Origin of the sequence: Aliihoeflea sp. 40Bstr573 (assembly GCF_024105655.1) — a bacterium.
GTDB lineage: Bacteria > Pseudomonadota > Alphaproteobacteria > Rhizobiales > Rhizobiaceae > Aliihoeflea.
Map to the genome: position 1 here is coordinate 1 of NZ_JAAAMH010000016.1, position 57671 is coordinate 57671.

Consider the following 57671-nt stretch of genomic DNA (forward strand, 5'->3'; position numbering starts at 1 on the left):
GCCGCCAGCACCGGAGGTCTTCATCCCAGCCTTCGCCGCGCGGACGGCCCTGCAAACCCAACCAGCGATGCCGCCCGCGCTGGCAACAAGACCGTCAATGCACTAACATTCCAGCCGGACCCGTCAGGGGGGGCTGATCAAAGAGGGGGCAGTATTCATACACGCTAGAGCCCTGCGCACTTCGGACGCTATCAGAGTTTTAAGAGGATGAGCGGCGGCATCGTGACAACAAGCGCCACCAGACAATCCTTGCGATACTCACCGCTGCTCTCATTCTCGTAGGTCTCCCGCAAGCTATAAGTAGCGGAGTTCAGGCCTATCGGTACTTTGTGGCATCTGACGCAGAAATAAATGTTTCCTCTCCAACGTCCGATGTGTCCGATAGGTAACAGACTAAAATTGCGATGACGTGCGGGGACGGCGTTCCGCCCCGAGACGCTATCCAAAGCTTGTTGGCACAAATTTGGTACAAATCGCGACATGCGGCCAAGTTTGTTGTCCGTCGCAGCGCGAAGCCTCAGCAATTTTCTGGAATGAGTTCAAGAGCTTGAGAGATGGCTGGGGAACCTGGATTCGAACCAGGACTAACGGAGTCAGAGTCCGTGGGTCTACCGTTAACCTATTCCCCAAGACCGGCGCGCTCGTGCCGCGCTGATGTGGGCGCCTTTTATCCGTGCCGGCAGAATAGTCAACCCCCAATGAGGCAAGTTGATGGGGGGGGCGGCATGATGAGCGAGACGCGACTTGTCGTCGATTGCTGGGATCGCGCGCCTCGCGTCATCTTCGCGCGCGAAATTGGCCGGTACGGAACCGTTCATCTCTCGGTGAAGGCGCGCGCCATCGAATCCGTGATCGGCTTGGCAAGGTAGTTGAAAAACGTGCGCTCCTCGATCTGGATCATGATCTCGGCGGGCATGCCAGGCGTTGGCTGGAAGCCGCGCACGCGGGCCAGTTCGCTCGGCGGGATGTCGATGCGTGCCAGATAGACGTCCTGAGCCTTGGCCGAGGTCTGCTGCTCGGAGAGGGCATCAGCCGAGACATAGATGACATGTCCCTCGAGCACCGGCGTGGTGCGTTGGTTAAGAGCAGTCAGGCGGATCGTCGCGGGCTGGCCAACGCGCACACTGTCGATTTCAGTGCGGGGAACCTGAGCCTCGATCAGGAGCGGCACATCGTGCGGCAGGATTTCCATCACCGCCTTGCCGCTTTCGATCACGCCGCCATTGGTGTGATAGAAGGAGCGTACGATCGTGCCGGCCACCGGGGCGACGATCGAGGCGCGCTGCAGCACGTTCTCGGCCTCGCGAGACTGTTCGCGCACGACGTCTAGTTCGCCCTGTATGTCCTGAAGGCGGTCCAGCGCCTCCTCGCGAAAAGCGCTTTCGGCCTGGACGATCTCCTGACGGGTGCGCTCGACCTGTGTCGTCGCCTGATCTATTTCCGAAGCGAGGCGTCCGATCTGGCCATCGGCGTCGGCCATGGCGCGTTCCAGCGCCTTCAATTCCGTCCCGCGCAGCAGGCCCTTTTCGAACAGGATGGCCTTGCCCTCGTGCTCTTCTCGCAAGAGGGCAAGTTGCTGCTCATAGGACGCCTTTTGCCGATCATAGCCTTCGGCCCGGAACTCGAGCGATAGCATGTTTTGTTCCAGAATGCTGAGTTCGCCTTCGATCTTCATGCGCTGCGCATCGAAATTGAGTTTCTGGCTCTCGATGATCTCGACCACCTCGGGCTCGTGGAGATGATCGGCGAGGAACTCTGGCAAAGCCATCTTGTCCAGTCCCTGGTACTGCGAACGGAGCCGGGACGCGATTGCCTCGAGACGCGCGCGGCGCAAGAAGAGTTCGCGATCCTTGGCAAGGGCCGCAGTTTCATCGAGAAGGACGAGCGGCTGGCCGGCCTCGACCATGTCGCCTTCGAAGACCATCAGTTCCTTGATCACGCCGCCGCCGAAATGCTGGACGATCTTGTTCTGGCCCGTCGCCACAAAGCTGCCTTGCGAAATGACGGCCGAGGCAAGCGGCGCCGTGAGCGCCCAAGCGCCGAAACCGCCGAAAGTGATGCCGAGAAGCGCAACCCCGAAGACCGTTTGCTTCCAGATCGAGCGGGGCACGTCCGCATACCACTGAATGTCATGAACCGAAGCGATATCCGACATGGAAAGATCCTACTGCAACTGGTGGCCGAAAGAGCCGAGCTCTACGGAAATGCCACGTGTCTGAAGCGCATCGAGAACGTCCTTGCTCGGGCCGAAGAGCGCGACCGTCCCGTTGACGAGCAAAAGGATCTTGTCGACGCTCTGCAACAGCGCGGGCCTCTGTGTGATCGTGATGACCGTAATCTTCTCGCGCTTGGCATGTTCGAGCGCACGTTTGAGCGCTGCGTCGCCCGCCTGGTCGAGATTGGAATTTGGCTCGTCGAGCACCACCATGCGCGGGCCGCCGAAGAAGGCACGGGCCAAGGCGATGCGCTGTTTCTGCCCGCCCGACAGCGGCGTGCCGTCGGCGGCGACCATCGTCTCATAGCCATGCGGCAAGGACGAGATCATCTCATGAACGTCGGCCAGAACCGCCGCTTCGTAGATCTGCTCGTCCGTAGCGTCGTCGCGCATTCGAGCGATGTTGGCCTTGATCGTTCCGGGGAAGAGCTGGACGTCCTGCGGCAGATAGCCGATGTTCTCGCCGAACTGGCGCTGGTCCCAATTGCGAAGATCCATGAGATCAAGCCGCACATTGCCCGAGGTCGGCAGGATCGAGCCCACGAGCATCTTGCCGAGCGTCGTCTTGCCTGCACCCGAGTTGCCGATAACGGCAAGCGAATCGCCTGGATTGAGCGAAAAGGTCAGTCCGTTGAGAACGACACGCTTGGTGCCTTGCGGCACGTAGAGAAGACGCTCCACATCGAGCCGCCCTTCGGGTCGCGGCAGGTTCAATCTTTCGAAATTCAGGGGCGAGGCGTTAAGCAGCGCCGTGATCCGGCCATAGGCGGATTTCGACTGCGTGTACTGGTTCCAGCCTTCGATCGCGCCTTCGATCGGGGCCAGCGCGCGGCCGGCGATGATCGAGGCCGCGATGACCATGCCACCGGTAATCTGCCCTTCAATCGCGAGAAATGCACCCCACCCGAGCATGCCGACCTGGGTCAGCAGGCGCGCGCCCTTGGAAAGGGCCGAAAACATTATGTTCCGGTCCTGGGCGAGCACTTGCGCGCGCAGGGATTCGGCAGTGTCCCTGCCCCAGATCCGCACCGCCTCGGGTATCATCGCAAGCGCATTGATGATCTGCGAGTTGCGCGACATGGAATCGAGATGGAGATTGGCCTTCACCTGCGCGGTGTTTGCCTCGCCGAACGGCGTCGACGTCGCCTTCTGGTTGATAACGGTGATCACAAGCAGAAGCAGGGCCGTGCACACGACGATGAAGCCAAGATGCGGATGGATCAGGAAAACCGCGACGAGGAAGAGCGGCGCGATCGGTGCATCCAGGAACGAAATCAACGTACGCGAGACGAGGAAGGAGCGAACCTGGGCAAGGTCGCCCAACGTCTGGTATTCCTTGCCGTTTCCCGTGAGCGAGGCGCGCGCGGCGGCCGACAGGATGGGCGAGCCGAGCTGGGCCGCGACTTCGACGGCCGTCCGCATCAGGATCAAGCGGCGGATGGCGTCGAACACCGCGTGGAGGACGACCGCGCCGACGATGACGATGGTCAGCATCGTCAGCGTGTCGAGCGAGCGGCTGGTGAGAACGCGGTCGGAAATCTGGAAGAGATAGATCGGGATCGCGAGAACCAGGACGTTGCTGGCCACGGTGAACACCATGACGATGGCAAGGTTGCGCCGGACCACGCTGATGCCGTTCTTGAGCTGAGCGGCGAAATCGACCGGGCCGAGGCGCTTGTGGAACCCGGTTTCGGAACCGTTGGTGTTGGCCGCGACCTTGCCGGGCGCCCGAGCTGCGGCGATCGGCCCATTGTCGGCCTCGATCGTCACCATTCCGGAGGGTTTGCGCGGCGCCTCCGAGCTGCGCGGAACGGGGCCGCCGGGTGGGGTTTCTATCGTGACGGTCCCTGCGGCCTGCTGGACGTCGGCTGCGTTTTTCTCGATCCGCTCGATCGCGCGATCGACTTCGTCCAGATGCGGCATCCGGCCGGCAGTCTCTCCTGCGCGTTGGTCCTCCGCGTCCGGTCGGTTCGGACGCGCTGCGTGATCTTCCTGCGTCATGTCTTGGTCCCCCCGCTCATGCGAGCATGGTTTGCAGTCCATCGGTCTGACCGGCATCCTGCGGGTGATAGCCTGGGTCGAGCGAGGAATTTGCGTCGGCATGATCGTTGGACGCGTCATCCACCAGGAAGGCGACTGCCTCGTTGACCAGCGCATTGGGATCGCGCGCGCCGAGCAGATCGGGCGATGCGGAGATGAACTCTGCCTGGATCAGCACGTCCTGCGCGTACTGCTCGCCACCGACATAGGTCTTGCCCAGCGAATCGAGGTCTGAAATGCCAGCCAGGTTGATCAGGGCATTGTCGCCCGTCTGAAGCGTCCAGCTGGCATCTTCGACCGGATCGATCGCGTTCATGGCGAGTGCGATCTGATCGCTGTCGCCCAGGATGTTGGTCTGGCCGACATAGTTGAGCTTGATCAAGTCGCCGCTGATATAGAGCACCTTGAGCGCGCCGAGATCGGCGAAGGCCGTATCGGTCAGAACATCGCCTGCGGCCCCATCGCCGCCAAGCGCGAGACTGTCGGCGAATGCCTTGTAGGCATCGGGAAGCGCATCGAACCGGGTCGCGCCGCCGACATTGTAGATTGAGGCCTCATTCCAGAGCAGATTTCCGGAGGTAGAAGCCGTGCCGTTGCCTGTTGTGGTGAACCCGTCCACCGCGCCGATCAGATCATTGTCGAACAGAACGTTGAGCTGCTGGATGATGTTGGCGTCGTAGACATTGCCGCCGATGATGATCAGGTCGTAGGCGAAGGCCATTTCGAACAGCGAGATTTGATTGACCGACAGATTGTCGCCGGCAATCACACTGGTGGTCACGCCCGACGAGGACAAGATGCCGATGTCGTTGTCGGACATGAAGACGAACTGCTGCAGCCAGTTGACGATCATCACATCGCCGTCGATGCGCTCGACCACCCAATGCTTGGGGAAGTTCGGTTCGTCGCCGGCCTGGCGCATTTCCTCGAACGTGTCGTAGCGTGCGAAGGATGCCAGGTTGAACGCCTTCGTCGCTGCCGCATCGGGGTCAAGCCATGTCGAAACGTCTTCGGAGACTGCATCCTCGTCCATCCAGGCATTGATCTGGATGATCGCATTCAGTTCGAAATGGCTGCCGACCACCGCAGTCACTGTCGCAGCGGTCCAAAAGCTCGTCACCGAAACGGCGTTCACCAGAGCGTTGCCGCCCGCTTCCAACGATACGGACGCCTCGAAATGGGCATTGGCTTCAATCCGCACCGACATCTGGCCGACAGGCTCCAGCTCAGCTTCCGGTTCGTCATCCGCTTCGGGATCATAGTAATCGATCAGCGACGGCAACTCGTCGACGAGTTCGCCATTCAGATAGTCGCCTTCGAGCGTTGCCGATTTCGTCACGAACACGCTCGCGCCTTCCGGCGCCGACGACGCGTCGAAGCTGTCGAATGCTTCGATCGCGGTCGTGATGAAGTCGACCACGGCATCGACGGAGCCCGGCAAGGCCGGATTGGCGATCGGCGAGATCGACAAGGCCTCGGATGCAAAGTCGAGGAGGGGATCGTTGTCGATTGGCTCGGCTGAAAAGACGAGACCGGAACCGCCGACGTTGAAATAGTCGTTATCTGACAGCGAAATCTTCTGGATGAGATAGTTCGCGACGGAGCCGAGCGGCTCGATGTCAGGCAAGATGGTCTTCGTCACATAGCTCAGCGCAATCGAGGCCGGGGCGAGCTCAAGCAGCGCCGGCCACTGCGCGTATAACTTGTCCGTCAGTTCGGGCAGTTCGGGTGGGACGAATCTCACATACGACCACGGCACAACCAGCAGAATATCGGGTGCCGGCGGCTCGTAGGCCAGCTCGGGAACGTAGCTGCCCAACTGGAAACGAGCGTCGAACTGAGCTTCGATGAAAGGCAATTTCGGGTAGTCGAGCTGGTCGGCTTTGTCGGCCAGGAACTGGTCATATGCCTCGCGCATACGCGCTTGTTCGATAAGCGTGTGAAAGTGACCAAAAAAATGCGCGATGATCTCGGTGACGCTGTCCATCGACATGGCAGGCTACTCCCCTGGTCATCTTCTTGTTGACTTTGGGGCTGCGCGGCTGGAGCCGCGCAGCCCTTTCTTGCAAAAGCACTGCGAAATCAGGCGTTGTCGCCGTCTTCGCCGAACGACGTGTTGGTCATCGACCCACCGACGATGGTCATATCAACCGCGTTCTGCTGCAGATTGGCGCCCATGACGATCGACTGGTTGAAGTTTGCAGAGTCGGCGAACGCATCCGCGGATGCGGCGCTCGAACCGGTGACGATGCCGTCATCGCCATTGCCCGAACCCCACTGCCCGCCGGCGCCGCCGTAGCCGCCGTCACCGGTGGTGGCAATGCCGCCGCCGCCGCCGCCGCCACCGTGGCCACCATAGGCCCAGCCGCCGGTCGTCGCGCCGGTCATGGCTTCTGCCCAAGCTCCGCTGAGCGCTGCGCCCCCGTCACCGCCAAGTGCGGATGCCGCGCCGCCGGCTGCCAAACCGCTGGTGGCATCGCCGCTGTCCGCTGCGCCGCCAACACCGTAGCCGCCGGCCCCGGTATCACCGCTGATTGCGCCGCCGAAGCCATTGCCTTCACCCGCACCGAAGCCGAGGGCGGTGGTATCGTCGATGTCGCCGCCATCGCCTGCGTCATCGGCATCACCAGCTGCGCCGGTGCGTCCGCCATTGGCATTGCCACTGTCGCCGGTCTTGTTGTTGCCGCCGTCGCCGGCGTCATCAGCGTCGCCGCCGATGTTCAGGATCGGGATCTTGGCGAACATTGCGTCGACGCCGTCGCCGCCTTCGGAGTCACCGCCATCGCCGGCATCGTCGGCATCGCCGGTCCGGCCGGTTTCGCCGCCATCGCCTGCCTTGGCGTCACCACCTTCGGAGTCGCCGCCATCGCCGGTACCAGCCGCCGCAAGACCTGCGCCGAGGCCGGCACCGATGCCCAGCCCGACGCCGACCGCCGTGCCGCTATCGCCTGAACGAGCGCCTTCACCGCGTCCGCCCTCGGCCTTGCCGCTTTCGGCGTTGCCGCTGTCGGCATTGCCGCCATCGGCCTTGCCGCCGTCGCCGTCGCCGCCCTTGGCCAGGCTCAGCGCACCGACATCATCGATGTCGCCGCCTTCAGCCTTGCCGCCGAACGCCCAGCCGCCATTGCCGCCGTTCCCGCCATTGGCATCCGCGTCGTCGCCGCCATTGCCGCCGCCGCCGCCCGCATTGATGCCATCTCCGGCTTCAGCCTTGCCACCGTCCGCGTCGATGTCGAGCTTGAATTCGCCTTCGTTCTTGACGCTTGCTTCTTCGAGCTTGTCATCATCGGAAATGTAGGCGTTTTGCGAGATCACGTTGCCGACACTTGTGCCGGAGCCGGTGAACGCACCATTCATCACATCTTCGATCTGCGTGGCGAACAGGCCGTCGACCTTTGAATCGTCGATATCTACGAAGTCGTCGTCGGTCGGCTTGTAGTGTTCCAGATCGAGATCGACATCCACGTCCACCTTCACTTCGGTGTCGTTGACGTTGATGTTCTTGTTGAAGGCTTCGTTGACATTCGTGTTGTAGTTCTCGGCAATCGCCTTGGCCTTCGCGTCGGCGTCCGAATAGGAATCGGAATCCGACTTGGAGTCAGACTCCGACTTGGCATCGGACTCCGACTTCGCATCGGAATCTGAATCTGAGTAGGATTCCGCATCCGACTTCGCGTCGGAATCGGACTCAGCATCCGACTTCGAGTCCGCGTCGGATTCGGATTCCGACTTTCCGTACTGGAATTGCTTCTGCCACTGATCCTGTTCTTGATCCTGCTTTTGTTCCTGATCATCGCCGTAATGCGGCTTCTGAGGCTGTGGCTTCGTATAACGTGACTTATCCATCGTCGTATCCTCTAGAAGTGAGGACGCGTCGGCTTGACCGCCATACATCTAACTGGGGCCTTCACCTTGCGTCGGTTGACGTTTCAGACACTTTCGCGCCGAACTTGCGCGAGACGACCGCCGGTTTGGAATCTCGAAAACACGCTACCCATATCGAGACAACACGATACAAAAACCAGCGATCAACTATCGAAGTGTGCTTCCGCAAGCAGATATGGGTAAGATGACAAATCGGTCTAAATCTTCGTGATACAGACTACTGGATCGCGTGTTAATTTTCTTGGGGTTGGCTATCATGTTAAGTTCGCAACCTGTTTCGATACAGATTGTTAATCGTCTAATTCATCGAGAGTTCGGGCGTTGCCAACGAATTTGTAGGCGGCCAAACCATTATAGATCGTTCAGCCTATTCCGAATTCATGGGACGTCAGTTACGATGCGTTAACTAAGGGCTAGTCACGCCAGGCGAATGACTTAGTCCAAAGGAGGCGGGCGAACCGTCAGTGGCGTCATGAGGGGGTATCGGCTATGTTTAGCGGGCGGGATGGAGAAGTGCGTCTGAATGCTTCCGAAAGCCGTTCGGAAGAGTTGTTTCAATCTCAACAGCCCGGTGCGCGCGAACGTGCCCTTCTTGTGGTCGCATCGGCAGGCGTCGTCTCGAACGCTTTGCTTGCCGCGATCGAGTGCGAATTCCGTTTCCTGCGCGTCCACATCGTGCCCGATCTCAACGAAGCTTGCACGTCACTCGTCGCCAACGTCGATCTTCTGCTCATCGAGCAAAGCCTGATCGGGGGCCTTGCCTATCATTATGGTGATCTGTCCGCCTACCATCCGAGAGCCATGTTCGCGGTGCTCGCCGATGTAGGCGAGCAGCAGGACGGGCGCCTTGCCGGTCTCGTCGAGCAACGAATGGTTCAGGGCGTCGTTCCAACGAACAGCAACCTCGATATTCTTCTTTCTGTCTTGCGTATTTTGCTGAGTGGCGGAGAGTATGTGCCATCCGTCGTGTTCAGAGCGCACCTGTCTGAAAGCAGCCAGGCCGTGCGAACAAGGAGAGATGGGGCAATGAGCGAACTGACGGCACGGGAGTGGCAAATCCTCGGCCATGTTGCCAAGGGAAGCCAGAACAAGATCATCGCAAACGATCTCGGATTGTCCGAGCACACGGTCAAGATTCACATTCACAACATCATCAACAAGCTCGGCGTCCACAATCGCACCGAGGCCGCCGCGATCTATTTCGCGCGCCAGAGTGCGGGGCTGAATGGATCGGACGGGCACAGGCGCTCGCAGAACTGAAAATGTCCTCCAATCGGTTGAAGGACATTCTTCTTCTGGTCGGCCAGCTGAACTACACTTGGACAAACACCGAGAGCCTTCTGATCCATATGATCGCCGGCCTTGCCAAGGTCGACAAGGAAACGGCGATCATCATCTTCCTGACCCTCAACACCACGCGCGCAAGGACCGACCTCGTCGAACGGTTGGCGAAGATGGCCGCCACGCCCGCCCCTTGCCGCAAGCACGTCCTGGACGTCACGCGGCGCCTATCGGCGGAGGCGCGGCTACGCAACAAGTACAATCACTGTATCTATTCGTTCGACGAGGAAGGGGCGCCGTCAATGACGCAGCTCATGCGCATCGTCGATGGCAAGGACGACGTGCGCTACGGCAAGGTCGAGATCCTCGACGATGCCGAACTGCAGCGCATTACCGACAGCATCGCTTCGCTCGTCGCGATCAATCACGACATCTGGACGATTACCGATCGATACGGGTTTCCTACCTGAGCAAGAGGGTCATGCGCCAGCGGCGACGATCCGCTCCCACTTGCCATGCGCGTGCTGCGACTGGCGGGCGAAGAAATTATAACGGACCTTCGTCCAGTCGCGCAATGAGTTGGTGCGATTGTCGAGGATGATGTCGCCGCGGTCGGTGCTTGCCGTCAATACGACATGCCCTTCCCCGCCCACCGTGACGACGGTGAGCAGCAATGTGGATGCCGGCCAGCCGCGCTTCATGAGTTCCTTTTTCTTCAGAATCGCGAAATCTTCGCAGTCGCCTGCCGAGCGCGGCACTCCCCACACATCCTCCTCGCCATGCATCTCCAGATCGCTGACTTCGCGGATCTGTCGGTTCACGAGGAGATTGACTTCCTGCAGTTCGCTCTGGCGCGCCTTTGTCATCGTCATCTTGCGCACCGGACCGGTCGAGGCGCAAAGGTCGGCCCGCTGCGCACAGAACGCGTAAAAGGCGGGCGGGGCAAACGCAGGGCCCGACGCAGCCATCAATTGGGGCTCGGCCGCAGAAGCGGCAGGCGCGATGGCCGCAGTGGAGGAGATCGAGGCCGTCGTTTGTGCGCAAGATGCGGCGCAAACCGCCATCAACGTTGCGGCAAACACTTTCAGCATGAGGGGAATTCTCCAATGCCAATCGCACTATCTACGCCAGAATAGTTAATCACTAGTTAATACGTCCGGGTTCACAGTTTTCATGCAGCTGTCATACTTCGTTTGACTTGGGGGCAAAGTAACAGTCAGCCCCCATTCCCCGTCAAAGGGAGGGGGCGGAAATGTTGCGTAAAAAAACACTTGCACTTACTCAAACAATGGCAGTCGGCGCTGCCGTTTGGATCGGCGGTTCTGCTGCGGTCCAAGCCCAAGAGCCTCGCCCGATTCTGTCCGCGGCTACGTGTCAGCCGCTAACGGAGGCAAACTACGTATTGTGCTGTATCGCTGCAAATCGCGATTCGTTACTGACGCGTGCTCAGCGCGAGCAGTGCCCTCCGCTCACGACAGCTCTCATCCGATCGGTGATGAGCAATGAAGGTTCGGGCGTCGCCATCGGCTTCGCACCCGGCGAGGGCAGTGGCGGTTCGGGCTCCGGTGGCGCCGGGGGCGGAAGCGGTTCTGGCGGTGACGGCGGCGGCTCTGGCGGCAGCGGCACGGGCGGCAGCGGCGGCACGGGTGGTGGTGACTCCGGCGGCGGCTCTGGCGGCGGTGGAGCTGGCGGTGGCGGCGGCACGGGTGGTGGCGACTCCGGCGGCGGCTCTGGCGGCAGCGGCGCGGGCGGCAGCGGCGGCACGGGTGGTGGTGACTCCGGCGGCGGCTCTGGCGGCAGCGGCGCGGGCGGCAGCGGCGGCACGGGTGGTGGTGACTCCGGCGGCGGCTCTGGCGGCGGTGGAGCTGGCGGTGGCGGCGGCACGGGTGGCGGCGACAGCGGCGGCGGCGCTGGCGGCAGCGGCGGCACGGGTGGCGGCGACAGCGGCGGCGGCGCTGGCGGCAGCGGCGGCACGGGTGGCAGCGACAGCGGCGGCGGCTCTGGCGGCGCTGGAGCCGGCGGTGGCGGTGGAACTGGTGGCGGCGGAGGAGCTGGCGGCGCTGGTGGCGGCGGCGGCTAACTTCAGCAAGATTTCCCGGCTATTCTTGCAACACTGGACGGTTTGACCCGTTCAGTGTTGCAATCGCGTTTCCGGGAACCTGCATGCCTGTTGCACCGACCTACCGACCTTCAAGCGCCCACGCGTCACTCGGCACAGAATTTTACGATCCAGTCGACGCCGCGCGATTTCCCAAGCACGTCACCCGCTTCCGGAATCAGGACTGGGCCGAAAGGCTTGGGCTCGGCGATCTCTCGCAGGACGAGTGGGTGGCTCATTTCGGCAGCTTCGCGCCGCTGCCTGAGACCTATGCCCAACCGTTGGCCCTGCGCTATCACGGCCACCAGTTCCGATCCTACAATCCCGACCTTGGTGACGGGCGCGGCTTTCTGTTCGCGCAACTTCACGACGATGCCGGACGCCTTCTGGACCTCGCCACCAAGGGCTCAGGCACCACGCCGTGGTCGCGCGGGGGCGATGGACGGCTGACACTCAAGGGCGGCGTGCGCGAGGTTCTGGCGACAGAAATGCTCGAAGCCCTCGGCGTCGACACGTCGAAAAGCTTCAGCCTGATCGAGACCGGCGAAGCGCTGCACCGTAATGACGAGCCCTCCCCCACGCGATCGGCGGTGCTCGTGCGGCTCAGCCACTCGCATATCCGCATTGGAACATTCCAGCGCCTGCGCTTCCTCGACAAGAGCGATGACATCTCGGCGCTGATCGACCATTCGATCACGCACTACCTGCCCGAGGTCGGCGCGCAGATCGACCCGGGCCGCTCGCTTGCCTTTCTGGACGCCGTCGGCCGCAGGCTGGCGAAGACGACCGCCGCCTGGATGGTCGCCGGCTTCGTCCATGGCGTCCTCAACACCGACAACATCAACATCACCGGCGAAAGTTTCGACTACGGGCCCTGGCGCTTCCTGCCGACTCTCGACCCCGCCTTCACCGCCGCCTATTTCGACCAGACGGGGCTCTACGCCTTCGGCCGCCAGCCCGACACGATGTTCTGGAACCTGACGCGGCTCGCCGAATGCCTCCTCGACTTCGCCCCGCAGGCCGATCTCGAGACGATCCTGCGCGCCTTTCCCGCTCTGGTGCAGGAGGAATTCCGCGCAGCGTTTCTCAACAGGCTCGGCGTGACGAGCGCGGGGCTGGAGGCCGACAACGAGCTCGTGGCGGCTGGCTGGCGCTTCCTCGCGGTTTCGCAATTGCCGTTCGAGCGCTTCTTCTTCGACTGGTTCGGCGGCCAGCATGCACCGCGTGCGCCTGCCGGACGGGAAGAACATTCGAGCGAGGCCTTCGTGGCGTTCCGCGCCGCGCTGGACCCCTTCGCCCCGCGCCCGGAGATCGACTTCACGCACGCCTATTTCGCGCGTCCGACCCCTTGCACGATGCTGATCGACGAGGTGGAGGACATCTGGGCGCCGATCGCGGAAGCGGACGACTGGTCACGATTCGAGGCGAAGATCGCTGAAATTCGACAGATGGGCGAAGCGCTGAAGCTGCGGCTGCGGTAAGGCTTGTCCCGATGTGAACGACGCGTTCGGAATCAAAACGGCTCAACGGCGCCAGGAGTGTTTCGCAATGGCACGCGTTGAGCCACTTCATGGACCTCAATTCGCGGCACGGGACTTGCTCCACTTCTCCCAGCGGGAGAAAAACTTATGTGGATTCAACTCAGCGAAGTCAGCGGACAGCCCATTGCCCTCAACACAAACCATGTTGTGAGCGTGCAGGCCTATGGCGAGCGCACCAAGATCACCCATGTCGGAGGCCAGGCCATCGTTGCCGAAAGCGTCGACCTGGTGCTTGCAGCCCTGGGGCTTTTACCGCTCGGCACGGACGAGGCTCGCGACCCCGACCAGCCGCTTCATTCATAGGGGCGCGAGGAGCCAGTCGAGCGAGGCGGCCGTGGTGGCCGTCGGCCGGTATTCGGCGCCGACCCAGCCAGCATAGCCGGACGCGTCGATGGCGGCGAAGATCGTGCGATAGTTGATCTCGCCCGTCCCCGGCTCGTGCCGGCCCGGCGTGTCGGCGAACTGCACATGCGCGATACGCGGCAAGGCTGCGCGAAAACCTTCGATCAGGTCGCCCTCCATGATCTGGCGATGGTAGAGATCGAACTGCACGGCGAGATTGTTGCGACCTGCCTTATCGATCGCATCGATGGCGTCGCCCGTGCGCTGGATGAGATAACGCGGCACATCACGGCCGTTGCAAGGCTCGACCATGACCGTCACACCATAGAGGGCGAAGCGGTCGGCGGCGAGTTGGAGATTGCTGATCAGGGTCGACATTGCCTCTTCGCGTACCGCGCCTTCCGGCACCCGGCCGGACAGGACGTTGACTCGCTTCACGCCGAGTGCGGAAGCGTAATCGGCAGCCTTCTCAACCGCGCGCGCGAATTCCGCTTCGCGGCCCGGCACGCAGGCCAGGCCATCGCCACCGGCGGAGAGATCTCCAGAGGGCACGTTGATCAGCACAATGTCGACACCTGCTCGACGGGCAGCCCGCGCCACAGCGTCGGCGGGAAACGCATAGGGAAACTGGATGTCGACGCCTGCGAAGCCGAGATCTGCCGCCCCCTGGAAGCGGTCGAGGAAGGAAAATTCCTGCAGCATCATCGAGACGTTGATCGAAAAGCGCGGCAATCGTGGAACTCCTTCCTACTGGAACCCGCCGTCGACGCCGATGAACTGGCCGGTTATGGAACGGGCGGCGTCCGAGGCAAGAAAAAGGATTGTCGCGGCGATCTCCTCAGGTTCGATGAAGGCGCGCGTCGCCTGCCGGCCGAGATAGTGCGCTTCTGCGTCCTTGACGTTCATGCCATTCGCCCGCGCATATTCCGAGACGACGTTCTCGATCCGCTCGCCCCGCACGGAGGCCGGCAGGATCGCGTTGACGCGAATGCCCAGTTGCCCGACCTCGTGCGCCAGCGAGCCGGTAAAACCGAGCACCGCCCATTTGGTGGCCGCATAGACCGCTCGGTTCGGATAGGCGATCTTTGCCGCGACCGAGGCCATGTTGACGATGATGCCGCGCCTTTGCGCGATCATCGCGGGCAGGACGGCTCGCGCGGCGACGAAATGGCTGGTGATGTTGATATCGACGGCGCGCTTCCATTCGTCGATCGGCGTCTCCGCGACCGGCAGCGTCGGCCCTGCCACGCCGGCATTGTTGACGAGGAGATCGACGGTTGGAAAGCGCGCGAACAGCGTTTCGATCGCAGCGGAATCGCCCATGTCACACAGATGGAATGTCGCCCCGGTTCCCGCCGCGGTCGCCTCGCCGGCTTCCACGTCCACGTCCGTGATCGCAACATCGTACCCCGCCTTGACCAGTTCGCGCGCAACGACAGAGCCGATGCCCGAGGCGCCGGCGGTAACGACGGCGAATTTGCGTTTGTCGTTCATATCATCTCGCAAGCTGGGGAAGGATCAGGATGATCGCCGGAAACGCGATCATCAGGGCAAGGCGCAATATGTCGGCAGCGATGAAAGGCATGATGCCTCGATAGATCTTGCCGAGACTGATATTGCCGATCGTGCTCTTCAAAATGAAGAGGTTAAGGCCAACCGGCGGGGTGATCAGCGACAATTCCGTCACCATCACGACGATGATGCCGAACCAGATCGGATCGTAGCCAAGGGAGATGACGAGCGGGAAGAAGATCGGCACTGTCAGCAGCACCATCGAAAGCGATTCCAGGAAACAGCCGAGCACGATGTAGATCACCATCAGGAAGATGATCACGCCGAGCGGCGACAGGCCGTAGCCGACGACAAGCTGCTGAAGCGCGGAGGGCAGGCCCGCCAGATTGACGAAATTGGAAAAGAGCAGCGCACCGACGAGCAGTATGAAGAGGATCGCCGTCATCCGCGCAGTTGCAACGACACATTCGAGGAAGATGGCCGGCGTGAGGACGCGCCGCCACAAGCAGAACAGGAACGCGCCGAAAGCGCCGACGCCGGCCGCCTCGGTCGGTGTGAAGACGCCGAGGTAGATGCCGCCGATGATGAGAACGAATAGCAGCAGGATCGGCCCGACCGATGCCAGCCGAGCGAGCCGCTCGCGCATGGCGACGCGTTCCGTGCGCGGGCCTGCGTCAGGCTTGAGGCGCGTCACGACCGCGATCGCGGCGATATAGAACAGCACCGCAACGAAGCCCGGCAGGACGCCGGCTATGAACAGAAGCCCGATGTCGGTGCCCGTCATGATTCCGTACAGCACCAGGATGACGGAGGGCGGGATGAGGATGCCGAGCGTGCCACCGGCCGCAATGGAGCCTGACGCCAATTCGTCGGAATAGCCGTAGCGGCGCATCGACGGCATCGAGACGCGGCCCATCGTGGCGGCCGTCGCGAGCGACGAACCTGAAACGGCGGCAAAACCGGCACAGGCCACGATGGTCGCCATCGCAAGGCCGCCGCGCCTGTGCCCGAGAAAGCCGTGACAGGCATGGTAGAGATCGCGGGACATGCCGGCGCGGTCGACCAGCATTCCCATCAAGACGAACATGGGCACGACCGACAGTTCGTAGCGCATCGTGTCCGAGATCGGCACCTGGCCGAGCATACCGAGCGCCGGCGTCCAGCCGACGACCGCGACGATGCCTGCCGCGCCGACGAGGATCATCGCAAAGGCCAGCGGCATGCCGAGGAGCATCAGGCCGAGCAGGCTGGCAAAGCCGGTCAGCGACGTTTCCCACACACCCATGCCGTGGCCGCCGCTATTCGACAGAATTGCCGGCGGCGGGCAGCAATTGCCTTCCGCGCAGCGCGTTGATCAGGAAAGCGAGACCGGCCAGGATGACCAGCGCCGCCATCACTTGTGCTAGAAGACCGATTGGTACGCGCAGTTCCAGAGTTTGGTCACCCGTGCGCCACAGCCGCGCCCCATAGGCCCACATGCGCCACCCCATGGCGAAGCAGATCGCGGCGCAGACGAGTTCGAAGAACCGCGTGCCGAAATCCTGGACTTTTTGCGACATGCGCTCCACGAGAATCGAAATGGTGATGTTCTCTCGCGCGGCGGTCGCCAGTGGCAGGCCGGCGAAGATGGTGAGGCCCATCAGGATTTCAGTCACCTCGAAGGCGGCATAGAGCGGGCGACCGAAGAAATATCGGCCGACCACGTCGAAGGTGGTGATGAACATCATCGCCGCGACCATGAGGCCGGCCACGACCGAAAAGCCCCGGAAGACCCAGGCGACCGGGCCGCGCGTTGCCTGATCGCCTGCGTTGTCCTCGCTCACGGGATGTTGACCACCTTCTCGGCCTTATAGGCAGCGGCCTGGGCGCGGGCGTATTCGAGGATTTCCTCGGCTGGCAGACCCTTGGCATTGGCGGCCTCGATCCAGCGCTCCTCCAGCACGGCGAGGCGCGACTTCACCTCCTCGACGTCCGCTTCAGGAAGCTCGTTCCAGACCATGTCGTTGGCATCGAGGGCCGCACGTCCAAGCGTGTCGCCATTTGTCCAGGCCCAGCCGGCCATCGTCGCGATCGCCATGCCGGAATGCTTCTCTACGGCGGCCTTTTGCTCCTCGGACAGCCCATCCCAGGTTGCCTGGTTGAAGGCCAGCCAGAAAGTATCGGTATAGAGCCCTCCAGGGATCCGCGTCGAGCTTGCGACAGAGGGCGTGATCTTGAAGAACTCGATGGATTCGGTCGGGAAGGTGATGCCATCGGCAACCCCGCGCGACATGGCCTGCTGCGCCTCGGTCGGCGGAAGCTGCACTGGCGTGGCGCCCAACGTCTGCATGATCTCGCCTGTGACGTTGCCACCGACGCGAATCTTCTTGCCGGCGAGTTCGGCGAGCGACGTCACCTCCTGGCCTTCGCGAATGAAGATGTAGGGTTCCGAATGGACCCAGAGGCCGACGACCTTGGCGCCCTCGTGCTCGCCGTATTGCTCGCCGTAGCGCTCGTATGTTGCCCAGGCGGCGGCAGCGCCGGCCCATGGGTCGGGCGACATGAAGGGAAGGTCCATGACCTGCGTCATGGTGAAACGGCCCGGATTGTGGCCCGAGACGCCGAAACCGACATCGACGGAGCCATCGAGAACGAGGTCGAAATAGGCCGGCGGGCGGCCGAGCGCAGTTTCCATGATGTCGAATTGCAGCGAGCCGTTCGTCTCGACCTCGATCGCCGCCGCCCAAGGCTCCAGGATGCCCTTGACGATCAGATGGTGCATCGGCAGCCAGTTGCCGACACGGATCGTCTTCGTTTCCTCCCGCGCATAGCTCGCGCCGGCCGAACCCAGAACCGCGATCGCCGCGGCGAGTGTCATGCTCTTCCAATGCAGCATTGTCCGTTCCCCCTCAGGATTATGGTTGGATGCTATCATAGAGTTGAACAAGAGCGGTTGCGCAAGCATCCGATTGCCCGCGCGCCGCCATCTGCCGAAGCAATTCGCGTGCCGTTGACGCCATCGGCAAGGGCGCGCCGGCTTGCCGTGCGGCCTCGCCGGCATTGTCGAGGTCCTTGAGCATCGTATGGATCGCCCCGAGCGGCGGCTCGAATGAGCGCGCCGCCATACGTGGCGCGAAAAGCTGGAGTGGGATGGAATCGGCAAATCCACCTTTCAACGCCTCAGGAAGCTTCGCCGCATCGACACCCGCCCCCTCGGCGAGCCGGATCGCTTCTGCAATCGCCGCCAACTGGCACCCGACGATGACCTGATTGCAAAGCTTTGTCGTCTGCCCTGCCCCGCTTGGGCCCATATGGGTGAAGCGATGCGCCATCAGCGCGATGACCGGGCGCACGCGCTCGATCTCATCCGCTTCGCCACCGGCCATGATCGCCAAACTGCCTTCGCGAGCTCCGGGCACGCCGCCCGAAACGGGCGCATCGATCCAGCCCATACCGGTCGTCTCGCGCAGGCGCGCAGCGAACCGGCGGGTGGAATTCGGGTCCATGGACGAGAAATCGAGCAGGATCCCGCCTGATCTGGCCGCCCCCGCGATCCCGTCTTCGCCGAACACGACATGCTCGACCGCTTTCGTGTCGGTGAGGCACATCATGACGATGTCACATCGGCTCGCCAGATCTGCGGCGCTGCTCGCCTCCTGCGCTCCCGCCTGCACCACCGCGCGCAGCTTGTCGCGGCTGCGGTTCCAGACCACTACGTCGCGTCCAGCCTGCAAGAGGCGCAATGTCATCGGCTCGCCCATCAGGCCGATGCCGATATATCCAAGCTTCAAATCCGCCCCCTCCCCGGCCATGATCCTACTCCGGCACCCATTCGACGCCGCCCGAATGGGTTACCGCGCCCTCCTTGGCGGGGCCGACGACGGCAGCGTATTTCTCGAAGAGGCCGCCGAGACGGCGTGCATCCGGCGCGACCCACGCGGCGCGGCGCTTTTCCAGTTCTTCGTCGTCCACAAGCAGATCGATGGTCTTATTCGCACCGTCGATGCGGATCAGGTCACCATCCCTGACGAGCGCAATCGGGCCGCCGACGGCGGCTTCGGGGCCAGCATAGCCAATGCACATGCCGCGTGTCGCGCCGGAGAACCGGCCGTCCGTGATGAGCGCGACTTTCTCGCCCATGCCCTGGCCGTAGATGAGCGCGGTGACGCCCAACATCTCACGCATGCCCGGTCCGCCGCGCGGACCTTCGTTGCGGATGATGATGACCGAGCCTTCCTTGTAGGACCGGTCGCGCACCACCTTCATGCAGTCTTCCTCGTTTTCGAAGACATGGGCGGGGCCTTCGAAGACGAGCGATTTCAGCCCCGCGACCTTCAAGAGCGCGCCGTCCGGGCACAGATTTCCGCGCAGGACGACGACACCGCCCGTCGCCATGATCTCACGACCTTTTTCGCGCACGACCTCGCCGTCCGGCGCGCCGTAATTCTTCAGCGCCTCCTCCAGCGTCGTGCCCTCGATCGTCAGGCAGTCTCCGTGGAGATGCCCGCCATCGAGCAGCGCCTTCATGATGACCGGCACGCCGCCGATCTCGAACACGTCCTTCGCGACGAAGCGCCCGCCGGGCTTCAAATCGGCAATGAGCGGCGTGCGCGCGAAGACGTCCGCGACGTCGTCGAGCGTGAACTTGATGCCGGCTTCGTGCCCGATAGCGGGAATGTGCAGCCCGAGATTCGTCGAGCCGCCCGTTGCGGCGACGAGAGCGGCGGCGTTCTCGAGGCTCTTGCGGGTGACGAGGTCGCGCGGCAGCGGTCCGCCATTCATCAGGACCTGCATCGCGAGCCGTCCGACGCGGCGGGCGAGCGCGTCGCGCTGCGAATAGACCGCCGGCACCATGGACGAGCCGAGCGGGGCGAAACCCAGCACTTCAGAGACCATGCCCATCGTGTTGGCCGTGAACTGGCCGCCGCAGGCGCCCGCCGTCGGCAAGCAAACCTGTTCCATCTCATCCAGATCTTCTTGCGTCCACGTTCCCGCCATCACACCGCCGACTGCCTCGTAGGCGTCGAGCATGGTGACGTCTCGGCCCTTGAACCGGCCGGGCATGGCCGAGCCGCCATAAAGGAAGACGGATGGGATGTTGAGCCGCGTCAGGCCCATGATGACGCCAGGCGAGGTCTTGTCGCAGCCGCCGAAGCCGACGAGCGCATCATAGCAATGGGCGCGAACGACGGCCTCGATGGAGTCGGCGATGATCTCCCGGGAAATCAGCGAGAACTTCATGCCCTGATGGTTCATCGAGAACCCGTCGGACACGGAGATCGTGTTGAAGGCGATCGGTGTGCCTTCCGCCTCGCGCACGCCGGCCTTAGCCTGCTCCATCTGCCGCGCGATAGTGAGGTTGCAGGGCGTTACCTCCGACGACGGCCCGACAATGCCGACGAAGGGCTGCGCGATGTCCTTGTCGTCGTGGCCGAGCCCGCGCATGAACGCTCGGTGCGGCGTGCGGTCCAGCCCTTCCATGGTGATGCGCGAGCGCAGGCGCTTCGCCGGCTTCGGATTGGAAGAACTGTGGTCCATGAAACGCCCGGCCCCGGATATTTGATGCCTAAACTAGTTCGGCATCGAACCATCCCGTTGCGGGAGTGTCAAACACGTCAAACGTGTGGCCGCGCGCGTTTCCACACTTCATCAGGGGGAACGGCTTGCAGGGTCTCGCGTTGGCCGACCATGAGCGAAGACCACAAAGCCCAATCCATCAAGGATCACGAAAAACTGTCGACGGAACCGATGGAGCGATCGGCGCCGCCGAAACCGGTCAGCGTGGTCGAGCCGTCCGGCGCGCCTGCGCCGATGGTCTTCGACGCGCCACATAGCGGCCGGCACTACCCGGAAGATTTCGGCCATGTCGCCGGCATCGAACTCTTGATGGGAGGTGAGGACCGGTTTGTCGACGAGCTCTTCGCTGATGCGCCTGAACATGGCGCGACTTATGTCATCGCCAATTTCGCCCGTACCTACATCGACCCGAACCGGCGCCTTTCCGACATCGATATGGCGCTGCTCGATGGTGACTGGCATGAGACGCCCGAGCCGACGATCATGAGCGAGCGGGGCGTCGGCCTCGTCTTTCGGCTGATCGGAGACGGCACCGCGATCTATGATCGCCGCCTGAGCGCGGCGGACATCACCAACCGCATCGAGCGCTACTGGCGGCCTTATCACGAGTGCCTCGGCGCGATGATCGACCGGACGATCGAGCGCTTCGGCGTCTGCTACCACCTCGACTGTCACTCGATGATGCCGGTTGGCAACGAACTGGCACCGGACCCTGGTCGCGACCGGGCCGACTTCGTCCTCGGCGACCTCGACGGGACGAGTTGCGAACCCGGCTTCACCCGGCTCGTCGCCGCGACACTTGAAGGGCTGGGATACTCCGTCGCCATCAACGACCCGTACAAGGGCGCGCTGATCGTCGAGCGCTATGGCGCGCGCGACAAGGGCGTCCACAGCCTGCAGATCGAGATCAACCGCAAGCTATACATGGACCTCGAAACGCTGGAGCGCGGCGCCGGCTTTGCGCCGCTGCGCGCTGCCCTTGCACGACTCGCCGCGGCGGTCGCGGATTATTCCGCCGCTTCGGCCAGTTCGATCGGCACGTAGTTCAGGATCGGCGACAGCCACCGCTCGACCTCTTCAAGGCTCATGTTCTTGCGCTGGGCATAGTCCGCCGCCTGGTCGCGCTCGACCTTGGCGACGCCGAAATAATAGCTGTCGGGGTGGGCGATAAAGAGACCGGAGACCGACGAGCCGGGCCACATCGCATAGCTTTCCGTCAGCTTCACGCCGGCGGCGTTCTCCGCGTCGAGGAGGCGGAAAAGCGTTGCCTTCTCGGTGTGGTCCGGTTGGGCGGGATAGCCTGGTGCCGGGCGGATGCCGGCATAGGCCTCACCCACCAGCTCGTCACTGGTGAACTTCTCGTCCGGCGCATAGCCCCAGTAGTCCGTTCGAACCTTCTCGTGCATCCGTTCGGCGAAGGCTTCGGCGATCCGGTCCGCCAGCGCCTTGACCATGATGGACGAGTAGTCATCATTGGCGCGCTCGAAGCGTTCGGCGATGGCGACTTCCTCGATGCCGGCCGTCACCACGAAGCCGCCGACGTAGTCCGGCTGGCCGACAGGCGCGACGAAGTCGGACAGCGCGACATTGGGGCGGCCGTCGCGCTTGGAGAGCTGCTGGCGCAACGTGAAGAAGGTCGCCAGCTCTTGTTCGCGCGTCTCGTCGCTAAAGAGGCGAATGTCGTCGCCGACCTGATTGGCCGGCCAGAAACCGATGACGGCGCGCGGGCGAAACCAGTTCTCGTCGATAATCTGCTTCAGCATCGCCTGCGCATCGGCAAAGAGCTGGCGCGCGGCCTCGCCCTGCTTTTCATCGTCGAGGATCGCCGGGTACCGTCCCTTCAGTTCCCAGGTCTGGAAGAAGGGCGTCCAGTCGATGTAACGCGCCAGTTCGGCAACGTCCCAATCATCGAAGGTCTTTGTGCCGAGTAACGACGGCTTGACCGCCTCATAGGCCGGCCAGTCGATCTTCACCGCATTGGCGCGGGCGGCTGTGATCGGCAGGCGCTGTTTTTCCAGTTCGCGGCGTGCATGGGCATCGGCGACCTTGGCATATTCCTCCCGCGTCTCTTTGACGAAGCCTTGCTTCTGGCGCTCCGAAAGGAGCGTCGAGACCACGCCGACGGCACGGCTCGCATCGGTCACATAGACGGCCTGACCCTGATTGTAGCGTGGATGGATCTTCACCGCCGTATGGACCCGGCTCGTCGTCGCGCCGCCGATGAGGAGCGGAAGATCAAAGCCCTCGCGTTCCATCTCCGATGCGACATGCACCATCTCGTCCAGCGAGGGCGTGATGAGCCCGGAAAGGCCGATGATATCGACATTCTTTTCACGCGCGGTTTGCAGGATCTTCGTCGCCGGCACCATCACGCCGAGGTCGATCACTTCGTAATTGTTGCACGCAAGGACGACGCCGACGATATTCTTGCCGATGTCGTGGACGTCGCCCTTGACCGTCGCCATCAGGATCGTCCCCGCCGTCTTGCGGTCTCCGCCCCCATTGGCAAGCTTCTCGGCCTCCATATAGGGCAGCAGGACCGCGACAGCCTGCTTCATGACGCGAGCCGACTTCACGACCTGGGGGAGAAACATCTTGCCCGCGCCGAACAGGTCGCCGACGACGTTCATACCAGCCATCAGCGGGCCTTCGATGACATGTAGCGGTCGCTCTGCCGCCTGCCGCGCTTCCTCGGTATCGGCGTCGATATATTCGGTGATGCCGTTGACGAGCGCGTGTTCCAGGCGCTTTTCGACCGGCCATTCGCGCCATGCGAGGTCTTTCTCGCGCGCCTCGCGACCGCCCGCGCCCTTGTAGCGTTCGGCCAGGTCGAGCAGACGCTCGGTCGCGTCTTCGCGCCGGTTGAGGACGACATCCTCGCAGGCTTCGCGCAGTTCCGGGTCGATGGTCTCGTAGACGGCGAGCTGGCCGGCATTGACGATGCCCATGTCCATGCCGGCCTGGATGGCGTGGTAGAGGAAGACCGCGTGCATCGCCTCGCGCACCGGCTCGTTGCCGCGAAACGAGAAGGAGAGGTTGGAGACGCCGCCGGAAATGTGAATCCCCGGAAGGGTTTGGGTCAGCTCCCTCGCCGCTTGAATGAACGCGTTGCCGTAGTCGTTGTGCTCCTCGATGCCCGTCGCGACGGCAAAGATGTTCGGGTCGAAGATGATGTCCTCACCGACAAAGCCGGCCTTTTCGGTCAGGAGTTTGTAGGCGCGCGTACAGATTTCCACCTTGCGCTCGCGGCTATCGGCCTGGCCCATCTCATCGAAGGCCATGACGACAACGGCAGCGCCATAGGCGCGGCACAGCCGCGCTTGCTCGAGGAAGGCCGCCTCGCCTTCCTTCATCGAAATCGAGTTCACCACGGCTTTGCCCTGGACGCATTTGAGGCCCGCCTCGATGATCTCCCATTTGGAACTGTCGATCATCACCGGCACGCGGGCGATGTCGGGTTCGGCGGCGATGAGGTTCAGGAACTCGACCATCGCGGCCTTGGAGTCGATCAGGCCCTCGTCCATGTTGACGTCGATGATCTGCGCGCCGTTCTCGACCTGGTCGCGAGCGATGTCGAGCGCGGTCGCAAAATCGCCGTTGGTGATCAGCTTGCGGAACTTGGCCGAGCCGGTGACGTTCGTGCGCTCGCCGACATTCACGAACGGAATGTCGTCAGTGAGCGTGAACGGCTCGAGGCCCGACAGGCGCATCAGCGGCGCCTTTTGTGGGATTGCGCGGGGCGGATATTTCCCGACTTCGGCAGCGATGGCGGCGATGTGCTCGGGCGTCGAGCCACAGCAGCCGCCGACGATATTGACCAGCCCCTCCTTCGCAAACCGTCCGATCTGCGCCGCCATCTGTTCCGGCGTCTCGTCGTACTGGCCGAATTCGTTCGGCAGGCCGGCATTGGGATAGGCGCAGACGAGCGTATCGGCCGCTCCGGATATTTCAGCCAGATGCGCGCGCATCTGGTCGGCACCGAGCGCGCAGTTGAGGCCGATGGAGAACGGGTCGGCATGGCGCACCGAATGCCAGAAGGCGGTCGGCGTCTGGCCGGAAAGTGTCCGTCCGGAAAGATCGGTGATCGTGCCGGAAATCATGATCGGCAGGTCGACGCCTTTCTCAGCGAAGATTTCCCGGCACGCGAAGATCGCCGCCTTGGCGTTCAGCGTATCGAAAATCGTCTCGACCAGGATCAGATCGGACCCGCCGTCGATCAGGCCGCGCAGCTGCTCGCCATATGCGATGCGCAGGTCGTCGAAGGTGACCGCGCGATAGCCGGGATTGTTGACATCGGGAGAGATCGACGCCGTGCGGTTGGTCGGGCCCAGCGCGCCGGCGACGAAGCGGCGCTTGCCGTCCTTCTGCTCCGCCCGGATCGCCGCGCGCCTGGCCAGCCGTGCGCCATCGCGGTTCAAATCGTAGACCTCGCCTTCCATGCCGTAGTCGGCCTGCGCGATCGAGGTCGAGGAGAAGGTGTTCGTCTCCAGAATGTCCGCGCCGGCAATGGCGTAGCGATAGTGGATGTCCTCGATCGCTGCGGGCTGGGTCAGCGTCAGGAGATCGTTGTTGCCCTGCTGGTGACATTCGCACGCGCCAAAGCGGCTGCCGCGAAAGTGATCCTCGTCGAAACCGAGCCCCTGGATCTGCGTGCCCATCGCGCCGTCGAGAATGAGGATGCGTTCCGCCGCCGCCTTGCCGACGAGGCTCGCGACATCCTCCCGTTCGCGGATCGGTCCGAAAAGATCGTCCAGATTGGCGGCGGTCATTCTGCTCTCCTTCACACTGATCGAATTGCTCACATAAAGATATGTTTATGTCAACATTTTTAGCTGCGCCTTGAATTAATTGAACGTTTGTTTTATTAAGGTATCAGGAGGACACATGGCCCGAACCATCGGATCGGACGGAGAGCGCACGGAGGCCGCATTGCGCGATGCGGCATTGCGGCTCATCGCGCGCCATGGCTATGACGCCGTGTCGATGCGCCGGCTCGCCGACGAGGTCGGCGTTCAGGCAGCCGCCCTCTATCGCTACTTCCCCACCAAGGAAGACCTGCTCTTCACGCTGATGCGCGAGCACATGGAGGCTTTGGTCGCAAGTTGGGCCGAACTGTCCGCTGTCGAAGGCGATCCCGCCGCTCAACTCGCCTCCTTCGTGCGCAATCACATCGCCTTTCATCTGGCGCGGCGCAGCTCGACCCATGTCAACAATCTGGAGCTGCGGAGCCTTTCGCCGGAGCGCCTGCGCCGGATCGTCGCTCTTCGCGAGACCTATGAGAAGGAGTTGCGCGCGATCCTGCAACGGGGCGTCGACGCACGCGTTTTCGATGTCGAGGATGCCGCGCTCGTCGCCATGGCGATCATTCAGATGATCACCGGCGTCATCGTCTGGTTCCGGCCCGACGAGCGGTTGAGCATCGAGGACGTGACCGAACTTTACCTGACAATGACCCTGCGCCTTGCCGGCGCCAACAAGAGCTGACGAGGGAGACCCAGCATGTACGACCAGACGATGAAGTTCGGCCATGGCGAGGATATCGACGCGCTGCGCGAGACCGTTCGGCGCTTCGCGCAGGACCGCATCGCGCCAATCGCTTCCGAAATCGACTCGTCGAACGAATTCCCCAACCATCTGTGGCAGGAGATGGGCGCGCTTGGCCTGCTCGGCATTACCGCCGATCCCGATTTCGGCGGATCGGGAATGGGTTATCTCGCCCACGTCGTCGCATTGGAGGAGATCAGCCGCGCCTCGGCCTCGGTCGGCCTTTCCTATGGCGCCCATTCAAATCTGTGCGTCAACCAGATCAATCGCTGGGGCAATGCAGAGCAAAAGGCAAAGTACCTGCCCGCGCTTTGTTCCGGCGAGGCGGTCGGCGCGCTGGCCATGTCGGAATCGGGTTCCGGCTCGGACGTCGTCTCGATGCGGCTGCGCGCCGAAAAGCGCAACGACCGCTACGTCCTCAACGGCACCAAGATGTGGATCACCAACGGCCCGGACGCTCATACGATGGTCATCTACGCCAAGACCGATCCGGATCGGCATTCGCGCGGCATCACGGCCTTTATCGTAGAGCGCGATTTCAAGGGCTTTTCGGTGGCGCAAAAGCTCGACAAGCTTGGAATGCGCGGCTCCAACACCGGCGAGCTCGTCTTCGAGAATGTCGAGGTGCCGTTCGAGAACGTGCTTGGCGAGGATGGCCGCGGCGTCGAGGTTCTGATGTCCGGTCTCGACTACGAGCGAGCCGTGCTCGCAGGCGGTCCGCTCGGCCTGATGGCGGCCTGCATGGATGTCGCCGTTCCGTACGTTCACGAGCGCAAGCAGTTTGGCCAGCCGATCGGCGAATTCCAGCTCGTCCAGGCCAAGCTTGCCGACATGTACGCCAACATGAACGCCGCCCGCGCCTATGTCTACGCGGTGGCGCAGGCATGTGACCGGGGTGAAGTCACCCGCAAGGATGCTGCGGGCTGCGTGCTGTTTGCGGCCGAAAAGGCTACGCAGTCCGCGCTCGACGCGCTGCAGCTTCTCGGCGGCAATGGCTACATCAACGAATACCCGACCGGCCGCCTGCTGCGCGACGCCAAGCTCTACGAGATCGGTGCCGGCACCAGCGAAATCCGCCGCTGGCTGATCGGCCGCGAGATCGTCGCCGACAGCAACTGACGCGATCGCATCGACGCGATTGGCCGAAGCTGCGATAGTCCCGCCGCTTCGGCTGATTTGCTCCCGCGCCCCGATCGGCCTCTTCATCGAACGACAGAGACGCTCATGCCCGCCATCCAATCACAGATCTCGACCTCCTCCGACGCCTTCAAGGCCAATGAAGCGACGATGCGCGGGTTGGTCGACCAGATGCATGAAAAGGCCGCGGCGGTGGCGCTCGGAGGACCGAAGGAGGCGCGCGACCGCCATGTGTCCCGCGGCAAGCTCCTTCCGCGCGACCGGTTGGCCCAGCTTCTCGACACAGGCGCCCCCTTCCTCGAAATCGGCCAGTTCGCCGCGAACGACATGTATGGCGGCGAGATCGCCTCGGCCGGGCTGATCGCCGGCATCGGCCGCGTGGAAGGGCGCGAGGTCATGGTGGTCGTCAACGATGCCACCGTAAAGGGCGGCACTTACTATCCGCTGACGGTCAAGAAGCATCTGCGGGCGCAGGAGATCGCGCTCGAGAACCAACTGCCCTGCATCTATCTGGTCGATTCAGGCGGCGCGAACCTGCCCAACCAGGACGAGGTCTTCCCCGACCGCGATCATTTCGGCCGCATCTTCTACAATCAGGCCAACATGTCGGCGGCGGGCATTCCGCAGATCGCCTGCGTCATGGGCTCGTGCACGGCGGGCGGCGCCTACGTGCCCGCGATGTCGGATGAGACGGTCATGGTCAGGAAGCAGGCGACAATCTTTCTCGGCGGCCCGCCGCTGGTGAAGGCGGCGACCGGCGAGGTCGTCTCGGCCGAAGATCTCGGTGGCGCCGATCTCCACACGCGCGAATCCGGGGTTGCCGACCACTATGCCGTCGACGATGCGCATGCGCTGGCGATCGTTCGCAGGATCGTGAGAAACCTCAATCGCAAGAAGCACTTGGCACTCGACGTTCGCGATCCGATTCCACCCCTTCATGCGCCTGAAGAAATCTACGGCATCATCCCCCAGGACACGCGCCAGCCTTACGACGTGCGGGAGGTCATCGCGCGCGTGGTCGACGGTTCGGAGTTCGACGAATTCAAGGCAAACTACGGGACGACGCTGATCACCGGCTTCGCGCATCTCTACGGCATGCCGGTCGGCATCATCGCCAACAACGGCGTTCTCTTCTCCGAAAGCGCGGTCAAAGGCGCGCATTTCATCGAGCTTTGCTGCCAGCGAAAGATTCCGCTCGTCTTCCTGCAGAACATCACGGGGTTCATGGTCGGCCGCAAGTATGAGGCCGGCGGCATCGCCAAGGACGGCGCCAAGCTCGTCACCGCCGTCGCTACCGCCAAGGTGCCGAAGGTCACGATGATCATCGGCGGCTCGTTCGGCGCGGGCAATTACGGCATGTGCGGACGTGCCTACTCGCCTCGTTTCCTTTGGATGTGGCCGAATGCACGCATCTCCGTCATGGGCGGCGAGCAGGCCGCGACCGTCCTTGCCATCGTCAAGCGCGAAGGCATCGAGCGGCGCGGGGGCAAGTGGAGCACGGAGGAGGAAGCGGCGTTCAAGAAGCCGATCCTCAACAAGTTCGAGCATGAGGGGCATCCGCTCTATTCCTCGGCGCGGATGTGGGACGACGGCATCATCGACCCGGCTAAGACGCGCGAGGTTCTGGCGCTGTCGCTGTCGGCCGCGCTCAATGCGCCGATTCCGGAGACGAAGTTCGGCGTTTTCCGGATGTAATCGGTTCATTATGCGGGAACCGGACGCGCTTTCGCACGTTCAACTCACGCGTGCCCTCTTTTTGGAGGGCAGGCCGGCCGTCGCTTGAAGGCCGCAGGGGAGCCGACGCATCACGTGGGCTTGAATTTTCATTGCTCACCGGGGCCGGCAATGTACCGCATCATTCTATCCGCTATCATCCTCCTGATCGGCGTTGCACTCGCCGGCCAGGGCACCTGGCTCGCATCGCTCGGCGGCTCGTGGTTCTACGTCATCATGGGCGTCGGTCTGATCGTTTCCGCCGGGCTTCTCTGGGATCGCCGCCCGTCCGGGCTGGCCGTGTATGCCGTGACGCTTCTCGTCACGCTGGTCTGGGCAATCTGGGAATCGGGCTTCGACTGGTGGGCTCTTTCGGCCCGCGGAAGCCTCCTCGTTGCCCTCGGCATACTGCTCCTGCTGCCGCCGATGATCCGGGCAATGCACCAGCCTGGGCAGCCCAAGGCCGTCTACGGCCCGAACAGCGCGACGCTTGCCGGCGCGATTCTCGTCAGCGGCCTCGTCGCCGCCTTCGCCATCTGGCAGGAGCCGCGCGACGTTGCGACCGGTACGTTCCCTGCAAATCAGATGGCCGGGCTCGTGAGCTACGAGAGTGATGTCGACGAAGGCGAGTGGGTCGCATATGGCCGCACAGCCGCCGGCCAGCGCTATTCGCCACTTGCCGATATTACGACCGACAATGTCGCCAATCTCGAGGTCGCGTGGACTTACCAGACCGGCGAGGAGCGCAGTTCCGACGACCCTGTAGAGACCACCTATCAGGTCACGCCGCTCGTCATTCGCGACATGATGTATCTGTGCACGCCCTTTGGCACCGTGATTGCGCTCGATCCGGTCACCGGCCAGGAGCGCTGGCGTTTCGACCCCGAACTGCAGCAGCCGCCTACTCCCACGACCCAGCACATGACTTGCCGCGGCGTGTCGTATTTCGACGGCACGACGAACCCGCCTGCCGCGGCAGACGAGCCTCAGGAGGCCGCCGAAGCGCAGCCGGCGGCGCCTGCCGAGGGCGATGATGCCGCTGCCGCGGCGCCAGCGGACGAATCCGCCGCGCCTTCGCAGCCCGAGCCGGCCGCTGGCCCGCGCCAGGACCTGACCGACGAAGAACGTCTCGCAATGAGCGTCGAATCCGTCACGCGCCAGGCAGCAGGCGTTTACCAGAACGTCGTCACCGGGCAGGCCGAGCCAGGCGCGGAAAACCCCGTCGTGCCGCAAAGCGACACGGACGGCTACGTCAACCAGGACGAGGCTTGCCTGCGCCGTCTTTTTGCGCCGACATCCGATGGCCGCCTGATCTCGGTCAGCGCGGAGACGGGCCAGATCTGCCCGGGCTTCGGCGGCGAGGACGGCACCATCAACCTCTGGCACAACATGCCCAACATCACGCCGGGCTCGGTCTATACGACCTCCCCGCCGGTGGTCACCGCTTCGGTCGTCATCGTGGGCGGAGCCGTCAACGACAACGATTCCACCACCTCCCCCTCCGGCGTCATTCGCGGCTATGACGTCTGGACCGGCGAACTCTTGTGGAACTTCGACAGCAAGAACCCCGAGGCGACACAGCCGATCGGTGAGGGGGAGACCTACGAGAACAACTCGCCCAACATGTGGAGCGTCGCGAGCTATGATGCCGCGCTCGACCTCGTCTACCTGCCGATGGGCAATGAATCGCCCGATCAGTTCGGCGGCGAGCGTGGCGAGAACACCGAGCGGTTTTCCTCGTCCGTGACCGCGCTCAATGCGTCGACCGGCGAAGTCGCGTGGGTCTTCCAGACCGTTCATCACGACCTCTGGGACTACGATGTGCCGGCCCAACCTGCGCTCATCGACCTGACCATTGATGGGGCGACAATTCCTTCGCTGGTCGTGCCGACCAAGCAGGGAGACGTCTTCGTGCTCAATCGCGAGACGGGAGAGCCAGTCCATCCCGTGGAGGAAAGAGCGGTGCCGCAAGGCGCCGTCGAGGGTGACCGCACAGCGCCGACGCAACCGGCTTCATCGGTGAGCTTCCGACCCGAAGCATTGCGCGAACGCGACATGTGGGGCCTGACGCCGCTCGACCAGGCCGCCTGCCGCGCCGCCTTTCGGCGGATGCGCTACGAAGGTGCGTTCACGCCGCCGTCCGAACAGGGCAGCATTGTCTATCCGGGCAATTTCGGAACGTTCAACTGGGGCTCCGTCGCTGTCGATCCCGAACGCCAGATCATGTTCGGCATGCCGGTCTATCTCGCTTTCACCTCCAAGATGATCCCGCGCGAAGACCAGGAATCGCGTGTCGTCACCAGCGAAGGCGACCCGGTGTTCAACGAGAATTTCGGCGCGCCCTACGCGGTCGAGATGGGGCCGTTCATGTCGCCCATCGGCCTTCCCTGCCAGGAGCCGGCCTGGGGCTATGTCGCCGCTGTCGACCTGACGTCGGGTGAGACCGTCTATCAGCGGGTCAACGGCACCGTTCGAGATCTCTCGCCGATCCCGCTGCCGCTCAAGATGGGTGTGCCGGGCATCGGCGGGCCCATCGTCACCAAGGGCGGCGTCGCATTCCTGTCCGGCACGCTCGACTATTTCGTGCGCGCCTACGATCTGCAGACAGGCGAGGAAATCTGGCAGGACCGCCTGCCGGCAGGCGGACAGGCGACGCCATCGACCTACCGAGGCGCGGACGGCAACCAGTATCTGGTCGTCGTCGCCGGCGGCCATGGCTCGACTGGCACGCGCGCCGGCGACTATATCATCGCATACCGGCTGGGCACGGCCCCAGCCTCGCAATGAGGTGACGCATCCTCCCGAGGCGGGTATAAGGCGGCGGAGCTTCTGCTTCGCCGCCTTATCGTTTTCGGAGGACCCATGTTCAAGAAGATCCTGATCGCCAATCGCGGCGAAATAGCCTGTCGCGTCATCAAGACCGCCCGGCGGATGGGGATCGCGACCGTGGCTGTCTATTCGGACGCCGACCGCAATGCGATGCATGTCGCACTGGCCGATGAGGCCGTGCATATTGGGCCATCGCCGGTCGGGGAGAGCTATCTCGTGGGCGAACGGATCATCGAGGCCGCCCGGACGACCGGTGCTCAGGCGATCCATCCCGGCTACGGCTTTCTTTCCGAGAATCCGGACTTTGTTGATCAGGTGAACGCGGCCGGGCTCGTCTTCATCGGCCCGTCGCCCGCTTCCATCCGCGCGATGGGGCTGAAGGACGCCGCCAAGCGGCTGATGGAAAAGGCCGGCGTTCCGGTCGTGCCGGGCTATCATGGCGAGGCGCAGGAACTCGTGGTTCTCTCCTCAAAGGCCAAGGAGATCGGGTTTCCCGTCCTCATCAAGGCGCGGGCCGGCGGCGGCGGCAAGGGCATGCGCCTCGTCGAAGATCAGGACGCCTTCCCCGAGGCGCTCGCCGCCGCGCGACGCGAGGCCAAGGCCTCGTTCGGCGACGACCGGGTGCTGGTCGAGAAGTATGTCTCCAAGCCGCGCCATATCGAGGTGCAGGTCTTCGGCGACAATCACGGCAACGTCGTCCACCTCTTCGAGCGTGACTGCTCGGCGCAGCGCCGCCACCAGAAAGTCATCGAGGAAGCCCCTGCCCCCGGCATGGACCAGGCGATGCGTGCGGCGATGACGTCAGCCGCCGTCAAGGCCGCTCAGGCGATCCGCTATTCGGGCGCCGGCACGATCGAGTTCATCGTCGACGCGTCCGATGGTCTTCGTCCGGACCGGTTCTGGTTCATGGAGATGAACACGCGCCTTCAGGTGGAGCACCCGGTCACCGAACTGGTTACCGGCGTCGATCTCGTCGAATGGCAGCTTCGTGTCGCCGCGGGCGAGGCAATCCCGCTGCGCCAGGAGGAGATCGGCCTGACCGGTCATGCGGTCGAGGCTCGGCTTTACGCCGAGGATCCGTCGCGCGATTTCCTGCCGGCGATCGGCACCCTGCATCACCTGCAGTTTCCCGAAACGCTGCAATCCGGCGCCGCGTTGCGCATCGATACCGGCGTGCGCTCCGGCGACACGATAAGCCCGTTCTACGATCCAATGATCGCGAAGGTGATCGTCCATGCCGACGATAGGGCGGCCGCGCTCTCCGGGCTGGTCGAGGCACTCGATGGGACGCAGGTCGCTGGCTCGACGGTCAATGCGCGCTTCCTGTCCGCCCTTGCGTCGGATGCCGATTTCGCCGCGGGCAACGTCGATACCGGTCTCATCGCGCGCAAGCAGCCCGAGCTCACCCGGCCCGGCAAGGCGACGCCGCGCGCAGCGGCCATTGCCGCGCTCGCCGCAGCCGGAGCGCCGGGAAAGCGCGACGGCGACCCGTGGTCGGACCTCGTCGGCTACGGCCATTTCGGCGGGCTGGCGAAGTCCGTCGAGCTTGCTGCGGGCGCAGCGGGGCGCTCGGGCCGCGTCCAGCCTCGCGCCGACGGGCGATACGAGGTGGACATCGATGGCGAGACCTTCGTTCTCTCCGATGCCGACCGCGCCAGGGCAGCACTTTGGAAGGGCCACGTTACCGTTTTCGACGCATCCGGCAGCCATGATTTCGCGCTCGACGACCCGTTCGCGCGGGCCGAGGAGGCCTCGGGCGGCGGCGATGCGCTGCGCGCGCCTATGCCTGGCCTCGTCAAGATGGCGCGCGTCCAGCCGGGCGACACGGTCCAGAAGGGACAGGCGCTCCTGGTGTTGGAAGCCATGAAGATGGAGCATACGATCGCCGCGCCGCATGACGGCATCATTGCCGACATCGTCGCCGAAGGCGGACAGGTCACAGACGGTACCGTACTCGTACGCTTCGAGGAAGCCGCCGCTCCCGCCATGGCCGGCTGACGCAAAATCGTGATCGCCGGCTGTCTTTTGCAAAGGAACAGCCGGAATCGCCAGCCGTTGGGAGTGGCAAACCCCAATGGAGGATTTCATGCGTTCACTGCTGCTCACACTTTCCGCGGTCGCGCTTTCGAGTTCGGTCGCCTTCGCGCAGACGCCCCCTGCCCCGCCGCCGCCTGGCACCGACGCCCCCACGGCCGGCGAATCCGCGACGCCTCCGCCGCCGCCCAGCCCTGACGAGGGCGATGCAATGGTGGACGGTCCCGAAGGTGGTCCGGCGATGCATGACCGACGTGGCGGGCCTGATCGAATGGGGCGCCATGGTGGCCCGCGTCACCACATGCGCGGCGAGGGACAGCGCGGCGGTCCGGGCTGGCGTAGCATGCGCCGTGCGCAGGGCTCCGAGTTCAAGATCGAGATCGACGAGGATGGCGGCGTCAAGATCGAGGTGAAATGCGGACCGCGCGAGGAAGCCCGCGCCTGTGCCGACATGACCATGGAACTTCTCGACCGGGTCAATTCGGACTGATCATGTTGCAGCGAAAAAGGGCCGCCGCCATTTCGGCTGCGGCCCTTTTTTCTTGATCTTCGCTTGATGCGTCCCTGTGTGGCCCGGCGGGTCATCCCGCTCTGTTGCCGGTCGTTCGGTATTCGGATCAGTGCGTTGTCATCCACTCGCGCGCTTCGCGCAGGGCCTTTGCGATGTCGGTCTTGGACATGGCCGAGGAGAGTTCCTGACGCAGTTGCACGGCGCGGTCGCTGCCTTTGATGGCGGCGATGTTGAACCATTTGTGGGCGGCGATGACATCGACCTCGCAGTCGCGACCGGTCGCATACATCATGCCCAGTTCGAAGAGAATGTCGGCCTGTGCAGTGGAGCCGATGCCGGCTTCGATCATTTCGTAGCGTGCCATTTCAAGTCCCCTGTTACATCCCGAGAGCCGGATTTTTCCGTGCGTCCCTTGTTGCTGTGTGATGGGGAGAGAATGCCGCGCAGGCTTGAATCTGCGGTAAAATGGCGTGCTTAACGATGTTCAAACAAAGCTCAAACTTTCAGTAAACGGCCCAATTCGTTAAGCATGCAAAGCCCACAACTGCGCGGCTGTTTAGAGAACTTCAAGACAATTGCCACATTTGCCGTTTACCGCCCGCTAACCCTGATTGCCGACTTTCTCACCTCCCTCCCCCGAGAATGTCTTTCCCGACCGCACAACGGGACTTTCGATTTTGCTTCAGGCATCACTTCCCAACTGTCCGAAACTCGATTACGTTTACGTTTGCGTAAGTTTTCGACATGCTTTGCGTCTTGGGAGGAAGTTGGTGAAGGTTCAATTCTGGGCAGCTTTGGCTGCGTGCGCTCTCGTTTCGGCACCGGCCTTCGCGGCAGAGCCGATCGTTGGCATGTGGAAGCGGGGCAACGGCACGCTGATCGAATTCGCGCCTTGCTCTGGCGGGTTCTGCGGCACCGTCCGGTCGGGGCAGTATAACGGCCAGCCGATCGGCACGATGGCCGGCTCGGGCACCAACTACAAGGGCACCGTCAACGTGCTCGACGAGGGCAAGACCTATAATGGAAAGGCCTCCGTCAACGGCAACATGATGAAGATGAGCGGCTGCGTCATGGGCGGCCTCATCTGCCGCGGCGAAGACCTGACCCGCCAGTAAAGGTTCTCAAGTCCAACAAGCCGCTGCAGCCAAACGCTGCAGCGGCTCTTGTTTGGGTCTATCGCGTCTCGTGTTCTGCAAGAAGCGCGTCGATGTCTCACGTCGACCGTCCGTACTGACCGGCGGTGCCCCCCTGCTCTCATTTACTGGCCGCGAAGATCATCGAGGCGGATGTTCGCGCCGTAGTTTCCGAATGGATGGTCGTCGAATACCCATTGTTCGTCGCCGATGCTGCCGGTCGTGAGGGGCGACATTGCGAAGGTGCGCTCGGCCGTCGCCGTCGAGGGTGCTTCCTGCGTCGTGAATGCAGGCGTCATCGACTGGTAGCCGCCCTCGCTGACGAGCGCCCCGGTCTCGTCCCAGACCAGTATCGGAGGTGGTTCCTGCGCCCAACCGGTGGAGGTCATCAGCCCGGCGGCAACCGCAAGCGTGCTCAGCATGACATGTGTCGTTTTCATCGCATGGATCCCATCTGTTTTTTCGGATTTGACCCGCACCGGCAGCCTCACCGGTTTGACGGGCTTTTCTGACAATCCGGAAATCGCGTGCGTCTGATCGTCGAGGAACTTTGTAGAGGGGCCGCGCTTGAACGAGCGTTTGACGCTGCGTTGGAATCGCCGTTGAAACGGCATTGGCTGACCAGACAATCGGCGCAGGCTCGCATTGCCGACTTTCAATCTAGATGAATCCCCGATGAACGGGCCTCTCAGGCATAGTTCAGCGCCCAACCGCCATGATCCGGACAACATTCGAAGAGGCAACGCTCGAACGAGGGATCGAAGATGTTGGCGCGCAGGTTTTCCATCGTCTGCCTGATGATGATGTTCATGGGAATTGGGCTTTCCGTTCTGGTCGCGGAAGCCAGCCGTCCGGCCCGCGTGCTCGATCTCAAATCGCCGACCAGTTGCCTTTTTTTCGACGCGGCGCCCGCCTGCGGCAACGCGTTGGCGAGATAGACAAGGAGAATGCACATGCAACGCGACCCTATTTCGATCCGCAACGGCCTCACGATGGCATCGCGCATTGTCGCCGTCATCGCGGTTCTGGCCATGCCGATCGGCTTCGCCACCCAGGGCTCGGCCTCCGGTCCCGTCTTTCTCGAGGACAGTTCCAGTCAGGGTGGCGGCATCGGCTTCGTGCTCTTGATGAGCCTTCAACGCACGGGCTGAGACGAAAAGTCGTTGCATCGAGGCGACCGACCGTCTCGCAACCGCCATCGCGACCCTCTATAATGGGTCATGGAAAAGAGAATCTATCCCGCCGCCATCGAGCACGTATCGAGCCCGCCGCCCTTCTCGCCGAAAAGCTTCACGGATGCCCGCGAGGCGATCGAGGCGCTGAAGGCGCTCTATGAGCGCAATACGCAGTTCCTGCGCGACAGCTTCGCCAGCCTCGCCGAGGGCGAGATCGAGCACAAGCGGTTCCGGGCATACTATCCCGAGGTCGGCGTCACCACGTCGTCCTTCTCCCTCGTCGACAGCCGCCTCGCCTATGGTCACATGCCCCAGCCCGGCCATTACACGACGACCATCACGCGACCGGACCTCTTCGACAGCTATCTTCTGGACCAGCTCACGCTCCTGATGCGCAATCACGGCGTTCCGATCACGGTTTCCGAATCCGAAACGCCGATCCCGCTGCACTTCGCATTCCTCGAAGGCACCTATGTGGAGGCTTCGGTCGCGGACCGGATCCAGCGGCCGTTGCGCGACCTTTTCGACGTGCCGGACCTCAACGCCACCGACGACCACATCGCCAACGGCACCTACGAGCCGCTGGCCGGTGAACCGATGCCGCTCGCGCCCTTCACCGCCCAGCGCATCGACTATTCGCTGCATCGGATGACGCATTACACTGCGACGAGCCCGCAATTTTTCCAGAACTACGTGCTCTTCACCAACTACCAGTTCTATATCGACGAATTCTGCGTCCATGCCCGCAATCTGATGGCCGATGGCGGCGGCGGCTATACGAGCTTCGTCGAGCCGGGAAACGTCGTCACCAAAGCCGGCGAGACTATGCCGCACAACGGCGCGAGCCCGGCGCGGATGCCGCAGATGCCAGCCTATCACCTGACCCGCGAGGGGCATGGCGGCATCACAATGGTCAATATCGGCGTCGGCCCATCCAACGCCAAGACGATCACCGACCACATCGCTGTGCTGCGCCCGCATGCCTGGCTGATGCTCGGCCATTGCGCCGGCCTTCGCAACACGCAGGCGCTTGGCGACTACGTGCTCGCCCACGCCTATGTGCGCGAGGATCACGTGCTTGATGACGACCTGCCGGTCTGGGTGCCGATCCCGGCGCTGGCTGAAATCCAGGTGGCACTACAGGAAGCCGTCGCCGAGGTGACCGGCCTTTCCGGATACGAACTGAAGCGCATCATGCGCACAGGCACAGTCGCCACCATCGACAACCGCAACTGGGAACTGCGCGAGCAGCGGGGCCCGGTGCAGCGCCTGTCGCAAAGCCGCGCCATCGCGCTCGACATGGAATCGGCGACGATCGCTGCCAACGGCTTCCGCTTCCGGGTGCCCTACGGAACGCTGCTTTGCGTTTCCGACAAGCCGCTGCACGGCGAACTGAAACTGCCCGGCATGGCGACGGACTTCTACAAGCGTCAGGTCGCCCAGCATCTGACGATCGGTATCCGCGCACTCGAAAAGCTCGCCGAAATGGCGCCCGAAAAGCTTCATTCGCGCAAGCTGCGCAGCTTTTCCGAGACGGCATTCCAGTAGAAAGGAAATGCGGATCGACTGGTCGCTTCTTCTCAGGCTCGTCGCGCTTGGCAGCGTCCTCGGCATCGCGGTAGCGCTGATCTTCGGCTTTCTGGGGCACATTCACCCGGCCTTCGATTCCTTCTCGCATTTCCGCATCCACCTTGCGGTGCTGCTGCTCATGGGAATCCTGCCTCTGGCGGCCCTGCGCTACTGGCCCGAAGCGATATTCGCGTTGTTGCTCGGCATCGGCGCGATCTGGACGACGGTCGGCGGCTTCTCGGATGAAGCCGCACGCAAGGCCGGACTGGTCGCGGACCTCGATTCATCCTCCATGCCGGTCTTCCGGCTGATGCATGTGAATTTGCGCTACGACAATGAGACGCCGGAACTCGTGCTCTCCGCCATCGGCGAGCACCGGCCGGACATCGTGACGCTGGCCGAGGTTTCCAATGTTTGGGCCGAGCGGTTGTCGGCACTCGAGGCAACCTATCCCCACCGCATCATCTGTCCGCCGCCGACGCATATCGGCGGCGTCGCGATACTGTCGCGTCGACCGTTCGTCTCCGACCCCAGCGAGGCTTGCGGCGATCGCGGCTCGTTCGCCAATGTCGAGGTCGACTTCGCCGGCCGGCGCGCGAGCGTCGTGGCCATGCATCTGGGCTGGCCATGGCCGTTCGGCCAGGACTGGCATTTGTCCCGCATCGAGGACGACCTGCCCAACCTTGCCGACAGTGCCATCCTCGCCGGCGATTTCAACGCCGTGCCATGGAGCCAGACGGTGCGCCGCGTCGCGGAACTGGGCGGGTTTCGCGTCGTGCGCGGGATCGGTCCGACCTATCTCGACCGCCGCCTTCCTGACGCGTGGCGGCGCTGGATCGGCCTGCCGATCGACCAGGTCCTGACAAAAGGGGGCATGGTCATCGGGACGGCGCGGGCACTGCCGGCGGTCGGATCCGATCACCTGCCGGTTCTGGTGGAATTCTCGCTGCTACCGCAGGAGCCCGAGGCCGAGGTGCTGCAGGCAATGCGCCACTAGCACCTCATCGGCCGCAGCCGTCCAAACGTCACATATTTGGATAGACCGGCCCCTCGCCGCCCTGCGGCGGAACCCAGTTGATGTTCTGGTTCGGGTCCTTGATGTCGCACGTCTTGCAGTGCACGCAGTTCTGCGCGTTGATGACGAAACGCGCGTCCGGCTCTGTGTGCGAGACCTCGCCGCCCTTGGTAGCCGATGCGGGGCCGCCGGTCAGGCCATTGCCATCCGCATCCACCCATTCGTAGACTCCGGCCGGGCAGTAGCGCGTCGAGGGACCGGAGAAGACCATGTATTCCGAACGCTTCTGCAGTTCGGGGTCCTTCACCTGCAGATGGATTGGCTGGCTTTCCTCATGGTTCGTGTTCGACAGGAACACCGATGACAGGCGGTCGAAGGTCAGGACGCCGTCGGGCTTCGGATAGGCTATCGGCTCATGCTTGTCGGCCGGTTCCAGCGTCGCATAGTCCGGCTTGCCGTGCTTTTGCGTGCCGAAGAAGGAGAAGCCGAAGAGCTGGTTCGTCCACATGTCGAGCCCGCCGAGGCCGACGCCGATCCAGGTACCGAACTTCGACCAGAGCGGCTTGACGTTGCGCACGCGCTTCAAGTCCTTGCCGATATCGCTTGCGCGCCACTCGGCCTCGTAGTCGGTCAGTTCGTCGTTGATGCGGCCGGCAGCAAGGGCTTCGGCGACCTTCTCCGCCGCCAGCATTCCCGAAAGGACCGCATTGTGCGACCCCTTGATGCGCGGCACGTTGACGAAGCCGGCCGAGCAGCCGATCAGCGCGCCGCCGGGGAAGCTGAGCTTCGGCACCGACTGATAGCCGCCCTCGGTGATCGCGCGGGCGCCATAGGACACCCGCTTGCCGCCGTCGAACGTGTCACGGATCGCCGGATGCGTCTTGAAGCGCTGGAATTCCTCGAAAGGGGACAGATAGGGATTCTTGTAGTTCAGGTGGACGACGAAGCCGACAGCGACCTGGTTGTCCTCGAGGTGATAGAGGAACGAGCCGCCGCCCGTCTTCGAGTTCAAGGGCCACCCAAACGAGTGCTGGACGAGGCCCGGCTTGTGCTTTTCCGGCGCGACCTGCCAGAGTTCCTTCAAACCAATGCCAAACTTCTGCGGTTCGGAATTCTTTGAAAGTTCGAACTTCTCGATCAGCTTCTTTGCCAGCGATCCGCGAACACCCTCGCCGATCAGCACATATTTGCCGAGCAGTGCCATGCCGGGCGCATAGGCCGGGCCGTGCGTGCCGTCGCGCTCCACGCCCATGTCACCAGTGACGACGCCCATGACCGCGCCTTCGTCATTGTAAACGAGATCGGCAGCCGCAAAGCCCGGATAGATTTCGACGCCCAGCGCCTCGGCGTGGCCCGCGAGCCAACGGCACACATTGCCCAGCGAGACGGCGTAGTTGCCGTGATTGTTCATCAGGGGCGGCATCAGGAAATTCGGGATGCGCACAGAACCAGCGGGGCCGAGCAGGAGGAACTGGTCGTCCGTCACCGGTGTCTTGAACGGGTGATCGGCCTCCGTGCGCCATTCGGGCAAAAGCCGGTCAATGCCGATCGGATCGACCACCGCGCCCGACAGGATGTGAGCCCCGACCTCGGCGCCTTTTTCCAGCACGACGACCGACAGATCTGGATTGAACTGCTTCAAGCGGATCGACGCGGCAAGACCGGCTGGGCCCGCGCCCACGATCACCACATCGAATTCCATGCTCTCGCGTTCAACTTCGCTCATGTCGCTCTCCCCGCTTGTGTGCCGTCGGTTGCGCCGGTCAGTGCGCTGCCTGATGTCATAATGCGTGCTTATCGCATCGGTTTCCTTAGCGAAACCATATCTCTCGCCATGCGACAGGACCTGTCGAACAAATATATTCCGTTAACGTAAACGTCAATTGCAAGCGCGCTTGGCCGCGCCTTGCCTGACCGCTATAGAAGACCGATGGCCGATACGATCAACCTGCGCGAGCTCCTGCACTTCTACGTCGATTGCGGCGTGGATGATGCGCTCACGGATGAGGCGGTCGACCGTTTCGCGGTGGCCGAGCCGGCCAAGCCGCCGCGCATCGAGGCGCAGCCCGTCGCGGCTGCGCCCGCCATCGATCCGCAACGCGCGGCTGCCTATGCCGCCGTGCCCGCTTCCCCAGCCCGCGTTCAGGCAACGGTGCCCGACGAGGGCCAGAGCGAGCGAGCGCGGCTGATGGCACGCGAGGCAGCCTCACTTGCCGAGCTGCGCGCCTGCCTTGAGCAGTTCGACGGCTGCAATTTGAAGTTCACGGCCAAGAACCTCGTCTTCGGCGACGGCAATGACGCGGCCGACATCATGCTCGTTGGCGAGGCGCCGGGGCGGGATGAGGATATCGAGGGCCGGCCTTTCGTCGGCAAGTCGGGCCAGTTGCTCGACCGGATGCTGGCCGCGATCGGGCTCGATCGATCCAGTGCCTACATCACGAACGTCATTCCCTGGCGGCCGCCGGGCAACCGCACGCCGACGCCCATCGAAACCGAAATTTGCCGCCCGTTCATCGAGCGGCAGATCGAACTCGTCAAACCGAAGGTACTCGTCGCGCTTGGCGGGCCGTCGTCGAAAATCTTGCTCGGTACGAGCGAGGGCATCATGCGCCTGCGGGGAAGCTGGCGCGAGCACAAGGCCGCCAGCGGCGATGCAATCGCGACGATGCCCCTCCTCCACCCTGCCTATCTCCTGCGCAATCCGGCCCACAAGAAGCTTGCCTGGCGCGACCTTCTGGAGATCAAGGCGCGGCTGAAGTTGCTCACGTCGGCGGGGTAACCTTGCGGGCCTGGCCGCGCTTCAGGCCGAGGCGCTGCTCGCGCCAGATGATGAAAAGGCCGGCGCCCACGACGATGGTGCCGCCGACGAGCGTATAGATCGTCGGCAGGTCCCCGAAGACGAAAAAGCCGACCGCGATGCCGAGGATCATCGAGCTGTATTCGAACGGCGCGATGGTCGACATCGACGCGTGCCGGTAGCTTTCCGTCATCAGGATCTGGCCGACGCCGCCGCAAATGCCCGCCCCCACCAGGCATGCGATTTGTGCCGCCGAAAGCGCATCCCAGCCGAAGGGTATGGTGCCGAGCGCGGCGACGGTCGACGTCAGCGAGAACCAGAGCACGATCGTCGCGGTCTTTTCGGTGTGGACAAGGCGGCGCACGAGCAGCATGGCGATGGCGGAGACACCTGCCGCGAGCAGCGCGGCGGTGACGCCCAGGGCCTCGTCATTGCCCATGGGCGATCCGCTGGTGAAGAGCGTCAGCTTCGGCCATGAGATGATGACGACGCCGACGAGCCCGACCACGACCGCGCTCCAGCGGAAGAGCCGCACCACCTCGCCCATGAAGAGCGCGGAGAAGACCACGACCAGAAGCGGCTGCGCATAGTTGAGCGTGATCGCCTCGGGCAGGGGCAGGCGCGTCAGCGCGAAGAAGCCGAGCCCCATGGACGTGACGCCGACGAGACCGCGCGCGACGTGACTGAAGGGGCGCGCGGTCTTCAGCGCCGAGCGCAGTTCGTGCCGCCAGGCGAGCAGGATCAGGATCGGCAGGATGGCGAAGGCTGAGCGGAAGAAGACGATTTCGCCCGCGGGCACGCGACCGGCAGCCTTGATCAGCGAAGCCATGGCGACGAAGGCGGCGACGGAGACGACTTTGAGCAGGATGCCGGTCAGCGGATTCTTGTCCGCGTAAAGGGCCTCCACCTCTTGTCTGTTCATCCGTCTCTTCGCCACCAATGCGCAACGGCGCTGCTGCCGCGCCGAATCGAAAATCGCTTATCCAGTTAACCTATCCCGCCGCGTTAATCGCCTGCCATACGCGCTGTGGCGTAGCAGGCATTTCGATGTGGCTGATGCCGTAGGCGCGCCAGAGCGCATCGGTCACGGCATTGAGCGCGGCCGGCGTCGCGCCGATCGTGCCCGCCTCGCCCGCACCCTTGATGCCGAGTGCATTGGTGGTCGACGGCACATCTCGGGTCTCGAAATGGAAGTTCGGAAAATCATCGGCGCGCGGCACCGCGTAGTCCATGAAGCTTGCCGTCACGAGCTGGCCGTCCTCGCCATAGATCGCTTCTTCGCGCAGCGCCTGGCCGATTCCCTGAACGACGCCGCCATGGACCTGTCCAGCCAGCAACAGCGGGTTCACCGTCGCGCCGAAATCGTCGACGATCGTATAGCGGACGACCTCGGTCTCGCCCGTCTGCGGGTCGATCTCGACCTCGCAGATATGAGTGCCGTTCGGATAGGTCGCCTCGTCCTGAACAAACTCTCCGAAGCCCTTGAGATCAGAATCGTTTTTCGCCGCGCGGGCGATGCCGGCGAAGTCGATCACGCGGTCTGTGCCGACGATCTTGGCCGTGCCGTCGATCAGTTCGATGTCGGCGGGCGAGGCTTCGAGCTCGTCGGCCGCGATGCGCTTCAGCTTCTCGGCAAGGTCCTCGCCGGCGCGTGCGGCCGAGACGCCGCCGAGAGGGATCGAGCGCGAGCCACCCGTGCCGCCCCCCTTCTCCAGCCGGTCGGTATCGCCCTGGTGGACGGTGATCCGCGATATGTCGACATTGAGCTTCTCGGCGACGAACTGCGCATAGGCGGTCGCATGACCCTGTCCGTTCGACTGGGTGCCGATGGAAAGCGTGACGTTGCCGTCCGCCCCCAGTTCGACATGAGCGGGCTCGGAACCGGCGAAGGCGCAGGCCTCGACATAGGTCGCCATGCCGATGCCGCGGATACGACCTTTCGACTTCGCTTCCTCGTTGCGGGCGTCGAAACCGTTCCATTCGGCGCGCTCAAGCGCCGTCGTCATATGGCCGTCGAACTCGCCGACATCGTATTTGCGTCCGGTCGGCGTGGTGTACGGAAACTGGTCGGGGCGGATGAAATTGCGGCGGCGGATTTCGGGCGCCGACAGCTCCATGTCGCGCGCGCACTGGTCAACCAACTTTTCCAGCTGGAAAGCCGCTTCCGGCCGACCCGCCCCGCGATAGGCGTCGACGGGCGTCGTGTTGGTGTAGATGCCACGAATCGTAACGTCGAGCGCGGGGATGTCGTAGACGCCGGTCGACATGGTGGCGCCGACCCAGGGAATGAACGGGCCAACCTGCGAGCAATAGGCCCCCATATTGGCGTCGGTCTTCACGCGCAGCGCGAGGAACCGCCCCTCGCCGTCCATCGCCATCTCGGCGACGGCCAGATTGTCGCGGCCGTGGGCGTCCGTCAGGAAGTGCTCGGTGCGGTCGCTGGTCCATTTGACCGGCTGGCCGAGCCGCTTTGCCGCTTCCAGCACGAGAGCATATTCGCGGTAGGTGAACATCTTGGTGCCGAAGCCGCCGCCGACGTCGGGCGTCACGACGCGCAGCTTTTCATGGCCAATCCCGAAGACCTGGTCGCACAAGACGCGGCGCATCGAATGAACGCCCTGCGAACCCGTCGTGAGCGTGAACCGGTCTTCGCTTTCGATCCATTCGCCCAGCGCGGAGCGCGGTTCCATGTAGTTGGACACAAGCCGGTTGTTGCGGAATTCGATGCGCGAGACATGCGCTGCCTTTGCGAAGGCCGTCTCCGCCTCGTCCGCCTTGCCCATCCGGTATTCGAAGGCGACATTTCCGGCGCGTTCGTCCCAGACAGGCGGGGCGCCGTCTTCAAGCGCAGCCGCGATGTCCGCCACTGCATCCGCGGGCTCGAAATCAATCTCGAGGTGGTCCGCCGCGTCCTGCGCCTGCGCACGGGTCTCAGCGACGATAAAGGCGACGGCATCGCCAACATAGGCGACTTCGCCTGCGCACAGGATCGGGATGTCGCGTGTCGGCGCGCGCGTGCCGTCCGGCTGCTTCTGCATTGCGCCGGACTTCAGCGCGCCCAGATGAGCGACATCCGCACCGGTCAGCACGAGCCGGACGCCCTCGCTGGCAAGGGCTGCCTCGGTTGAACCACTTGTGAAAGTGCCCTTTGCGATCGGAGAGCGCAGGACGAAGCCGTGGAGGACGCCCTCGCGCGTCACGTCGTCCGTATAGCGGCCTTGTCCCCGGATGAAGGAATCATCTTCGATGCGACGGACTGGCGCGCCCATTCCGAACTTCGGCGTCATGACATTCATGGATAGCTTTCCGGATCGTTTCGGGAGATTGCCAGTGAACTGGCGCGGGGGAACAGTTTTGTCGAGGGCCAGCATCGTGTAAAGACCGGCCAGCAGATCAATTCTCGCGGAGTGCGGCAGACCGTTTCCGCATATCTAGGGGAATGCCATGACGATCGACACCGGCAAGGTCTACCGTCTCGAGGACTATCGGCCGACCGACTACGCCATCCACGCGACCAACCTCGTCTTCCGGCTCGACCCTGCCCACACGCGCGTGACCGCGAAGCTGGACTTCGAGCGGCGCGAAGACGCCGCGCTCGACGCGCCGCTCGTTCTCGACGGGGACGGGCTGAAGCTCCTATCGGTGACGGTGGATGGCGCGCAACTGTCCCCGGACGCCTTCGAGGCAACGCCGGACCGTCTCACGATCCCCCGTCTGCCGAGGGAACGATTCTCGCTTGTCATCGAGACCGAGCTCGCTCCGGAAGCCAATTCGGCGCTGATGGGGCTTTACCTTTCGAACGGCGTCTACTGCACTCAGTGCGAGGCGGAAGGCTTTCGCCGCATCACCTATTTCCTCGACCGGCCGGACGTCATGTCGGTCTACACGGTACGCATCGAGGCACCTAAGGCATCCGCGCCGATCCTGCTTTCCAACGGCAATCCGGTCGAAAGCGGCGATATGGCGGATGGCTGGCACTATGCCGTTTGGCACGATCCGCATCTCAAGCCATCTTATCTCTTCGCGCTTGTCGCCGGCGATCTTGGCCGGATCACGGACAGCTTCACCACCCGTTCGGGCAGCATTGTCCAGCTCGGCATCTATGTCGAGAAGGGCAAGGAGGCGCGCGCAACCTACGCGATGGACGCGCTCAAGCGCTCGATGGTGTGGGACGAAGAGGTGTTCGGCCTCGAATACGATCTCGACGTCTTCAACATCGTCGCCGTGTCCGATTTCAACATGGGCGCGATGGAGAACAAGGGCCTCAACATCTTCAACGACAAATACGTACTCGCCGACGAGGAGAGCGCGACCGACGCCGACTTCGCCAATATCGAGGCGATCATCGCGCATGAGTACTTCCACAATTGGACTGGCAACAGAATCACTTGCCGCGACTGGTTCCAGCTCTGCCTCAAGGAAGGGCTCACCGTCTTTCGCGACCACGAATTCTCCGCCGACATGCGTTCGCGGGCTGTGAAGCGCATTGCCGAGGTGCGGACGCTGAAATCGCTGCAATTCCCCGAGGACCAGGGGCCGCTCGCCCATCCGGTGCGCCCGCGCCGTTACCGCGAGATCAACAACTTCTACACGGCGACGGTCTACGAGAAAGGCTCGGAAGTCGTGCGGATGATCCGCACCATCCTCGGGGCGGAGACCTTCCGGCGCGGCATGGACCTCTATTTCGAGCGCCATGACGGTGACGCAGCGACCATCGAGGATTTCCTCAAGGTGTTCGAAGACGTCTCGGGTCGCGACCTCTCGCAGTTCGCGCTCTGGTACCATCAGGCCGGCACACCGCATGTCAGCGTCTCCAGCACCTATGACGAGGCGCGCGGCGAGCTGACGCTTGATATCGAGCAGTCGGTCCCGCCGACGCCGTTGGAAAGTCGCAAGCGTGTCATGCACATTCCCCTCGCCATCGGTCTGGTCGGCAAGGATGGCCGTGACCTGGAGGCCGCGTCGAGCGAGACGTCGAGCTTTGCGGACGGCGTCATACAACTGAAGAAGCGAAGGCAGGCGATCCGCTTCACAGGGCTTTCCGAGCGCCCCGCCCTTTCGCTCAACCGCGGTTTCTCGGCGCCGATCACGCTGGCGAGCGAACAGACCATCGACGATCGCCTGTTCCTTTCCCGGCACGACAGCGACCTGGTGGCACGCTGGCAGGCGCTGAACGGGCTCCTGTCCGATCACCTGATCGAAACGAGCAAGGCCCCTGCCCTGCAAAGCAACATGGCCGGGCGGCTGGCCGAAGTGCTGGGCGCCATCGCCGTCGACGACGCGCTCGAGCCAGCCTATCGCGCCCTCGCGCTGACGCCCCCGAGCGAAGCGGACGTTGCGCGCGAGATCGGCTCGAACATCGATCCGGACGGCATTCGGGCGGCGCGCGATACTCTGGTCGACACGATCGCAGCGGCAAATCGTGAATCATTCGAAGTACTTTACCGCGAACTCGAAGATAGCGATTCATTCTTGCCGGACGCTGCCAGTGCCGGCCGGCGCGCCCTGCGCAACGTCCTTCTCGACTACGCCTCGGCTGCGCAAGGCGTTCCCGGTCTCGCGGCCGGCCAGTACCGCAATGCGACCAACATGACGGAACGCGCAGCCGCGCTCGCCGTCCTCGCCCGCCGCTTCCCGATGGCAGAGGAAACCGTGTCGGCGCTTGCTGATTTCGAGAGGCGCTACGGCGACAATCCGCTCGTCCTGGACAAGTGGTTCCAGGTCCAGGCGACCATTCCGGGCGATGCCGCTCTTTCCCGCGTCGAAGCGCTCACACGCCACCGCGCGTTTTCGATCGGCAATCCGAACCGCGTGCGCTCGCTGATCGGCACTTTTGCCAGTTCGAACCAGACCGGGTTTCATCGCGCCGACGGAGCCGGCTACCGCTATTTCGCAGACCGCATCATCGAGGTTGAAAAGCGCAATCCGCAGGTTGCGGCGCGGCTTGCCACCGCGTTCCGCTCCTGGCGTTCTCTGGAGCCGAGCCGGCAGGAACTGGCCCGCAAGGAACTGGTGCGCATTGCCGCCGTTCCCGGTCTGTCCACGGATTTGAAGGACATCGTCGACCGCACACTCGCCTAACGAGCGCCATCAACTCGTCAATAATTTATCAAGATTTGGCCGCACGCTCTGGACAGCGCGAATCGGCTCTGATTCCTTACAGACGATTCGGAAGTGCGGCGTTGCCGGATCGATTCGCAAGGTTGAAAATTCGGGGAGCCATCGATGGCACTAACGGACGCGTGGGGCGCGGCCGCAGGGCAACTTTTTACCTGGCGCAGGCCGCGCCAGAAGAAGGTTCACCTTGCGGGTCATGCGCGCTTCATTGCCGCGCCGGCCTATAAGCGGCTTCTGGCCGCCGAGCCCTATCTGCGCCGTTCGATCCCGACGCTCGTCATCTGCTTCCTGCTTCTCATCGCGGCTATGCGCTCGCTGTCGCTCTTTGCCTGGAAGGAAGACCTCGAGGCGACGTCCAAGGGCCTTCTCGGTCTCACCGCAAGCCAGGTCTACCACGCCATGCGAACCAGCCATGGCGACGCCGCGCCCGACCGACTGATCTCGGAAGCCGTGTTGCGCGATACGACGCGCCATTCCGTTATTGCAGACGCGCAGGTGCTGGTCGTCACCGACGCCGATTTCCGGGTCGTGGCGACGACGGGCCAGCAGCAACTCGTCGGTCAGTCGCTGGAAAACCTCATCGTCGGCGGCCAGCCGCTCTTCATGTTCGGTCAGCGCGCCGGCGTGCAGGAGATCACGGTGTCCGGTGAAAGCTGGTTCGCGGCGGCCGAGCTCCTCGAAGGGCGCACGGGCGCCGCCTTCACGCTGATCTCGCGTGACAGGGTGCTGGAGGAGTGGCGCAAGGCGTTGGCGCTCAATGTCACGCTCTTCGTGCTGACCGCAGGCGTACTGCTCGTCGTTCTCTACGCCTATTTCACGCAAGCCGCGCGCGCCGAGGCTGCCGATCGCATTTATGACGAGGCCAAGATGCGCAACGACATGGCGCTGACGCGCGGGCGCTGCGGCATCTGGGACTGGGATCTTGATCGCGGGCGCATGCACTGGTCGCGCTCGATGTACGAGATGCTGGGCTACGAGCCCTGTGAGGGCATGCTCTCCTTCGGCTCGATCTCCGAAATCATCCATCCCGAAGACGGTGACCTGATGGCGATCGCGCAACGCGTTGCCGAAGGCGAGACCGACCAGTTCGACGAGATCTTCCGCATGCGCCACGCCAGTGGCGGCTGGGTCTGGATCCGGGCGAAGGCGCAGGTCAACGATCCCGACGCCGCCGACATCCACCTCGTGGGCATCGCCGTCGACATCACCGAGCAGCGCCATCTGGCCCAGCGCTCCGAGACGGCCGACCTTCGGCTGCGCACCGCCATCGAGAACATCAACGAATCCTTCGTTCTGTGGGATGCCAACCAGCATCTCATCATGTGCAACTCGAAGTTCCAGAAAGATCACGGACTGTCGGACGCCGACGTCTTCCCCGGCACCAGCCGCGAGACGATCGCCAAGCGGATGACCGCCTTCGCCCATGAGCGCAAGCTTGCCAACTCCAGCGGCCTGGCTGGCGGCGCGACCTATGAGCGCCAGCTTGCCGACGGGCGCTGGCTGCAGGTCAACGAGCTGCGCACGCGCGACGGCGGCACAGTCTCGGTTGGCACCGACATCACCCCGATCAAGCAGAACCAGGAGAAGCTGGTCGATTCCGAGCGCCGCCTGATGGCGACGATCCACGACCTGTCGCTGGCCCGCAAGGCCGAGGGCGAGCGCACGCGCGAGCTCGTCGAGCTCAACCGAGAATACATGAAGGAAACGGAACGCGCCGAGGCGGCCAACCGCGCCAAGTCCGAGTTCCTCGCGAACATGTCGCACGAACTGCGCACGCCGCTCAACGCCATCATCGGCTTCTCCGAGCTCATGTCGTCGCGTCTCTTCGGCCCGCTTGGCTCTGACAAATACGAGGAATACATCCGCGACATCCACGGATCGGGCACCTATCTCCTCGGCGTCATCAATGACATTCTCGACATGTCGAAAATCGAGGCCGGCCAGTTCTCGATCGACCGCGAGGGCATCGAGCTCAACCCGCTCATCGACGAGGCGATCCGCGTCGTCGCGCTGCAGGCGGCCAAGAAGCAGATCAATGTCGAGACGAAGATCTCCAACACGATGGAGCTCTTCGCCGATCGCCGTGCCGTCAAGCAGATCATGCTGAACCTGTTGTCCAACGCCGTGAAGTTCACCGGCGAAGGGGGCAAGATTTCCATGCGTGCCCGCAAGATCGGCAATTCGGTCGTCATCAGCATCGAGGATACCGGCTGCGGCATTCCGAAGGATGCGCTGAAAAAGCTCGGCCGCCCGTTTGAGCAGGTGCAGAACCAGTTCTCCAAGAACCACACCGGCTCGGGCCTCGGTCTTGCAATTTCCCGTTCTTTGGCCGAACTCCACGGAGGCGCGCTGAAGATCCGTTCGAACGAGGGCGTCGGCACGATCGTCTCGGTCCGCATCCCCGCCCGCGAGCAGGTGACGGTGAAGCAGGCGGCCTGACCTACTTCCCGACCAGTTTCCTGAAAGATCCGGCCACCGTATTCGCCGTGTCCTTCAGGTGCGCTTCCAGCACCTTAAGGTCCGGCAGGTCGGTGGTGCGCAGCAAAAGGTCAGCGAGGCCCGGCGGCACGTCGTCCGGCTCGAACGGGCCAGTCAGGCAAAGCCGCAGCATCTGTGTCAGGGCCGAATAAAGCTCGTGCGCGGCGACCAGTTCGTCGCGCGCTGTCGGCTCGCAGAAATCTGGCGAAAGGCGCTGCAAGGTTTCGATCGTCGAGGCCGTATGCTCCTCGCCTTCGACGCGGCCTGTCAGCGTCGCGACCTGCGCGATGAATTCGAGGTCGATCAGGCCGCCATCGACAAGCTTCACGTCCCACAGGTCGCGCGGCGGCTTCTCGCTGGCGATCAACTTGCGCATCTCGCTCGCATCCGCCCGCACCTTGGCGGCATCTCTTCTCGTCGCCAGCACGTCAGCGACAATGGCACTCGCGGCTGCGATCAACGCCTCGTCGCCTGCGACGGCGCGGGCGCGCGTCAGCGCCATGTGCTCCCATGTCCACGCCTCCTCGCGCTGATATCTGGCAAAGGCGTCGATATGGGTCGCGACCGGCCCCTTGTTGCCGGAGGGGCGCAGGCGCAAATCGAGTTCGTAGAGTACGCCTTCGGCGGTTGGGGCGGAGACCGCGGCGATCAGGCGCTGGGTGAGTCGGGTGAAGTAATGCGCCGGCGCGAGCGGCTTTTCGCCATCGGATTCTTCGGCGTCGGCGTCGTGATCGTAAAGCAGGATGAGGTCAACGTCAGAGCCTGCCGTCAGTTCGCGGCTGCCGAGCTTGCCCATGCCGACGATGCAGACCTTACCGCCTGGAACTGTGCCGTGACGGATAGCGAACTCCGCCTGAACCGCGTCCAACGCGCACGCGATCGTCAGGTCCGCCAGGTCGGAAAACGCCTTGCCGGCGCGACGATGGTCGATGGCGCCGGACAGAAGCCGGATGCCGATCAGGAACTTCTGCTCTGCGGCGAAGATGCGGAGCCGGTCGAGCAGTTCCTCATGCAGTTCGACGCCCGTCAGAAAGCCATCGAGCCGCTCGGCGAGATAGGCCTTGTTGGGCAATTCGGAAAGGAGGCCGGGGTCGAGCAGCCCGTCGAAGACGTGCGGGCGGCGCGTGATGATCTGCGCCAGTCGCGGCGCGGCGCCCATGATCGTCGCCAGAAGTTTCAGAAGCGACGGATTAGACTGGAAGAGCGAGAAGAGCTGGATGCCGGCCGGCAGCCCCTTCAGGAACTCGTCGAAGCGCAGAATTGCCTCGCCCGCTCGCTTGGTCTGGCCGAAGGCTTCCAGAAGGGCCGGTGTCAGCTCCGTCAGGCGTTCGCGCGCCTCGGCCGACTGCGTCGCGCGGTAGCGGCCGAAATGCCACGTGCGGATCAGCCGCGCGATGTCGCTTGGCCGTTCGAATCCGAGCTCGGAGAGCGTTTGCAGCGTGTCCGGGTCGTCGACATCGCCGGTGAAGACGAGGTTGCCGACCCCGCGCGACAATTGCGGCGCGGTCTCGAACAGCGCCGCATAGTGCTTCTCGACCAGTTGCAGCGAAGCCCGGAACGCCTCGGAAAACGTATTCTCGTCGGCAAAGCCGAGCATCAGCGCGATGCGCCGCAGTCCCTCGTCGTCTTCGGGCAGCACATGGTTCTGCTCATCGGCGACCATCTGGATGGCGTGCTCGACATCGCGCAGGAACCAATATTGTTTGGCGAGCGCGTCGCGCGCCTCTTCGCTTATCCAGCCGCGTTCCGCAAGGACAGCCAGCATCGCCACCGTCTGGCGTCCGCGCAGTTCCTGAAACCGTCCTCCCGCGATCAATTGCTGGGTCTGAACGAAGAACTCGATCTCGCGAATACCTCCGCGTCCCAGCTTGACGTTGTGGCCCTTGACGGCGATCTCGCCGTGCCCCTTGTGCGCATGGATCTGGCGCTTGATCGAATGGACGTCGGCGATGGCAGCGAAGTCCATGTATTTGCGCCAGATGTAAGGGGTCAGTTCGGCGAGGAATGCCTTGCCCGCGACCAAATCGCCGGCAAGCGGCCGCGCCTTGATCATCGCTGCGCGCTCCCAGTTCTGGCCACGGCTCTCATAGTAGTTCAGCGCCGCCTCAGTGGGGATTGCCAGTGGCGTCGATCCCGGATCGGGCCGCAGCCGCAGATCGGTGCGGAAAACATAGCCGTGCTCGGTACGGTCCTGCAGGATGCGCACCAGGCGGCGCGCGAGGCGCGAGAATAGGTCCGTCGCATCGAGCGGATCGAGGATCGCCTCGGCCTCCACGTCGACGAAAAGGATCAGGTCGATGTCGGACGAGAAGTTGAGTTCGTGCGCGCCGAGCTTGCCCATGCCGAGCACCACGAGGCCGGACCCCTCGCCCGGTTTCGTACGATCCGGCAGCCTGATCGCGCCACGGTCATGCGTCTCGACCAGCAGGAAGTCGATTGCGGCGCCGATGCAGGCATCGGCAAGTTCGCTGAGGCAGCGCACCGTTTTTTCCGCGCCGTGGATGCCGGCGAGCTCGGCCAGCGCCAGCAAGGCATGCGCCTCGCTCTTCAGAAGGCGCAGCGACTTCATCAGCCCGGTCTCGCTTTCGGCTGCGGAAGCGGCCGCGCCCAACTCAGCCAGGATCGCCGCCCACCGCTCGTCAAGAGGCGTCGAGATCAGGGCTTCGAGGATGCCGGGCCGCCGCCGGGCCGCGTCGCGCAGGAAGGGCGAAAGGTCGAACGCCGCGCCGAGAAATGCCGAGAGGCCTTTGTCGGCCTGGATCGCATCGGCAAGCGCCGCGTATTCGTCGCGCCGCGCCGTTTCGATGAAGTCGTTGACGAGTTCGGAAGCGTTGTCGGGTCGGAGCGGTGTCAGCGACGCGCGCCCGAATGTTTGCAGTGTTGTCGGGCCGTTTGCGTCACTTTTTGTCATGGAACTGGGGAATCGCCTGCCGGGAAGATCATGGAGACGCATAATCCAGGGTTTTCGTCCGATAATTCAAGCCGTCCGCCGTGAAAGGTCATGACGGCCTTGGCAAGGCTCAGCCCGAGCCCCGAGCCCGGCTGCGAGCGGCTCTGCTCGAGGCGCACGAAGCGCTCCGTCGCCCGGGCGTGTTCTTCCTTCGGAATGCCCGGACCATTGTCGCAAACGGAAACGACGATCTCGCCGCCCCTGCGTTCCGCCGTCACGCGCACTGTGGGCACCGGGCCGGACCCGGCGGAGTACTTGATCGCGTTGTCGACGATATTCGACAGCGACTGACCAATGAGTTCGCGATTGCCGGTGATCGACAGTTCACGGGGCGCATCCGCCGAAAGAGCGACGCCGACTTCCTCCGCCGCCGGTTCGTAAAGCTCGACGACGTCCGAAACGATCGCCGCAAGGTCGATCGGCGCCGTATGCTCGGCGGAGTAGCCAGATTCCAGACGGCTTATCATCAAGATCGCGTTGAACGTGCGGATGAGTTGGTCGGATTCGGCGATCGTTGCCTCGAGCGCTGCGCGGTGCTGCGGGTCGTTGCCGCCGCCCAGCGCCGCTTCGGCGCGGTTGCGCAGCCGGGTGAGCGGTGTTTTCAAGTCATGCGCGATGTTGTCGGAAACCTGCTTCAGGCCCTCGTTCAGCGCACCTATCCGCGCCAGCATCTCGTTCAGGTTTTGCGACAGGCGGTCGAACTCGTCCCCCGCGCCGGTCACCGGCAGGCGCCCGGCAAGGTCGCCGCCCATGATGCGCCGGCTGGCGTCCGAGATGTTGTCGATGCGCTTCAGCGCCCGCCGGCCGACGAGGAACCAGATGACGAGCGCACCGAGACCCATCATGCCGAAGGCGACGATGAGGGCCCGGCGGATCACGTTCCCGAAACGCTCCGGCTCGCCGAGATCGCGGCCGACGAGCAGGATCATCTGATTGGGAAGGCGCATCACGACCGCCATCGCAGTATGCGGCCCTTCGCGGGCGGCCGGGACGTCTCCCGTGCGTGTATCGGCCTCGCCGTACCGTTCATAGGAAAACGGCCGCTCGGTCCAGCCTTCCGTACTGAGCACCCGCGGCTCCAGGCTTTGGACGTTGCCACTGAGGATGCGGCCTGTCGGATCGGCGATGATGTAGAGATATGCGCCCGGCTGGCGCGACCTGCTTTCCACCACGCGCACGAGCGTGGTCAACCCGCCGCGCTGGTAGGCGCGTCCAAGGCTCAGCACCTCTTCCGAGACCGTATCCTGGATCTGGCCGGTCAGCATGCGCATCGTCAGCGAGCCCATGTAGAAGACGAGCCCCACCGCGCAGATTGCAAACAGCAGCAGGTACAGCGCTGATAGCCGCGCTGCCGTCGTCTTCATCAGCGTGGAAACAGAGCTCAGCATCACGCCTTCAGCATGTAGCCGGCACCCCGCACCGTATGCAGGACCGGTGCGTCGAACTCCTTCTCGATTTTCGAGCGGAGCCGCGAGATATGAACGTCGATGACGTTGGTCTGGGGGTCGAAATGATAGTCCCAGACATTTTCGAGCAGCATGGTGCGCGTCACGACCTGCCCCGCGTGGCGCATCAGATATTCGAGCAGGCGAAATTCGCGTGGCTGAAGCGTGATCTCCTTGCCGGCCCGCTTGACCGAATGGGACAGGCGGTCAAGCTCCAGATCGCCGACGCGGTAAACAGTCTCGACATCCTTCGAGCCGCCTCGCTTCTTCAGTACCTCGACGCGCGCGAGGAGTTCGGAGAAGGCATAAGGCTTGGTCAAGTAATCGTCGCCGCCGGCACGCAGGCCAGTGACGCGGTCATCGACCTCTCCGAGCGCGGAGAGGATCAGAACGGGCGTGTCATTGCCGCGCGCGCGCAGGCCCGCGACGACGGAGAGCCCGTCGCGACGGGGCAGCATGCGGTCGACGACGAGCACATCATAGTCGCCAGAGCTCGCCAGCGTGTAGCCGGTCTCGCCATCGGCCGCGATATGCGCGAGATGGCCAGCCTCGTTGAACGCCTTTTCGAGATATTCGGCGGCTTCGCGATCGTCTTCGATAACCAGCAGCTTCATCGGCACGCACCCAATGTCAGATATGAAAACGACGGCGGGTGATGGGGACCCGCCGTCGCCGGAACCGGCTGCTAGTTGTGGACGTCAACCGGCCCAACGTCCAGCCATCGCGGTCTCGGAGCATCTGAAGCCGCGCGACGGCCTGGACCTTCGAAATCAGCCCTGCGAGATCGGCAGCGCGACGAAGCGATTGGCGTTGTCGCGGCTGAGCTGCAGCAGCACGGCGCTGCGGCCTGCCTCCTCGGCGGACGACACAGCCTTGGAGATGTCGTCCGACGACTTGACCGGCTGCGAGTTGACCGAGGCGATGACGTCGCCAGCCTGGATGCCGCGCTCGGCGGCAGCGCTGTCGGGGTCGACATCGGTCACCAGCAGGCCGTTCCCGTCTTCGGCCGGCACAACCGTCAGGCCGAAATCGGCAAGCGCGACGTCCGCCGAAGGCGAGCTCTGAGAAGGCGAGGCCGAGGCGATCTGGTCATCGCCGGGCAGCGTGCCGAGTTCGACGTCGATCTGCTGGGTCTCGCCATTGCGCCAGACGTCAACCTGGACGTTCTGGCCCGGCGTCAGGTTGGCGATCAGCCGCGCCAGTTCACGGGGCGATTCAACCTCCTGACCGTTGACGCCCGTCACGACGTCGCCGGCTGCGATGCCTGCCTCAAGTGCCGGACCATCGGCCTGCGCCTCACTGACCAGGGCACCACGGGCTTTTTCAAGGCCCAGCGATTCGGCAATGTCCTCGGTGACCGGCTGGATCTGCACGCCGAGCCAACCGCGAACGACGCCGCCATTCTCGATCAGGCTTGTGACCACGCCCTCGGCCGTGGAGGACGGGATGGCGAAGGCGATGCCCACATTGCCGCCCGAGGGCGAGAAGATCGCCGTATTGATGCCGACCACTTCGCCGTTCAGGTTGAAGGCGGGACCGCCGGAATTGCCACGATTGACGGCCGCGTCGATCTGCAGGAAGTCGTCATAGGGGCCGGCACCGATGTCGCGGCCGCGCGCCGAGACGATGCCGGCGGTAACCGAGCCGCCGAGGCCGAACGGATTGCCGACCGCCACGACCCACTCGCCGACGCGAATGTTGCTGTCGTCGGCAAAGGCGACATAGGTGAATTTGCGTTCGTCATCGACCTTCAGAACCGCGAGATCGGTTCGCGGATCGGTGCCGACAAGCTCTGCCTTGAGCTCGGAGCCGTCGTCGAGAACGACCGTGAACGCCGAACCGTCACGCACCACGTGGTTGTTCGTGACGACATAGCCGTCCTCGGAGATGAAGAAGCCCGAACCCTGCGAGGTCGGACGTGCCTGCTGGCGCTCGCGCGGTCCGCCGCGACGCCCCTCGGACTGGCCGTCCGGACCGCGGAACTCACGGAAGAAGCGGTTGAGCGGGTGATCCTGCGGAAGATCGTCGAAGCCGGGCGCGCTGAACGGCAGGCGGCCGCCCTGACCGCGGTCCGAAACGGGTGCGACTTCGGAATCGACACGTACGGATACGACCGCAGGCGAAACGCGCTCAACGACATCGGCAAAGCCGGGATTCTGCTGCGTCGTCTCGACGCGCACGGCCTCGGCATTGACCGGCAGCGTGCCGGTAGTCACTGCGCCGAATCCGATGGCGCCCGCAATCGCGAGCGATGCCGCCGTGGCGAACAGGCGGCGCTTGCGGGTCTTGATTGGAGAAGAATGATTGGCGTCCATCATGAAAATCCTCGCGGAACAAACACGGGTGCGCGACTGCACCTGATGGACGAAGAGATAGGCCCGGCGACATTACGGCGCCATTTCCCCGGCATGAAACTTTCGTAATGTCGAACGAAGATCAGTCCGAACGGCCCAAAATGGCGTCGAGCTTGCGGGCTTCCTCGTCGCTGAGGCCGGCCGCGGCCGTCCTGCGCCGTCGCGCCGAGAGGATCAGGAATGCGCCCCCCACCACGAGCAGGATCACCGGCATTCCCCACAACAGCGCATTGCGCATCGTGAAGGCCGGACGCAGCAGCACGAACTCCCCATAGCGCGAGACGACATAGTTCATCACCTCGTCGTCGCTGTCACCGGCGGCGATGCGCTCCCGGACCAGCACGCGCAGGTCACGCGCAAGCTCGGCGTCGGAATCGTCGATCGACTGGTTCTGGCAGAC

At 63.5% G+C, this 57671-nt stretch carries 43 protein-coding genes and 1 tRNA gene (1 of these 44 running past the window's edge); 19 read left to right on the forward strand and 25 right to left on the reverse strand.

The window, feature by feature from the left end:
• Window positions 1-555: 555 nt before the first annotated feature.
• The 5 genes from GTK01_RS16385 to GTK01_RS16405 all read right to left on the reverse strand — a co-directional run bounded on the left by GTK01_RS16385 (window position 556) and on the right by GTK01_RS16405 (window position 8101).
• A tRNA-Gln gene (locus tag GTK01_RS16385) sits at window positions 556-629 on the reverse strand.
• A gap of 185 nt (window positions 630-814) precedes the next feature.
• Window positions 815-2155 (reverse strand): HlyD family type I secretion periplasmic adaptor subunit, encoded by a 1341-nt coding sequence (locus GTK01_RS16390; RefSeq protein ID WP_252927986.1) that lies wholly within the window; start codon window positions 2153-2155, stop codon window positions 815-817.
• A 9-nt stretch (window positions 2156-2164) separates the two neighbouring features.
• On the reverse strand, window positions 2165-4336 hold the full coding sequence (locus GTK01_RS16395; RefSeq protein ID WP_371924375.1) for a type I secretion system permease/ATPase: 2172 nt from the start codon (window positions 4334-4336) through the stop codon (window positions 2165-2167).
• Window positions 4233-6248: a hypothetical protein gene (locus GTK01_RS16400; RefSeq protein ID WP_252927990.1), complete on the reverse strand. Its 2016-nt coding sequence runs from the start codon at window positions 6246-6248 to the stop codon at window positions 4233-4235. Before GTK01_RS16400 ends, GTK01_RS16395 begins: the two co-directional genes overlap by 104 nt.
• Window positions 6249-6337: 89 nt before the next feature.
• Complete coding sequence (locus tag GTK01_RS16405; RefSeq protein ID WP_252927992.1) at window positions 6338-8101, reverse strand: MSCRAMM family adhesin SdrC; 1764 nt, start codon at window positions 8099-8101, stop codon at window positions 6338-6340.
• 552 nt (window positions 8102-8653) lie between these two features.
• Here GTK01_RS16405 and GTK01_RS16410 point away from each other — a divergent pair.
• Both GTK01_RS16410 and GTK01_RS16415 read left to right on the forward strand, forming a co-directional pair.
• Window positions 8654-9400, forward strand: coding sequence for a LuxR C-terminal-related transcriptional regulator (locus GTK01_RS16410; protein WP_252927994.1), 747 nt, complete (start codon window positions 8654-8656; stop codon window positions 9398-9400).
• Between the two features lie 2 nt (window positions 9401-9402).
• Window positions 9403-9891: a hypothetical protein gene (locus tag GTK01_RS16415; RefSeq protein WP_252927997.1), complete on the forward strand. Its 489-nt coding sequence runs from the start codon at window positions 9403-9405 to the stop codon at window positions 9889-9891.
• 9 nt (window positions 9892-9900) lie between these two features.
• Here the strand turns inward: GTK01_RS16415 and GTK01_RS16420 are convergent, their stop codons facing one another.
• Window positions 9901-10512, reverse strand: coding sequence for a transglutaminase-like cysteine peptidase (locus tag GTK01_RS16420; protein ID WP_252927998.1), 612 nt, complete (start codon window positions 10510-10512; stop codon window positions 9901-9903).
• A gap of 456 nt (window positions 10513-10968) precedes the next feature.
• On the opposite strand from GTK01_RS16420, the gene GTK01_RS16425 reads away from it, so the two are divergent.
• The 3 genes from GTK01_RS16425 (at window position 10969) to GTK01_RS16435 (ending at window position 13363) form a co-directional block, all read left to right on the forward strand.
• Window positions 10969-11547, forward strand: coding sequence for a hypothetical protein (locus tag GTK01_RS16425; RefSeq protein ID WP_252928000.1), 579 nt, complete (start codon window positions 10969-10971; stop codon window positions 11545-11547).
• A gap of 37 nt (window positions 11548-11584) precedes the next feature.
• The gene (locus tag GTK01_RS16430; RefSeq protein ID WP_252928002.1) at window positions 11585-13000 is read left to right on the forward strand and encodes a protein adenylyltransferase SelO; all 1416 of its coding nucleotides are present in this window, start codon (window positions 11585-11587) and stop codon (window positions 12998-13000) included.
• A 147-nt stretch (window positions 13001-13147) separates the two neighbouring features.
• A complete protein-coding gene (locus GTK01_RS16435; RefSeq protein WP_252928004.1) occupies window positions 13148-13363 on the forward strand; it encodes a hypothetical protein in 216 nt (71 codons plus the stop codon).
• Here GTK01_RS16435 and GTK01_RS16440 read toward each other — a convergent pair.
• The 7 genes from GTK01_RS16440 to ilvD are packed head-to-tail and all read right to left on the reverse strand — an operon-like array spanning window position 13358 to window position 20431.
• Window positions 13358-14134 carry a hydroxypyruvate isomerase family protein gene (locus GTK01_RS16440; protein WP_252928007.1) on the reverse strand — a complete coding sequence of 259 codons (777 nt, stop codon included), beginning with the start codon at window positions 14132-14134 and terminating at the stop codon, window positions 13358-13360. The genes GTK01_RS16435 and GTK01_RS16440 overlap by 6 nt on opposite strands.
• Window positions 14135-14149: 15 nt before the next feature.
• The gene (locus tag GTK01_RS16445) at window positions 14150-14896 is read right to left on the reverse strand and encodes an SDR family NAD(P)-dependent oxidoreductase (protein ID WP_252928008.1); all 747 of its coding nucleotides are present in this window, start codon (window positions 14894-14896) and stop codon (window positions 14150-14152) included.
• A gap of 1 nt (window position 14897) precedes the next feature.
• The gene (locus GTK01_RS16450; protein WP_252928011.1) at window positions 14898-16199 is read right to left on the reverse strand and encodes a TRAP transporter large permease; all 1302 of its coding nucleotides are present in this window, start codon (window positions 16197-16199) and stop codon (window positions 14898-14900) included.
• 13 nt (window positions 16200-16212) lie between these two features.
• Complete coding sequence (locus GTK01_RS16455; RefSeq protein ID WP_252928013.1) at window positions 16213-16737, reverse strand: TRAP transporter small permease subunit; 525 nt, start codon at window positions 16735-16737, stop codon at window positions 16213-16215.
• A complete protein-coding gene (locus GTK01_RS16460; protein ID WP_252928014.1) occupies window positions 16734-17789 on the reverse strand; it encodes a TRAP transporter substrate-binding protein in 1056 nt (351 codons plus the stop codon). Before GTK01_RS16460 ends, GTK01_RS16455 begins: the two co-directional genes overlap by 4 nt.
• A 19-nt stretch (window positions 17790-17808) precedes the next feature.
• Window positions 17809-18705, reverse strand: coding sequence for an NAD(P)-dependent oxidoreductase (locus GTK01_RS16465; protein WP_252928016.1), 897 nt, complete (start codon window positions 18703-18705; stop codon window positions 17809-17811).
• 4 nt (window positions 18706-18709) lie between these two features.
• Entirely contained in the window at window positions 18710-20431 is a 1722-nt protein-coding gene (gene ilvD, locus GTK01_RS16470; protein WP_256483915.1) for a dihydroxy-acid dehydratase, read from the reverse strand.
• 150 nt (window positions 20432-20581) lie between these two features.
• Here ilvD and GTK01_RS16475 point away from each other — a divergent pair, with 150 nt between their 5' ends.
• Complete coding sequence (locus GTK01_RS16475; protein WP_252928018.1) at window positions 20582-21514, forward strand: N-formylglutamate amidohydrolase; 933 nt, start codon at window positions 20582-20584, stop codon at window positions 21512-21514.
• Here GTK01_RS16475 and metH read toward each other — a convergent pair.
• Entirely contained in the window at window positions 21478-25239 is a 3762-nt protein-coding gene (metH, locus tag GTK01_RS16480) for a methionine synthase (protein ID WP_252928020.1), read from the reverse strand. The genes GTK01_RS16475 and metH overlap by 37 nt on opposite strands.
• 115 nt (window positions 25240-25354) lie before the next feature.
• Here metH and GTK01_RS16485 point away from each other — a divergent pair, with 115 nt between their 5' ends.
• The 6 genes from GTK01_RS16485 (at window position 25355) to GTK01_RS16510 (ending at window position 34217) form a co-directional block, all read left to right on the forward strand.
• Window positions 25355-25954: a TetR/AcrR family transcriptional regulator gene (locus GTK01_RS16485; RefSeq protein WP_252928022.1), complete on the forward strand. Its 600-nt coding sequence runs from the start codon at window positions 25355-25357 to the stop codon at window positions 25952-25954.
• 15 nt (window positions 25955-25969) lie between these two features.
• The gene (locus GTK01_RS16490) at window positions 25970-27133 is read left to right on the forward strand and encodes an isovaleryl-CoA dehydrogenase (protein ID WP_252928024.1); all 1164 of its coding nucleotides are present in this window, start codon (window positions 25970-25972) and stop codon (window positions 27131-27133) included.
• A gap of 105 nt (window positions 27134-27238) precedes the next feature.
• A complete protein-coding gene (locus GTK01_RS16495) occupies window positions 27239-28846 on the forward strand; it encodes a carboxyl transferase domain-containing protein (RefSeq protein ID WP_252928026.1) in 1608 nt (535 codons plus the stop codon).
• A gap of 150 nt (window positions 28847-28996) precedes the next feature.
• Entirely contained in the window at window positions 28997-31651 is a 2655-nt protein-coding gene (locus GTK01_RS16500) for a membrane-bound PQQ-dependent dehydrogenase, glucose/quinate/shikimate family (RefSeq protein WP_252928028.1), read from the forward strand.
• 75 nt (window positions 31652-31726) lie between these two features.
• Window positions 31727-33691 carry an acetyl/propionyl/methylcrotonyl-CoA carboxylase subunit alpha gene (locus GTK01_RS16505; RefSeq protein WP_252928030.1) on the forward strand — a complete coding sequence of 655 codons (1965 nt, stop codon included), beginning with the start codon at window positions 31727-31729 and terminating at the stop codon, window positions 33689-33691.
• Window positions 33692-33779: 88 nt separating this feature from the next.
• Window positions 33780-34217: a hypothetical protein gene (locus GTK01_RS16510; protein WP_252928032.1), complete on the forward strand. Its 438-nt coding sequence runs from the start codon at window positions 33780-33782 to the stop codon at window positions 34215-34217.
• Window positions 34218-34344: 127 nt separating this feature from the next.
• On the opposite strand, the gene GTK01_RS16515 is transcribed toward GTK01_RS16510, so the two are convergent.
• The gene (locus GTK01_RS16515; protein ID WP_252928034.1) at window positions 34345-34602 is read right to left on the reverse strand and encodes a sel1 repeat family protein; all 258 of its coding nucleotides are present in this window, start codon (window positions 34600-34602) and stop codon (window positions 34345-34347) included.
• 487 nt (window positions 34603-35089) lie between these two features.
• Between GTK01_RS16515 and GTK01_RS16520 the strand changes: the two genes are divergently transcribed.
• The gene (locus GTK01_RS16520) at window positions 35090-35353 is read left to right on the forward strand and encodes a DUF2147 domain-containing protein (protein WP_252928132.1); all 264 of its coding nucleotides are present in this window, start codon (window positions 35090-35092) and stop codon (window positions 35351-35353) included.
• 143 nt (window positions 35354-35496) lie between these two features.
• Here the strand turns inward: GTK01_RS16520 and GTK01_RS16525 are convergent, their stop codons facing one another.
• Together GTK01_RS16525 and GTK01_RS20995 are read right to left on the reverse strand one after the other, a co-directional pair.
• Entirely contained in the window at window positions 35497-36030 is a 534-nt protein-coding gene (locus GTK01_RS16525) for a hypothetical protein (RefSeq protein ID WP_252928036.1), read from the reverse strand.
• A 29-nt stretch (window positions 36031-36059) separates the two neighbouring features.
• Window positions 36060-36182: a hypothetical protein gene (locus tag GTK01_RS20995; RefSeq protein ID WP_256483919.1), complete on the reverse strand. Its 123-nt coding sequence runs from the start codon at window positions 36180-36182 to the stop codon at window positions 36060-36062.
• 142 nt (window positions 36183-36324) lie between these two features.
• Between GTK01_RS20995 and GTK01_RS16530 the strand changes: the two genes are divergently transcribed.
• From GTK01_RS16530 to GTK01_RS16540, 3 genes are all read left to right on the forward strand, one after another.
• Complete coding sequence (locus GTK01_RS16530) at window positions 36325-36522, forward strand: hypothetical protein (RefSeq protein ID WP_252928038.1); 198 nt, start codon at window positions 36325-36327, stop codon at window positions 36520-36522.
• A 69-nt stretch (window positions 36523-36591) separates the two neighbouring features.
• Entirely contained in the window at window positions 36592-38094 is a 1503-nt protein-coding gene (locus GTK01_RS16535; protein ID WP_252928047.1) for an AMP nucleosidase, read from the forward strand.
• A gap of 7 nt (window positions 38095-38101) precedes the next feature.
• Window positions 38102-39112 carry an endonuclease/exonuclease/phosphatase family protein gene (locus tag GTK01_RS16540; protein WP_252928049.1) on the forward strand — a complete coding sequence of 337 codons (1011 nt, stop codon included), beginning with the start codon at window positions 38102-38104 and terminating at the stop codon, window positions 39110-39112.
• A gap of 28 nt (window positions 39113-39140) precedes the next feature.
• Here the strand turns inward: GTK01_RS16540 and GTK01_RS16545 are convergent, their stop codons facing one another.
• Complete coding sequence (locus tag GTK01_RS16545; protein ID WP_252928051.1) at window positions 39141-40856, reverse strand: electron transfer flavoprotein-ubiquinone oxidoreductase; 1716 nt, start codon at window positions 40854-40856, stop codon at window positions 39141-39143.
• Window positions 40857-41060: 204 nt separating this feature from the next.
• On the opposite strand from GTK01_RS16545, the gene GTK01_RS16550 reads away from it, so the two are divergent.
• Complete coding sequence (locus GTK01_RS16550; protein WP_252928053.1) at window positions 41061-41909, forward strand: uracil-DNA glycosylase family protein; 849 nt, start codon at window positions 41061-41063, stop codon at window positions 41907-41909.
• On the opposite strand, the gene GTK01_RS16555 is transcribed toward GTK01_RS16550, so the two are convergent.
• Entirely contained in the window at window positions 41893-42849 is a 957-nt protein-coding gene (locus GTK01_RS16555) for a DMT family transporter (RefSeq protein WP_252928055.1), read from the reverse strand. The two genes, GTK01_RS16550 and GTK01_RS16555, sit on opposite strands and share 17 nt — an antisense overlap.
• 70 nt (window positions 42850-42919) lie before the next feature.
• Window positions 42920-45223 carry a xanthine dehydrogenase family protein molybdopterin-binding subunit gene (locus GTK01_RS16560; protein WP_252928057.1) on the reverse strand — a complete coding sequence of 768 codons (2304 nt, stop codon included), beginning with the start codon at window positions 45221-45223 and terminating at the stop codon, window positions 42920-42922.
• A gap of 148 nt (window positions 45224-45371) precedes the next feature.
• On the opposite strand from GTK01_RS16560, the gene pepN reads away from it, so the two are divergent.
• Complete coding sequence (pepN, locus tag GTK01_RS16565) at window positions 45372-48008, forward strand: aminopeptidase N (protein WP_252928058.1); 2637 nt, start codon at window positions 45372-45374, stop codon at window positions 48006-48008.
• 144 nt (window positions 48009-48152) lie between these two features.
• Window positions 48153-50483, forward strand: a complete 2331-nt coding sequence (locus tag GTK01_RS16570) for a PAS domain-containing sensor histidine kinase (RefSeq protein ID WP_252928060.1) — start codon at window positions 48153-48155, stop codon at window positions 50481-50483.
• 1 nt (window position 50484) lies between these two features.
• Here the strand turns inward: GTK01_RS16570 and GTK01_RS16575 are convergent, their stop codons facing one another.
• The 5 genes from GTK01_RS16575 to GTK01_RS16595 all read right to left on the reverse strand — a co-directional run.
• Complete coding sequence (locus GTK01_RS16575; protein WP_252928062.1) at window positions 50485-53433, reverse strand: bifunctional [glutamine synthetase] adenylyltransferase/[glutamine synthetase]-adenylyl-L-tyrosine phosphorylase; 2949 nt, start codon at window positions 53431-53433, stop codon at window positions 50485-50487.
• Window positions 53430-54860 (reverse strand): HAMP domain-containing sensor histidine kinase, encoded by a 1431-nt coding sequence (locus GTK01_RS16580; protein ID WP_252928064.1) that lies wholly within the window; start codon window positions 54858-54860, stop codon window positions 53430-53432. Before GTK01_RS16580 ends, GTK01_RS16575 begins: the two co-directional genes overlap by 4 nt.
• Window positions 54860-55531, reverse strand: a complete 672-nt coding sequence (locus GTK01_RS16585) for a response regulator transcription factor (protein WP_252928066.1) — start codon at window positions 55529-55531, stop codon at window positions 54860-54862. The genes GTK01_RS16580 and GTK01_RS16585 overlap by 1 nt, the downstream gene beginning before the upstream one ends.
• Window positions 55532-55687: 156 nt before the next feature.
• On the reverse strand, window positions 55688-57232 hold the full coding sequence (locus GTK01_RS16590; RefSeq protein WP_252928067.1) for a Do family serine endopeptidase: 1545 nt from the start codon (window positions 57230-57232) through the stop codon (window positions 55688-55690).
• 121 nt (window positions 57233-57353) lie between these two features.
• Window positions 57354-57671, reverse strand: partial view of a cytochrome c-type biogenesis protein gene (locus GTK01_RS16595; protein WP_252928069.1) — the 3' portion only. It continues 141 nt past the right edge of the window; the window shows 318 of its 459 coding nt (coding positions 142-459); its start codon lies off the right edge, out of view; its stop codon occupies window positions 57354-57356.

Bases quoted from the DNA above. Each gene is read 5' to 3' on its own strand.
- GTK01_RS16420 (WP_252927998.1), bottom strand. From the start codon at position 10,512: ATGCTGAAAGTGTTTGCCGCAACGTTGATGGCGGTTTGCGCCGCATCT.
- GTK01_RS16395 (WP_371924375.1), bottom strand. From the start codon at position 4,336: ATGACGCGTCCAACGATCATGCCGACGCAAATTCCTCGCTCGACCCAG.
- GTK01_RS16510 (WP_252928032.1), top strand. From the start codon at position 33,780: ATGCGTTCACTGCTGCTCACACTTTCCGCGGTCGCGCTTTCGAGTTCG.
- metH (WP_252928020.1), bottom strand. From the start codon at position 25,239: ATGACCGCCGCCAATCTGGACGATCTTTTCGGACCGATCCGCGAACGG.
- GTK01_RS16560 (WP_252928057.1), bottom strand. From the start codon at position 45,223: ATGAATGTCATGACGCCGAAGTTCGGAATGGGCGCGCCAGTCCGTCGC.
- GTK01_RS16555 (WP_252928055.1), bottom strand. From the start codon at position 42,849: ATGAACAGACAAGAGGTGGAGGCCCTTTACGCGGACAAGAATCCGCTG.
- GTK01_RS16585 (WP_252928066.1), bottom strand. From the start codon at position 55,531: ATGAAGCTGCTGGTTATCGAAGACGATCGCGAAGCCGCCGAATATCTC.
- GTK01_RS16445 (WP_252928008.1), bottom strand. From the start codon at position 14,896: ATGAACGACAAACGCAAATTCGCCGTCGTTACCGCCGGCGCCTCGGGC.
- GTK01_RS16515 (WP_252928034.1), bottom strand. From the start codon at position 34,602: ATGGCACGCTACGAAATGATCGAAGCCGGCATCGGCTCCACTGCACAG.
- GTK01_RS16435 (WP_252928004.1), top strand. From the start codon at position 13,148: ATGTGGATTCAACTCAGCGAAGTCAGCGGACAGCCCATTGCCCTCAAC.
- GTK01_RS16390 (WP_252927986.1), bottom strand. From the start codon at position 2,155: ATGTCGGATATCGCTTCGGTTCATGACATTCAGTGGTATGCGGACGTG.
- GTK01_RS16590 (WP_252928067.1), bottom strand. From the start codon at position 57,232: ATGGACGCCAATCATTCTTCTCCAATCAAGACCCGCAAGCGCCGCCTG.
- GTK01_RS16400 (WP_252927990.1), bottom strand. From the start codon at position 6,248: ATGTCGATGGACAGCGTCACCGAGATCATCGCGCATTTTTTTGGTCAC.
- GTK01_RS16485 (WP_252928022.1), top strand. From the start codon at position 25,355: ATGGCCCGAACCATCGGATCGGACGGAGAGCGCACGGAGGCCGCATTG.
- GTK01_RS16580 (WP_252928064.1), bottom strand. From the start codon at position 54,860: ATGCTGAGCTCTGTTTCCACGCTGATGAAGACGACGGCAGCGCGGCTA.
- GTK01_RS16545 (WP_252928051.1), bottom strand. From the start codon at position 40,856: ATGAGCGAAGTTGAACGCGAGAGCATGGAATTCGATGTGGTGATCGTG.
- GTK01_RS16540 (WP_252928049.1), top strand. From the start codon at position 38,102: ATGCGGATCGACTGGTCGCTTCTTCTCAGGCTCGTCGCGCTTGGCAGC.
- GTK01_RS16535 (WP_252928047.1), top strand. From the start codon at position 36,592: ATGGAAAAGAGAATCTATCCCGCCGCCATCGAGCACGTATCGAGCCCG.
- GTK01_RS16550 (WP_252928053.1), top strand. From the start codon at position 41,061: ATGGCCGATACGATCAACCTGCGCGAGCTCCTGCACTTCTACGTCGAT.
- GTK01_RS16575 (WP_252928062.1), bottom strand. From the start codon at position 53,433: ATGACAAAAAGTGACGCAAACGGCCCGACAACACTGCAAACATTCGGG.
- GTK01_RS16450 (WP_252928011.1), bottom strand. From the start codon at position 16,199: ATGGGTGTGTGGGAAACGTCGCTGACCGGCTTTGCCAGCCTGCTCGGC.
- GTK01_RS16495 (WP_252928026.1), top strand. From the start codon at position 27,239: ATGCCCGCCATCCAATCACAGATCTCGACCTCCTCCGACGCCTTCAAG.
- ilvD (WP_256483915.1), bottom strand. From the start codon at position 20,431: ATGGACCACAGTTCTTCCAATCCGAAGCCGGCGAAGCGCCTGCGCTCG.
- GTK01_RS16520 (WP_252928132.1), top strand. From the start codon at position 35,090: ATGTGGAAGCGGGGCAACGGCACGCTGATCGAATTCGCGCCTTGCTCT.
- GTK01_RS16415 (WP_252927997.1), top strand. From the start codon at position 9,403: ATGTCCTCCAATCGGTTGAAGGACATTCTTCTTCTGGTCGGCCAGCTG.
- GTK01_RS16465 (WP_252928016.1), bottom strand. From the start codon at position 18,705: ATGGCCGGGGAGGGGGCGGATTTGAAGCTTGGATATATCGGCATCGGC.
- GTK01_RS16570 (WP_252928060.1), top strand. From the start codon at position 48,153: ATGGCACTAACGGACGCGTGGGGCGCGGCCGCAGGGCAACTTTTTACC.
- GTK01_RS20995 (WP_256483919.1), bottom strand. From the start codon at position 36,182: ATGAACATCATCATCAGGCAGACGATGGAAAACCTGCGCGCCAACATC.
- GTK01_RS16505 (WP_252928030.1), top strand. From the start codon at position 31,727: ATGTTCAAGAAGATCCTGATCGCCAATCGCGGCGAAATAGCCTGTCGC.
- GTK01_RS16475 (WP_252928018.1), top strand. From the start codon at position 20,582: ATGAGCGAAGACCACAAAGCCCAATCCATCAAGGATCACGAAAAACTG.
- GTK01_RS16405 (WP_252927992.1), bottom strand. From the start codon at position 8,101: ATGGATAAGTCACGTTATACGAAGCCACAGCCTCAGAAGCCGCATTAC.
- pepN (WP_252928058.1), top strand. From the start codon at position 45,372: ATGACGATCGACACCGGCAAGGTCTACCGTCTCGAGGACTATCGGCCG.
- GTK01_RS16530 (WP_252928038.1), top strand. From the start codon at position 36,325: ATGCAACGCGACCCTATTTCGATCCGCAACGGCCTCACGATGGCATCG.
- GTK01_RS16430 (WP_252928002.1), top strand. From the start codon at position 11,585: ATGCCTGTTGCACCGACCTACCGACCTTCAAGCGCCCACGCGTCACTC.
- GTK01_RS16490 (WP_252928024.1), top strand. From the start codon at position 25,970: ATGTACGACCAGACGATGAAGTTCGGCCATGGCGAGGATATCGACGCG.
- GTK01_RS16460 (WP_252928014.1), bottom strand. From the start codon at position 17,789: ATGCTGCATTGGAAGAGCATGACACTCGCCGCGGCGATCGCGGTTCTG.
- GTK01_RS16500 (WP_252928028.1), top strand. From the start codon at position 28,997: ATGTACCGCATCATTCTATCCGCTATCATCCTCCTGATCGGCGTTGCA.